Source organism: Polaromonas sp., assembly GCF_029945685.1.
In the GTDB taxonomy this organism is placed as follows: domain Bacteria; phylum Pseudomonadota; class Gammaproteobacteria; order Burkholderiales; family Burkholderiaceae_C; genus Polaromonas.
The window spans coordinates 332,258-389,928 of record NZ_JAQSDA010000028.1; the positions used below are offsets into that span (position 1 = coordinate 332,258).

Sequence of the window (57,671 nt, forward strand, 5' to 3'; positions counted from 1 at the left end):
CGGCACAAGCGCCAGTCGGGCGCCACCGCGGCATTGTCCTGGCGCTCTCCGCCCAGTGTTTTGCAGGCGGCCTCGACCGCTGCGACGGCGCCGCACAGACGCAGGTACAGCGTGGGCGCTCCGGCGTCGTCGACCCAGCAGCTGGCGTTGAGCGGCAGGGGCTGCCTGCCCCACGCGTTCAGCTGCGCCAGAGCCTCTGACTGGCTCATCCCGAACTTCAGCGTGGCTTCAGCCGGGGCCACCGGCAACACCTTCAGGCTGATTTCGGTGAGCAGGCCCAGCGTCCCCAGAGCGCCCACCATCAAGCGCGAAATGTCGTAACCCGCCACGTTTTTCATGACCTGGCCGCCAAAGGTCAGCAGCTCGCCCTTGCCATTGAGCAGGGTGACGCCCAGCACATAGTCGCGCACGGCACCCACGCTGGCACGCGCCGGGCCGCTCAGGCCGGCGGCCACCATGCCGCCTACGGTCGCTGCGCTCCCTGCGGTGGAACCGCTTTCTGTGAGGCCTTCGCCCAAGGGCTCAGACCGGGTGGCGCCTAGCCCAAAGCGGGGCGGCTCGAAAGGCAGGCACTGGCCGCGCTCGGCCAGGACGGCCTCGAGTTCGGCCAGCGGTGTACCGGCCCGCACGGTGACCACCAGTTCGGTGGGCTCGTAACTGGTGATGCCCGCCAGCGGTGTGGTATCCAGCACCTCGCCCTGCAGCGTCTGGCCGTAGAAGTCCTTGCTGCCGCCGCCGCGGATGCGCAGCGGCGTGCCGCCGGCTGCTGCGGCACGCACCCGGTCCATGATCAATTGAAGCGCTGAGTCCATGGTCCTGATGGTAAGGGGGCGCCGGTCGGCCGGGTTTGATATTTTTGAACGGCGGCTGTTCGCTTTTTTGGGGTTCAGCCCGGGTCCGCAAAAAAATGAACCGGCAGACCGGGCACGTCCACGCGCATCGAAAACACGCAGCCGGACTGCGGAAGTGCTTCGAGCTCCGCGGCGGGCCGCCCGTGACGCGCCGTGGTCAGATACAGCGTCTGCAGGTCGTCGCCGCCAAAACACACCATGGTCGGACACACCACGGGGGTGGGAATGTCGGCCAGCAAGGCGCCCTCCGGCGACAGCTTGAGCACGCGCTGGCCCTCGTACATGGCCACCCAGTAGTTGCCCTGGCTGTCCACCGCTGCGCCGTCGGGCCGGCCGCCATAACCCGGCATGCCGGGCTGCCAGCCGGGCGGCTTGGGCGGGAACTGCCGGAACACACGCGGCCGGGCCAGGGTGTTGCCGGCGGCGTCCCAGTCCCAGGCGCGAATGAGATGGCCGGTGGTGTCGGCCCAGTACAGGGTCTGGCTGTCGGCCGACCAGGCCAGGCCGTTGCCCACGGTCGCGTCGCCGGCCATGCGCACCAGCGCCGGCGCCCGGCCCGCCCGGCCGTCCAGGCAATACAGCGCCGCCTCGCGCGCATCACGCGGCTCATAAATGGTGCCGGCCCAGAAACGACCCAGCGGGTCACACTTGCCGTCGTTGAAACGGGTGGTTCGCGGGTCGTGCGCGGCCGGGGCCAGTTGCTCCAGCGCGCCGCCCCAGGTCTGCGCCCTGTAGATGCCGTCGCGCAGTGCGATCACGAGCCCGCCGCCGCGCGCCGGAGCGATGCAGCCGGGCTCCAGGTCATGAGGGGCGGCCATGGCCCAGCTGTCCACCGTGCCCATGAACACATTGCAGCGGTGGATTTTTTTTTCCGCGATGTCGACCCAGTACAGCTGCTGCTCGTCGGGGTGCCAGAACGGCGATTCACCCAGTTCGCTGGGCTGCGCCACGGTGGTCGTCCAGATCATGGGGCGGACCCCACCTGGATGCTCATGTGCGCGCTGATTGATTCGCCCGGTGCCAGCACCTGGATGCCCAGCTCATCGGCCGGCCCCGCGCCCGCCTGCAGCAGGTTGATCGCATTGTTGACATGGCTGACCGGCTCGATCGCCACAAAATCCCGCTTCGGGTTGGTAAACACCACCAGGCGGCGCAGATTGGATGCGATGCGGGTGTGCATTTTTTCATCGCGCAGGTGCACCACGCCGTTCCAGCCGTCAAAGCAGTGGTCCACATCGAGTGAGGCGCAGTCCACATCGAGTCCGTGCGCCGGCTGGCGGTGCGTCGGCAGTTTTTCCTCGTTCATCTCCCAGCGCCCGGTCGCTTCAAACGTGATGCGGCTGCGGCCGCGCTTGACGAAGTAGGGGTGCCAGCCGAGACCGGCCGGCGCCGGCGTGGCCGACTGGTTGGTCATGCTCAGCGTGAGTTCGAGGGTGTTTCCACTGAGGCGGAAAGTCTGCGAGGCGTCAAAGGCAAACGGCCAGGCGGCGTCGGCGCTGTGTTCGAAAGCGAGCATCAGCAGCTGCTCGTCCTGCTCTAGCACCTGCCAGGGCCGCTGCCAGCCCAGGCCATGGATGGCGTGCGGTTCAGGCCCGTTGTTCTGCACCAGCGGATGGCTGGTGCCCTGCCACTTCAGGGTGGCATGCCCGACCCGGTTGGAAAACGGCACCAGCGGGTAACTGCCGGCCAGACGCACCGACATCAGCTCTCGGGCAGGTGTCGAGCGCAGCACAGGCAGGTCGCCCAGCCACAGGCCGGCGATGCAGCCGCCCAGGTCGGGCTTGATGTCACAACGCAGGCTGGCGCTGGACAAGGTGATGGGCTCGGTCATGGGCAAGTCTCCTGCTGTCATTGTGCACCGGGGGACAGACCGCCTGGGCAAAAAAAAGCCCGCCGGAACCGAAGTTCTTGCGGGCTCAACATCCAAAGGAGACTCTCGCTATTTATCCAAAATTCGTTCCAGCTGCCGTGGCCGCCCGGCGGCGGCCACGGTATTTGCCGGTCAGCGGCTGTAGGCGGTTTCGCCGTGCGACGTGATGTCCAGGCCTTCGCGCTCGTCTTCTTCGCTGACGCGCAGGCCGATGGTCAGGTCCACCACCTTGTAGGCGATGAAGGAAACCACACCGGACCAGACCACCGTGATCAACACGGCCTTGAGCTGGATCCAGACCTGCGCCACGATGGAGTAATCCGCCGCCGTCACCATGGTGGCCGTGACCCAGTCGGCCACGTAGCCGGGGCCACCCAGGCTTGGCGAGTTGAACACGCCGGTCAGCAGCGCGCCCAGGATACCGCCGATACCGTGCACGCCGAACACGTCGAGCGAGTCGTCCGCACCCAGCATTTTCTTCAGGCCATTGACACCCCAGAGGCAGGCGAAACCAGCGATCAGGCCGATGATCAGGCCGCCACCGATGCCGACGTTACCGGCTGCCGGCGTGATTGCCACCAGACCCGCGACGGCACCGGAAGCTGCACCCAGCATCGAAGCCTTGCCGCGCATCAGCGCTTCACCGACACACCAGGCCAGCACCGCGGCTGCCGTGGCACCCAGGGTGTTGATGAAGGCCAGGGCGGCGAAGCCGTTGGCTTCCAGGGCGGAACCGGCGTTGAAACCGAACCAGCCCACCCACAGCAGGGCCGAACCCACCATGGTCAGTGTCAGGCTGTGAGGCGCCATGGCTTCCTTGCCGTACCCGATACGTTTGCCCACCATGTAGGCGCCGACCAGGCCGGCGACGGCGGCGTTGATGTGCACGACGGTACCGCCGGCGAAATCAAGCGCACCCGACTGCCAGATGTAGCCGGCTTTGGCGGTCATCTCGTCAACGACTTCCTTGGCGGTGTAGGCATCGGGGCCCATCCAGAACCAGACCATGTGGGCCATCGGTGCGTAGCTGAAGGTGAACCAGATGACCATGAACATCAGCACGGCAGAGAACTTCATGCGTTCGGCAAAGGCGCCGACGATCAGTGCGCAGGTGATGCCGGCGAAGGTGGCCTGGAAGGCTGCGAAGATGATTTCGGGAATCACAACGCCTTTGCTGAAGGTTGCCGCGTTGGCAAACGTGCCGGCGGCGTTGTCCCAGACACCCTTCATGAACAGCCGGTCAAAGCCCCCGAAGAAGGCATTGCCCTCGGTGAAAGCCAGGCTGTAGCCGTAGATGAACCACAGCACCACGATCATCGAGAAGGTGACCATGACCTGCATCAGCACCGACAGCATGTTCTTGCTGCGGACCAGGCCGCCGTAGAACAGCGCCAGGCCGGGGATGGTCATCAGGATCACCAGCATGGTCGAGACCATCATCCAGGCGGTATCGCCCTTGTTGGGCACGGCAACAGGCGCCGCCGGTGCAGCCGGCGCGGCCGGTGCCGCAGCTGCCGGTGCAGCCATCTCGGCGGGTGCAGCAGCGGGAGCGGCCGCCGGGGCAGCGGCTTCGGACGCCGCAGGGGCAGCCGCCGGTGCCTGTGCCAGCACGGCAGCACCGGAAGTCAGCAGGCTCAGTCCCAGAGCCAGGGAGGCAAGTAGTTTTTTCATGTCTATTTCTCTTTTTTGGGGTTGAGGCTTAGAGCGCTTCCTTGCCGGTTTCGCCGGTGCGGATACGCACCACCTGCTCGAGGTTGTAGACGAAGACCTTGCCGTCGCCGATCTTGCCGGTGCGGGCTGCGCCCTCGACCGCTTCGATGACGCGGTCCACCAGCTCGTCGGACACCGCGGCCTCGATCTTGACCTTGGGCAGGAAGTCCACCACGTATTCGGCGCCGCGGTACAGCTCCGTGTGGCCTTTCTGGCGGCCGAAGCCCTTGACTTCGGTGACGGTGATGCCCTGCACACCAATACCGGACAGCGCCTCGCGCACTTCGTCCAGCTTGAACGGTTTGATAATGGCCGTTACGAGTTTCATGAGTTCTCCTTTGCCTCAGCTTCTAGGCTGTGTTATTTCAGAAACTTTTCTTGACGGACAGGACCAGGCCATCCTTGGCAAGGTCACGGGTGCCCGAGCCAGGCAGGGTGTAGGGACCGCCCAGGCCGTTGGTGCCGACCACTGCCAGGCTCACCACCAGGCCGTCGATGTCCTTGTTGACGGCGACCGAGTAGTCCGTGTAGGAGTTGCCATTCTTGATTTTCTGCGCACCGACGTGCGGCACGATGGACCAGCCGGAGCCCAGGTCAAAGTTGGCGCTGAGGTCGAGGTAGCCGCTGTTCTTGCTGTTGGCCGTGCCAAACAGGTTGGTCGTGGCGTGCGAGTATTTGGCCGTGACGATGCCGAAGGTGAGGGCGCCGTACAGCTCGAAGGTGTTGGGGTTGACAAACCCGGCGACCTTTTTCAGGTTGTTGCCGGCATACCAGTAGTACAAACCGCCAACGTCGTAGCCCACACCTTCGGCGAGGGAGCCCTTGTAGCCGCCGTAGAAATCGATTTCAACCGGACCCTTGGCCGTCGCGGGGGGGGTTGGCGAATCCTTGATCCACTTGATGCTCGAAGCCCAGGTACCCAGGTAAAAGCCGCTGGTGTGCGAGTAGTCGATGCCGCCATTGATCGCCGGCTTCTTGCCGGTCTGGGAAATCCCGCGGTAGCGGTAATCGGTGGTGGCACCGATGTTGTAGGACAGGGTGGACTCCGGCGCAGGGGCTGCGGTCTGGGCATAGGCCGAACCAGCAAGGGCAAGTACCATCACCAGCATTGATTTTTTGGCGGCTGATTTCATCGAGAGCTCCATGGATAGTTAAAGAAGGGAATGTGACGCGTTGAACACTTAGCATGGAGCGTGCCAAATTTTGTAGTCCGCAAGCGCCTTCGTCGGCGTCAGCAAGGACTGACGCGTTGACTTGAACTGGCACAAATACAAGATGCGCACCTAATAAGTGCGTTGATGTCTGATCGCTTTTGGTGCATGAGGGAGAAATCGACAAATGAGCTTATCTTTAGTGCAGAGCCGTGCCTTGTTGGGCATGCAGGCGCACCCGGTCTGCGTCGAAGTGCACCTGGCCAACGGCTTGCCAAGCTTCACGCTGGTGGGCCTGGCCGAAACTGAGGTCAAGGAAGCCCGTGAGCGGGTGAGGTCTGCCATCCAGAACACCGGCCTGGAGTTTCCCGGCAACAAACGCATCACTGTGAACCTGGCCCCAGCCGACCTGCCCAAGGACTCCGGTCGCTTCGATTTGCCAATTGCACTGGGCATTCTGGCGGCCAGCGGCCAGATCGACACCGCCAAACTCGCTGGCTACGAGTTCGCCGGTGAGTTGTCGCTGGGCGGGGAATTGCGCCCCATACGCGGCGCCCTGGCCATGAGCCTGGCCCTGCCGGGACGGGACGACAGCCAGTCCCGACCCCGGCTGGTGCTGCCGGCCGGCAGCGCCGAGGAGGCCGCGCTGGTGCCGGATGCCGAGGTCTACCGGGCGCACCACCTGCTCGACGTGGTCAGGCAGTTTCTGCCGGGCGACATGGTTCCTGAGGACACGGGCGGCTGGGTCCGGCTCCAGCCCAGCGCCCCGCGGGACGCCACCCCCTACCCGGACCTGTCCGACGTCAAGGGCCAGGCGGCGGCCAAGCGCGCACTTGAGATTGCCGCCGCTGGCGGCCACAGCCTGCTGATGGTGGGCGCGCCGGGTTCGGGCAAGTCCATGTTGGCCCAGCGTTTTGCCGGCCTGCTGCCGGCCATGAGCACAGCCGAGGCGCTCGAAAGCGCGGCCGTCGCCTCGCTGGGTGGCCGCTTCTCGCTGGACAACTGGGCGGTCCGGCCCACCGCCGCGCCGCATCACACCGCCAGCGCTGTGGCCCTGGTCGGTGGCGGCTCGCCGCCGCGACCCGGTGAAATTTCACTGGCGCACCACGGCGTTTTGTTCCTCGACGAGCTCCCGGAGTTTCCCCGAGCCGCTCTGGAAGCCCTGCGCGAGCCACTGGAGTCGGGCACCATCACGATCTCGCGGGCCGCCCAACGCGCCGAGTTCCCGGCGCGTTTCCAGCTGATTGCCGCCATGAACCCCTGCCCCTGCGGCTACCTGGGCTCCAGCCTGCGCGCCTGCCGCTGCTCGCCGGACCAGGTTTCGCGCTACCAGGGCAAACTCAGCGGCCCGCTGCTGGACCGGATTGACCTGCATGTGGAAGTGGGAGCACTGGCCGCCGAGGAATTGCTGGGCGCCGCACCCGGCGAAAGCACGGCCAGCATCCGGCAACGGGTGGTTGCGGCGCGGGAACGCGCGACGGCGCGCCAGGGCAGCAGCAACCAGACCTTGCAGGGCAAAGCCATTGATGCGCAATGCCGGCTCGACGATGCCGCAGCAAAATTCCTGAACACGGCGGCGACCCGCCTGGGCTGGTCGGGCCGCAGCATTCACCGCTGCCTGAAAGTGGCACGCACGATTGCCGACCTCGCCGGTGCGCAGGCCGTGCAGATCACGCATGTGGCCGAGGCGGTGCAGTACCGGCGGGCGCTCAAACCAAATTAAGAACCACGGTCGCTCACTGCGTGTAGCGTCCTGCCCTTGAGGGGCCGCTGCGCCTGCGGCCCGGCAAAGCTGGTCCGCGGCCCCTGCTTGAGGGGAGCGCCTCCCAGCCGTTCAAAGGTTCGGGGCCAGCAGCCGCTGCAGGTCTTCGGCCTTTTCGCCACGACGCTTCGCCAGATCCTGCAGCTGGTCGTCGCCGATCTTGCCGACACTGAAGTACACGCTTTGTGGGTGGCTCAGGTAAAAGCCGCTGACGCTGGCGGCCGGCGTCATGGCCATGCTCTCGGTCAGCGCCATGCCGATGTCGCCCGCCTGCAGCAGCTCGAACATGTCCTTCTTGACGCTGTGGTCCGGACAGGCCGGGTAGCCGGGCGCCGGGCGTATGCCCTGGTACTTCTCGGCAATCATCTCCTCGGCGCTCAGCGTTTCGGCGGCGGCGTAACCCCACAAATCCTCGCGCACCCGTTTGTGCAGGGCCTCGGCAAAAGCCTCGGCCAGCCGGTCGGCCAGCGACTTGAGCATGATGGAGGAGTAGTCGTCGTGGTCATCGTTGAAGTACTTTTCCTTCTTCTCGGCGCCCAGGCCAGCCGTCACGGCAAACAGGCCGATGTAGTCAGGCAGCATGAAGGTGTTGTGGCCCTCGGCGCCTGCGTGTCCGGCGCGCACGGCCTTGGTTTCCGCCGACAGCACTTTCGGCGCCACAAAATCGGCCAGGCAGCGGCTGGGCCGCATCACGCCGTCGAGCGCGGTTTTCTCGGCCTGCTGGCGCAGGCCGTACCAGGTCATGGCCACCTCGCTGCGCGTCTCATCCGTGTAGATCTCGATGTCGTCGCCGACGCTGTTCGCCGGATACAAGCCGATGACACCGCTGGCCGTGAGCCAGCGGCCCTCGATCAGGCGCTTGAGCATGCGTTGCGCATCGGCATACACACGCACGGCCTCGGTGCCCACTACCTCGTCTTTCAGGATGGCCGGAAAAGGGCCTGCCAGGTCCCAGGTCTGGAAGAAAGGGCCCCAGTCGATGTAGTTAGCCAGTTCGGCCAGATCGAAATTCTTGAAGACGCGACGGCCAATGAATTTCGGTGTGGGCGGCGTGTAGTGGGCCCAGTCAATCGGCGTTGCATTGGCGCGGGCCTTGGCCAGCGGCCACATCGGTGTCTGCTTCTTGTTGGCGTGCTGGGTGCGCACCTTGTCATAGTCGGCATTGAGCTCGGCGATGTATTTGGCCGCCTGGTCGGAGAGCAGGCTTTGCGCCACGCTGACACTGCGCGACGCGTCGGGCACATACACCACCGGGCCTTCGTAATGGGGCGAAATTTTCACTGCCGTATGCACCCGGCTGGTGGTGGCGCCGCCAATCATCAGCGGGATTTTCCTGATGCGGAAGTGGTCGTCCTTCTGCATCTCACCGGCCACGTACTGCATTTCTTCCAGGCTGGGCGTGATCAGGCCCGACAGGCCCACAATGTCTGCACCCTCGACCTTGGCGCGCGCCAGGATCTCGTGGCAAGGCACCATCACACCCATGTTGACCACGTCGAAGTTGTTGCACTGAAGCACGACGGTGACGATGTTCTTGCCGATGTCGTGCACATCGCCCTTGACAGTGGCGATGATGATCTTGCCCTTGGTCTTGACGTCGCCGCCGGCGGCCTCCAACAGGAGCTTTTCCGCTTCGATATAAGGCAGCAGATGGGCCACGGCCTGCTTCATCACACGCGCGCTTTTCACCACCTGCGGCAAAAACATCTTGCCCTGGCCGAACAGGTCACCGACCACGTTCATGCCGTCCATCAGCGGGCCCTCGATCACATGCAACGGACGCCCGCCCTCAGCCTTGATCGCCTGCCAGACCTCTTCGGTATCCGTCACGATGTGTTCGTTCATGCCGTGCACCAGCGCGTGCGACAGGCGCTGGCGTACAGGCAAGGCGCGCCATTCGTTTTTCTTGCTGTCGTCCTTGGCGCCGCTTTTCGCGGTTTCGGCCACTTCAATCAGGCGCTCACTCGGTGACACTTCTGGCTCGCCCGGCTTGTAGACCGGGCTGCGATTGAGAACCACGTCTTCAACGCGTTCACGCAGCGTCGGCTCGAGGTCGTCGTAGACGCCGACCATGCCGGCGTTGACGATGCCCATGTCCATGCCGGCCTGGATCGCGTGGTACAGAAACACGGTGTGGATGGCTTCGCGTACCGGGTCGTTGCCGCGAAAGCTGAAGGACACGTTGGACACGCCGCCGGACACCTTCGCGCCGGGCAGGTTCTGTTTGATCCAGCGCGTGGCGTTGATGAAATCCACCGCGTAGTTGTTGTGCTCCTCGATGCCGGTGGCGATCGCGAAGATGTTGGGGTCGAAGATGATGTCTTCAGGCGGGAAGTCCAGCTCGTCCACCAGCACGCGGTAAGCCCGCTCGCAGATTTCGATCTTGCGCTCATAGGTGTCGGCCTGACCCTGTTCGTCGAAAGCCATGACCACGGCGGCGGCGCCATAACGCTTGAGCAGTTTGGCCTGGTGCTTGAAGGGCTCCAGTCCCTCCTTCATCGAGATCGAGTTGACGATGCCCTTGCCCTGGATGCAGCGCAGGCCGGCTTCGATCACGCTCCACTTGGAGCTGTCGATCATGATGGGCACCCGTGCGATGTCGGGTTCGCTGGCAATCAGATTCAGGAACCGCACCATGGCGGCCTGGCTGTCGAGCATGGCCTCATCCATGTTGATGTCGATGATCTGCGCGCCGTTTTCGACCTGCTGGCGCGCCACGACGAGCGCGGCTTCGAAATCTCCGTTGAGGATCATGCGCGCAAAGGCCTTGGAGCCCGTGACATTGGTTCGTTCACCAATGTTGACGAACAGGCTGCCCGCGCCTATGGCGACCGGCTCCAGGCCGGACAGTTTCATGGGGGGAACCAGGATTTCGGACATTCACTCACCTCTTGCATCAAAGGTGAGCGCCGTTGCAAAGGCAGGCCGCGGGGGCACTGCTGTCACCCAAGCCTGACGAAACGAAGGTTTCGCTGCAACGCTCCTTGGGTTGAACGTATTTTAGACCAAGGCGCGGGCCAGTCGGCTCAGGCCGTCAATCGCGTCAGCGCTTCCTGGTACTTGGCCGCAGTTTTTTCGACCACATCCTGCGGCACGCGCGGCGCGGGCGGCGTCTTGTCCCAGGGCTTGCCGTTGACCAGCGCCTGCTCCAGCCAGTCGCGCACGAACTGCTTGTCGTAGCTTGGCGGATTGGCGCCTGTGGCAAAGGCCTGCTCGTAACCTTCAATCGGCCAGTAGCGCGAGGAGTCGGGCGTCAGCACTTCGTCCATCAGGGTCAGCGTGCCGTTTTCGTCAAGACCGAACTCGAACTTGGTATCGGCAATGATGATGCCCTTGGTCAGGGCAAAGGCCGCCGCCTCCTTGTAGATGCGCAGGCTGAGGTCGCGGATCTGCGCGGCCAGTTCAGGGCCGACGGCCTTGACCACCTGCCCGTAGCTGATGTTTTCGTCATGCTCGCCCACCGCCGCCTTGGCCGCCGGTGTGAAAACCGGTTCTGGCAGCTTGCTGGCGTTTTTCAGGCCAGGCGGCAGCGGCACACCGCACACCGACTGGCTGTCCTGGTATTCCTTCCAGCCGCTGCCGGCCAGGTAGCCGCGTACCACGGCCTCGACCGGAATCGGCTTCAGGCGCTTGACCAGCATGGAGCGGCCCGCAACCTGCGGCAACTCGGCCGGGGTCACCACGCTTTCGGGCGCGTCGCCGGTCAGGTGGTTCGGACAGATATGGCCAAGCCTGCCGAACCAGAACAGGGCCATCTGGGTGAGAAGCACGCCTTTGCCCGGAATCGGCTCGCCCATGATGACGTCGAAGGCGCTGAGCCGGTCGCTGGCGACCATCAGCAGCCGGTCTTTGCCGACAGCGTAGTTGTCGCGCACCTTGCCGCGAGCGAGCAGGGGCAGGGAGGTCAGGGCCGAAGTGTGGAGAGCGGAGGTCATGGGGATGCTTGCCAAAAGTAAAAAAGCCCGCTGCTAGCAGCGAGCTCTGAATTATCGCCAGTTCGACACGGCGAGGATTTCCAGGTTAACGCACCACCTGGGCCAGCTCGCCCCTGGCGTAGCGGGCAGCCACCAGCTGCAGCGTGTCCCCCTTGATTTTCGCGCCCTGGCCTTCGCAGCCGAACTCGATGTAACGCTGCTTGCAGATCGCCTTGGCGGCTTCGCGCGCGGGCTTGAGCCATTCGCGGGCGTCGAATTTTTCAGGGTTCTCGGCCAGAAACTTGCGCACCGCTGCGGTCATCGCCAGACGGATGTCGGTGTCGATGTTGATCTTGCGCACGCCGTGTTTGATGGCTTCCTGGATTTCTTCCACGGGCACACCGTAGGTTTCCTTCATGTTGCCACCGTACTGGCGAATGACGGCCAGCAGGTCCTGCGGCACGCTGGACGAGCCGTGCATCACCAGATGGGTGCTGGGGATGCGTTTGTGGATGTCCTTGATGCGGTCGATCGCCAGGATGTCACCGGTGGGCTTGCGCGTGAACTTGTAGGCGCCGTGGCTGGTGCCGATGGCGATTGCCAGCGCGTCGATCTGCGTCTGCTTGACAAAATCGGCCGCCTGCTCCGGGTCGGTCAGCAACTGCTCGCGCGTCATGGTTGCGTCGGTGCCGTGGCCGTCTTCCTTGTCGCCCTTCATGGTTTCCAGGGAGCCGAGGCAGCCAAGCTCGCCTTCGACCGTCACGCCCACCTTGTGCGCGAGTTGCGCCACCTTTTTGGTGACCTCGACGTTGTATTCATAGCTGGCAATCGTCTTGCCGTCGGCCTCCAGCGAGCCGTCCATCATCACGGATGAAAACCCGAGGTTGATCGCACCCTGGCAGACGTCCGGGTTCTGGCCGTGGTCCTGGTGCATGACCAGCGGGATCTGTGGATACATTTCGATGGCCGCCTGGATGAGGTGCTTGATGAAAGCCTCGCCAGCGTATTTGCGCGCGCCGGCGCTGGCCTGCAGGATCACGGGAGCGCCGGTTTCCCTGGCCGCTTCCATGACAGCCTGGACCTGCTCAAGGTTGTTGACGTTGAAAGCTGGAATGCCATAGCCATTGAGGGCTGCATGGTCCAGCAACTCGCGCATGGAAACGAGTGCCATAAAAAATATCCCCAGGAAGGTTGAACGGATTCGGTGGATTCGGTAACTGACCGGTAACTCTTTTCATTTTACCCGTCGCACTCGCCTGTGGAACCTACTGGCGTGGTCTGGACAGGCTTCCAGCGTCATCCTCGAAGGGGCAAAGGCGTAGGACAAGCCCGCTCGGGACCGTCGCGCCTCTTTGCGGGCGCCGGCATTAAGGCTCACTTAAGGCGGGTCGGGCTACCGTCAACCCTTCTTGTGCCCAACTCGCCACCATGACCTCTCCCAGCCGTCCAGCCGTTTCCAGCCCGTCGCGTCTTTTTTTCTGGTCCGTTGCCAGCCTTCTCCTCCTGCTGACCTGGGACGCTTCGGGACTGGACCTGACGCTGGCACGCTGGTTCGGGTCGGCCAGCGGCTTTGCGCTCGAAAACCACTGGTTCTGGCGCGGCGTACTCCACGACAACATGCGCCCACTGCCCTGGTTGTTTGAAGGGGCGCTGCTGATCGGTATCGCCCGGCCTGTCGGCCCCCTGCGGCATCTGCCTGCATCACGCCGTGTCCAGCTGGCCCTGACCACGCTGTTGGCGCTGCTGGTGGTGGCTGACATCAAGCTGCACAGCCACACCAGCTGCCCCTGGAGCCTGCACGAATTTGGCGGCGTGGCCAGCCATGTCTCGCACTGGGCCTGGGGGGTGCGGGACGGCGGTGACGGTGGCTGTTTTCCGGCCGGTCATGCCTCTGCGGGTTTTGCCTTTGTCGGCGGCTTTTTTGCATTCCGGCATGCCCTGCCAGGCACCGCCCGGCGCTGGTTGCTGGGGTCCATGCTGGCCGGACTGCTGCTGGGTCTGGCGCAACAGGTGCGTGGCGCCCACTACATGAGTCACACCCTCTGGACCGCCTGGTTCTGCTGGGCCAGCGCCGCCACGCTGGACCTCGGCTTCACCTGGCTTGCCCGACTGACTTCACAAAAGCCGAGACCCGTTCAAGCACAGGCGCCCGGTCTCTGAGTACCGAGGCCATGGAGGCCACCAGGGTGACGTGGCTGACACCGTCCAGCAGCGCGGACTCCACATACACGCCACTGCTCTGGAGTCGCCGGGCCAGCGCGACGGTACTGCGCCGGGAATTGACCACACGGTCGTCGGCAGGCGCCAGCAGCAACGCCGGCGGCGAAGCCGGCGACGCATGGAACAGCGGCTGGCTGTCGGCAGGCGTACGCGGCCAGTCAAAGGCCACCTGGGTCTGGCGGTCGCCAATCGGCAGGAAATCGTAGGGGCCGGCCAGGCCTATCCAGCCCGCCAGGCACGACGGTTTCAGGCCCTCGGCCGCCAGCCAGCGCGGATCCAGCGCCACCATGGCCGCGTTGTAGGCGCCGGCACTGTGTCCCATGACAAAAATCCGGGCGGAATCGCCACCATGTGCGACTCCATGGGCGACCGCCCAGCCCACGGCGCGCGCACTGTCCTGCACAAATGTTGGGTAGGTAAATGCGGGGCTCAGGCGGTAGTCCGCGATCACCGCCACGATGCCGCTTGCCGCCAGCGCCTCGCCCACAAAGCGGTAGTCGGCCCGCTCACCCGATGACCAGCTGCCCCCATAAAAAAACACCACCATCGGTGCCTGACCGATGACGTCCACAGGCTGATAGACATCCAGCCGCTGGCGCGGGTGGGCGCCGTAAGGCAGGCCCTGGGCGAGCCGATAGGTGTCTGTGGAAACGGTGGCGTTGAGCAGGTCCACGGCCGAGCAGGCCGTGAGCAGTGCAGGCAGCATGGCCAACAGCGAGCGTCTTGGCACGGGAAAGTCTGTGGTGTTCATCGAACCGGGGATACGCACGCCTGGCCGACGTGGATTCAGACGGCACCGGCCACCGGTCTGGGACCCGCCCGCGCCGGTCTCATGGGGCCGCCCGCTCAGGCTACGCGGCAGATCTTGAGCATGTTGGTGCCGCCAGGCGCACCCATGGGTTCGCCGCAGGTGATGGCATACACGTCGCCGCTTTGCACGATGTCGCGGCGCAGCAGGTGCCCTTCGGCCTGTTCCAGCGCGGTGTCGCGGTCGGCGCTGGTGTCCATCAGCAGCGGGCGCACATTGCGATACAGCGCCATCTTGCGCTGCGTCGCCAGGCGCGGTGTCAGCGCATAGATCGGCACACGGATGTCGTGACGGCTCATCCACAAGGGGGTGGAGCCGCTGTCGGTCAAGGCCACGATGGCTTTGGCGCCCAGATGGTGGGCCGTGAACAGCGCGCCCATGGCGATCGACTGGTCGATGCGCGTGAAGGTCTTGCCGCTGAAGTCGGCGTCCAGCGCCGTGTATTCGGCTTTTTCCGCTTCCAGGCAGATGTTGGCCACTTCCTCGATGGTCTCCAGCGGGTAATTGCCGGCGGCCGTTTCCGCGCTCAGCATCACGGCGTCGGTCCCGTCGAGCACGGCATTGGCCACGTCGCTGACCTCGGCGCGTGTCGGCACCGGGTTGAGGATCATGCTTTCCATCATCTGTGTGGCGGTAATGACCACCTTGTCCATGGCGCGGGCCATCTTGATCATGCGTTTTTGCAGCGCCGGCACGGCGGCGTTGCCGACTTCCACCGCAAGGTCACCGCGCGCGACCATGATGCCGTCGCTGACCCGCAGGATGTCTTCGAGGTTGGGAATGGCTTCGGCGCGTTCGATCTTGGCAATCAGGCCGGGCTTGTGTTTGTAGGGCGCGGCGGCCACATTGCACAGCTGGCGCGCCATTTCCATGTCAGTGGCGTTTTTCGGAAAACTCACCGCCACGTAGTCCGCCTGGAAACTCATGGCGGTCCGGATGTCTTCCATGTCCTTGGCAGTCAGCGCGGGCGCGGTCAGGCCGCCACCTTTTTTGTTGATGCCTTTGTTGTTGGAGAGTTCGCCGCCAAGCTTGACGGTGGTGTGCACCTCCTCGCCGCGCACCGCGTCGATGATCAGCACAATCAGGCCGTCGTTGAGCAGCAGCAGGTCGCCGGCCTTGACGTCACGCGGCAACTCCTTGTAGTCCAGGCCCACACCCTTGAGGTCGCCCGGCTCGGTGCGCGAAGCATCGAGCACGAACTTGGCGCCGGGCACCAGCACGACCTTGCCCTCGGCAAATTTGCCGACGCGGATCTTCGGCCCCTGCAGGTCGGCCATGATCGCCACCTCGCGGCCGGCCCGCTGGGCTGCCTCGCGCACCAGCCCGGCCCGGTCGATGTGGTCCTGCGCCGTGCCATGGCTGAAATTGAGGCGCACCACGTTGACGCCCGCACGTATCATTTTTTCAAGCAGCGCCGGATCGCTCGAAGCGGGGCCCAGGGTGGCAACAATTTTGGTGGCGCGGCGTGGCATGAATGTCTCCTGTAAGTTGGGGACAATTCTCACACGGAACCGGTTACAGGCCGGGTACACCTGGCGCGATGCACCAGCTACAGCGCGTCCAGCTCGCGCAGGACCCGACGCACCGTTTCCACGCCCTCCGGCGACAACGGTGTTTGCGGCGCCAGAGGATGGCCGACTTCATAGCCCTGGAGCACGAGGCCGGCCTTGATGCAGGCCGCCAGGTTGAACGTGGCAAACACCTGGTTGATGCTCCACAGCCTGCGCTGCAAGGCCATGGCTTCATCCCAGTGGCCGGCCCGGCACAGCTCATACAGCGCGATGCTTTGCCGGGGAACCAGGCAGGCAGGCCCGGCCATCCAGCCCGCGCCTCCGAGCAGCATCACGGTCGCAGGCACATGCGAGGAAGCCGCAAAAACCTCCATCCGGCCCTCGACGACATTCATGATCGACAGCAGGCGCCCGGTGTTGAAGGAAGCGTCCTTGATATAGCGAATATTGCGGATGTGGCTGAGCCGCTCAATGACCGGCAGCTTGAGATCGGAGCGCTGGAAATTCGGATTGGTGTAGATCACCACCGGCAGCGACACGGCATCGGCAATCGCCTTGAAGTACTGGTAGACACCTTCGTCGTCCACCGGAAAATACGCTTCCAGTACCGCCAGGATGCCGTCGCAGCCCATGCGTTCGTACTCCCGGGCCTGGCCCACGGCGTCGACAATGGTGGTGGCCGCCACACCGGCCACCACCGGCACCTGGCGGCCGGCCGCCTGCACCACCACCTCCACCACCCGGCGCCGCTGCGCCGGGTTGAGGTAGGCAAATTCGCCAGTCGATCCCAGGGGCGTCAATCCATGCACACCGGCCGCTATCAGGTCCTGGCAAAGGCGCGTCAGAACCTGCGCCTCCACCTCTCCGTCGGCGTCAATGGGCGACACCAGATAAGGGAAAACACCGTGAAAATCCGTCATCTGCAAACTCCGGTCAAGTAGCCGTGGATTGGGAGGATTTCATACAAAATGGCCTCCAGCCCTTTCCCTGATTGCGGGAGCAGCTATGCTTTCAATAGCAAAATTGCACACCGGCTCAACCCGCCGCCCGTTTCTGCAGGATCTCGAAAGCCGGCAGGGTCTTGCCTTCCAGCACTTCGAGAAAGGCGCCGCCACCGGTGGAGATGTAGCCCACGTCTTTTTCAATGCCGTATTTGGCGATCGCGGCCAGGGTGTCGCCGCCCCCGGCAATGCTGAAGGCGGGGCTGGCGGCAATCGCCCGGGCGATGGTTCGGGTGCCACCTTCAAAGGCAGCAAACTCGAACACGCCCACCGGGCCGTTCCAGACAATGGTGCCGGCCGCCATCAGCTGATCGGCCAGCTTTTTCGCGGTTTGCGGGCCGATATCCAGGATCAGATCGTCGTCCGCCACATCGGTGGCAGCCTTGACGGTGGCGGGCGCATCGGCGCTGAAGGTCTTGGCAGTCACCACATCGGTCGGCACAGGCACCTCGGCGCCGCGCGCCTTCATGGCCGCCATCACCGCGCGGGCTTCGTCGAGCAGTTCGCGTTCCGCCAGGCTTTTGCCGATCGGCAGACCGACGGCCAGCATGAAGGTGTTGGCAATGCCGCCGCCCACAATCAGCTGGTCCACCTTGCCGGCCAGCGCCTGGAGAATGGTGAGCTTGGTCGACACCTTGCTGCCGGCCACGATGGCCACCAGCGGGCGCTTCGGGTTGGCCAGGGCTTTCGAGATCGCATCCATTTCTGCCGCCAGCAGCGGGCCGGCGCATGCCACTTTGGCAAACTGCGCGATGCCGTAGGTCGAGGCCTCGGCGCGATGCGCGGTGCCGAAGGCGTCATGCACAAAAATATCGCAAAGGGCGGCCATCTTGCGGGCCAGGGCCTCGTCGTTCTTTTTCTCGCCCTTGTTGACGCGGCAATTCTCCAGCAACACGAGCTGGCCGGGCGCCACCTCCACACCATCAACCCATCCGGACCGCAGAGGCACCTCACGCTGCATCAGTTCGGCCAGGCGCGCAGCCACCGGTGCAAGGGAGTCTTCGGGTTTGAACTGCCCTTCGGTCGGCCGGCCCAGGTGGGAGGTCACCATCACCGCCGCACCGGCGTCAAGGGCCATCTGGATACAGGGAATCGAGGCGCGGATGCGGGTGTCTTCAGTGATGTGGCCGCTGTCATCCTGCGGCACATTGAGGTCGGCTCGAATGAAAACACGCCGGCCCTTGACAAGTCCCTGGGCGCACAGATCGGAGAAGCGGATGAAGTTCATGAAAGCTCGCAGTGAAGGGTTGGGTCAACGCGCCCAAGACTCAAATTGTAGGTGCGACACGCCACTTCTCCCCCCGCCGGGGCTGCGGGCCCGGCTTGGCCGGCCCGCAGGCGCAGCTGCCCCCTCGGGGGCAGCGCCGTACGCGAAGCGACAAGCGTGGGGGCTACCAATTCAGGCCAATATGCAGAGGCAGGTAAACCGCCATTCCGGCGATGATGGTGCCCAGAACGCCGCGGCGCCAGACAAACCAGGCCACGCCGGCCAGCGCGGCAAACAGGCGGGCGTCCCGCCAGGTGTCGATCAGCTGGCCCTGCGTCATCACGATCTCGGGGATGATGACTGCCGACAAGGCCGCGATGGGCGCATAGTGCAGCCCACGCTGCACCCAGGGCGGCAGAGTCCAGGGCTTGCTGGACATGAAGAAAAACGAGCGCGTGATCACCGTGACCAGCGCCAGCCCGACGATGGTGAGCACAGTCCAGGCGTCGGTCATGCCGCCCCCTTTGTTGTCGGCAGCGAAGCCGGGGGCGCAGCAGGTTTTTCCAGCATCAGGCAAACCGCCACCGCCGCAGCTATCGCGACCAGGATGTTGAGCTTGAGCGGCAGGGCAAAGGCCGCCACTGCCGCGGCGCCGGCCACACCAGCGGACACCACACGCAGGCGGCTGCTTGCCAGTGAAGACATGACGCCCAGCAAGGCCAGGATGCCGGCGAAACCCAGCCCCCAGGACAGAGGAATCGCGTTGGCCAGGGCAATGCCCAGCAGGCTGGGCACCACCCAGCTGATCCAGGTCAAGGCACAGTTCCCTGCCAGATAGGCCTCCTGGGCCCGCAGCGCTTCCCGGTCGTCGGGCAGCACCGGATGCGGGTGGCGGTTGGTGAACATCACGTAACTGAGATCGGCCGTGAAATAGCCGCTGGCCAGGCGCCGCCAGAGCGGCTGGTGCATCAGGTAAGGCCGCAGGTGGGCACTGAACACGACAAAACGCAGATTGACGCAGGCCGCCGTGGCCAGAATCACCCACATGGGCGCGCCGGCAAGCATCAGCGGCACAGCTGCAAGTTGGGAGCTGCCGGCAAACACGATCACCCCCATCAACACCGCCTCAAACAGGCTCATCCCGGACTTGACCATGGCCACGCCTGTCATCAGGCCCCAGGCAGCCGTGCCGGCGGCAGCGGACGCCATGTCGCGCATGCCCTGGCGAAACTCGGGATGACGGTACAGCGGGGCCGTCAAGCGCGCTGCTCCGCCGGGGCCTGAAACACCATGCCGGGCTGCAGCGCAAAACCACGGACGAACTCGGCGGCGTCCAGCGGCTTGCCGCCGGGCTTTTGCAGCCGGGTGGCGCGCAACACGCCGTCGCCAGCTGCCACATCGACGCCTTCCGGGCTGACGGCGAGAACCTGGCCCGCAACCGCCGCTTCGGGTCGCCGGACACCGGGCAACACCACGGCCTGCCAGAACTTGACCGTGTCGCTGCCCAGCGCACTCGCCGCGCCCGGAAAGGGATTGAAGGCGCGGATCCGCCGCTCTATCACCGTGGCGCTTTGGTGCCAGTCAATGGCGGCCTCGTGTTTTTCGATTTTGTGTGCGTAGCTGATGCCCTCCCCGGGTTGCGGTACGGGCCGGAGCCCGCCGCAGGCTGCGAGTTCCAGTGCCTCCACCACCAGCCGCCCCCCCAGGACGGCCAGTTTGTCGTGCAGGGTGCCGGTGGTGTCCCCGGGGGCGATCGGGAGCTTTTCAGCCAGCAACATGTCGCCGGTGTCCAGCCCGGCGTCCATCTGCATCAGCGTGATGCCGGTCTCACGGTCGCCCGCCTCGATGGCGCGGTGAATCGGTGCGGCGCCGCGCCAGCGCGGCAGCAGGGAGGCGTGGATATTCAGGCAACCCAGCCTCGGCATGTCCAGCGCCCACTGCGGCAGGATCAGACCATAGGCGGCGACCACCATGGCGTCGGCATGGGCCGCGTCCAGCGCATCGCGCGCGGCCGCTGCGTCTTCCGGGTATTTGCCATCGAGCCGCAGGCTGCGCGGCTGCGCCACCGGGATCTGTTTTTCGAGCGCAAACTGCTTGACGCTGGAGGCCTGCAGCTTCATGCCGCGGCCGGCCGGCCGGTCCGGCTGGGTCAGGACGAGGGAGATTTCAAAACCCGCAGCATGCAGCTGCACGAGCGCCACACGGGCGAATTCGGGGGTACCGGCAAATATGACGCGCATCGACTCATTTTCGCCCATGCGCAGGGCGCGCCATGGTCAGCGCACCAATTCCCGTTCTTCGTCTTTCTTCTGCTTGATCATCTTGGTCTTGATACGGTTGCGCTTGAGCGGCGACAGGTACTCGACAAACACCTTGCCCATCAGGTGGTCCATCTCGTGCTGCACGCACACCGCCAGCAGGCCTTCGGCGCTGTGGGTCTGCGGTTTGCCGTCCAGGTCCAGCGCCCGCACCTTGATGGCGCTGGCACGTTCCACGCCGTCATACACGCCGGGCACGGACAGGCAACCTTCGTCGTTGACCTGGGTTTCGGGGCTGGACCAGGTAATTTCGGGGTTGATCAGCACCAGCGGTTGGTCCCGACCCTCACTGACGTCGATCACCACCACTCTTTCGTGCACGTTGACCTGACTGGCGGCCAAGCCGATGCCCTCGGCGGCATACATGGTTTCCAGCATGTCGCCCACCAAGGTGCGGGTGTGTGCGTCCACCGCCACCACGGGCTTGGCGACTGTGTGCAAACGCGGGTCAGGGTAACGAAGAATGGTCAATTGGGTCATGGTGGCGGGCAATCAGATGTCGCTATTTTCGCTAATTTTCGCCATTTTTGAGCATCCGCGCTGTCGCGAAATGGCATATTCGTTGCCTAATCAAGGGCTTAAGTACAAAATCGCTAGTGATTTATCAAGATACAAACACGGCGTCCGGCCTTGATGACCAAGGCCGCGCCAGCCCCAAGGGCCTCAAGATGCAATATATTTTTGGTCGGTTCAGTCAGATTTCAATAGCGGCTGCCCTGCTGGCATCCACTGCGGGCCTGCATGCCCAGAATTTTCCGATCACTGCCGGCCAGAAGGCCACAGCCAACCAGGTGGCCCAAACCGGTGTGCCGCTGAGCGACCTGGCCCCCAACGCACCCGACGAATACACCGTCAAGCGCGGCGACACCTTGTGGGCCATCTCGGGCATGTTCCTGAAAACCCCCTGGCGCTGGCCCGAGTTGTGGGGCATGAATCTGGACGACATTCGCAATCCGCACCGGATTTATCCCGGCCAGCAGCTCTATCTGGACAAGACCGGCGGACGCGCCACCTTGCGGGCCCGGCGCGCGGGCGACGGTGACGGCCAGCCCGGCACCGTGCGGGTATCGCCGCGCACCCGTTACGAATCGCTGGCCGACGCTGCCATCCCGACGCTGTCGCCTCAGGCCATTGAACCCTTCCTGTCGGAAGCCCTGATTGTCGACGAAGCCGCGTTTTTGACCGCGCCACGCATCGTGGCCGCCCAGGAAGGCCGGGTTTTGCTCAGCCGTGGCGACCGCGCCTATGCCCGCGGCCTCTACAGCAGCAAGGACACCGGCAAGCCGCTGAGCACCGCCAAAGGCGAGCCGCTGGACTACCGGGTCTTCCGCAATGCAACACCCCTGAAAGACCCCGCCACCGGCGAGATCCTCGGCTACGAGGCGCAATTTCTCGGCAAGGCCGAGCTGGTTCGCGGAGAATCCACCGCCAGCGTGAAGGGCAAGGACGGCAAACTGGTCGATGAGGTGGTTCCGGCCACCATCGACATCCTCGTCGCCAAGGAAGAAATGCGCGTTGGCGACCGGCTGGTGCCGGAACCGCCGCGCGAACTGCTCAGTTATGTACCGCGCGCGCCACAGACCCCCGTGGAAGGCCAGATCGTCTCGATCTACGGCAGCGCGGTGCGGTATGCGGCAGGCAACCAGGTCGTGGTCATCAACCGAGGCATCCGGGACGGTCTGGAGCGGGGCCATGTGATGGCGATTTTGCGAAGCGGAGAACGCATCACTGACCGCACCGACTCCGCCAGAACACAGATCAAGCTGCCCAACGAACGCAACGGCTTGCTGATTGTCTTCCGCACTTTCGAGAAGCTGTCTTACGCCCTGGTGCTGGAAGTCACCGAAGGCGTGAAAGTGGGCGACCGCTTCGAAAATCCGAACTGAGCGTCAGCGCCGGCGTATGCAGACCGTCTGCATGACTTCCCTTGCCGCTTCCACCTGAATGCGGCCTGCTATGGATGTCGCTGAACTCGGTGCCTGGTTGCGCCTGTCGCTGACCCCGGGTATCGGCAACGCGGGAGCTCGCCAGTTGCTGGCCGCTTTCGGGTCGGCCCAGGCCATTTTTGAACAAGACGCCAGCACCTTGCGGCAGCTCGGTTCCGACCGCCTGACCGAGGTGCTGCTGAGCGAGCCCGCGACCCTGGCCGGCCAGCTTCAGACCACGCTTGACTGGCTGCAAGGCGCAGACGACCGGCGCGTTGTGACGCTGGGCGACGCGGGTTACCCGTCAGCGTTGCTCGACATCGAAGACCCCCCTTCCATGCTATATATGCTGGGAGCTCTAGATCCATGGGCCTCTGATGCTGCAAATAGGATAGCGATTTGCCTCGCCATCGTGGGCAGCCGGAACCCGACACCACAGGGAGAAAGCAATGCCCGCCAATTTGCCAGAGTATTCGGCGAGGCCGGCCTCTGTGTGGTGTCCGGGCTCGCGCTCGGGGTCGACGGCGCTGCCCACGATGGCGCCCTGCTCGGCGGCGGCACCACGCTGGCCGTGGTTGGCACCGGACTGGACCGCGTGTATCCGAAACAGCACCTGGCGCTTGCCCACCGCATTGCACAGCAGGGTTTGATCATCAGCGAGTTCCCGCTGGGAACACCGCCGCTCACTGCCAATTTCCCGAAGCGCAATCGCCTGATCTCGGGCCTGTCCCAAGGCACGTTGGTGGTCGAAGCGGCGCTCAAGTCGGGTTCACTGATCACCGCACGCCTGGCCGCTGAACAGGGCAAGGACGTATTCGCCATCCCCGGCTCCATCCACTCCCCGCAGTCGCGCGGCTGCCACGCCCTCATCAAACAGGGCGCCAAGCTGGTGGAATCCGCCCAGGACGTGCTGGAAGAATTGAACCTGCCTGGGCTTTCCGCTGCTTCGACCGCAAGCGCAGAGGCAGAGGCGGAGGCAGATGATCAAACCGCCGATGAACCGTTATTTGCAGCGATGGGCTTCGAGCCTGTCAGCCTCGACGCCTTACAGGCGCGCACCGGGCTCGCAACAGCCGAGTTGCAGGCCCGCCTTCTCGCGCTGGAGCTGGCCGGGGAGGTTGCCAGGCTGCAAGGCGGGCTGTTTCAGCGCATGGCGCGCGGTTGACGCCTGCGGCTACGTTGGGCCAAGGGCCTTCGGCCATGTACGAGGGCCGCGCCGTTCCCAACTGCGTTATATTGAGTGCATGTTTGAAGTACTGGTGTACGTTTACGAAAATTACTGGCAAGGCGACGCCTGCCCCGAGCTGCACCAGCTGAGCCGCAAACTCACGGCGGTCGGTTTTGAGGCAGACGAGATCCAGGCCGCGCTGGTCTGGCTCAACGGCCTGAACATCGCCGCGCAGAACACCCAGGTGGGGATGCCTGCCGCCTCACCGGCCAGCATCCCTCCTGCCCCGGCGACATCCAGCACACCACCCTGCTTCCAGGCCCAGTCGGCCGGTAGTCTGCGTGTCTATTCGGTGGCGGAGCAGGACCACCTCGGCGCCCAGGCGCTGGGTTTCGTCAGTTTCCTGGAATCCTCAGGCGTGCTGCCGTCACACATGCGCGAAATCGTGATCGACCGCGCGATGGCCGCCCCGGGAGACCCGCTGGCACTGGACGATCTCAAGATCATTGTGCTGATGGTTTACTGGAGCTTTGGCGAAGAACCCGATGCCCTGGTCCTGGACGAACTCTGTGACGACGCGGACTTCCGCGTGGCGCATTAGTAGAGCCCCCACGTCCGCTCACTGCGTGTAACTCTCTGCACCTTGCAGGCCGCCGCTCGCCAGAGGCTTCGCTTCTGATGCCTGTCCAAAGCTGCTCAAGCAGCTTTGGACAGGCATCAGCCCCGAGGGGGCGCTGCGCCTGCAGGCCGGCAGAGGCGGACCCACGGCCCCTGATGCTAAAGAAGGCTCCTCACCGCGCTGGCGATCAGCCCAGCAGGCGCTCCGGATTGGCATCGAGTTTGGCCAGCGCGTCTCGGGTGGCGCGCACCGTGAGTGCTTCGTCTTCGGTCGGCACGAGCAAGCCGGCCTGCAAATAGGCCGCCAGACGGCGCGCCTGGATCAGGAAATTGCGGCCGTCAGTCGATGCAAACAGGTTCAACTGCTTGCGGTCACTGCGCCAGGCAAACTGCACATGACTGACCTGGCCATTGTGATCCAGCGTGAACCATGCCCCGAGTTGCAACTCCTGCGCCCAGGAACGCATGGCGTCGCTGGGCTGGCTGCCGCCGTCGGCAATCACTTCGATCTCCGAGGCATCAATGCCAATCATCATGACCAGGTTTTCGGTGTCCAGCGGCAGGTCACCCACATCCTCGTCTGACAGGTAGTCCTCCAGATTTGCCAGCCGCTTGGACATCTCTTCGATGCGCTCCAGGGAAATGGCATCGGTCTTGGACATGAAGGCGTCTGCCAGCGTATCACTGATGATTTTCAGATGCTGGTCCTGCACCGGGAGGCTCATGCCGAGCATGGACATACCGGATCGGAGCAGGCGCAGCAGTGTGGGCAGATCGGCGATGACGCGCGCGCGGTCATTGCGGTTGGGTTTGGCGCTGGCCGCCCAGACCAGGTCGGCGGCTGCCTGCTTGAGCGTGATCGTTTCCTTGTGCTGTGGCCCGTTTTTCATGGCCGCGATGGCCAACACCTCGGCCCAGATCTTGAAAAGAAACTCACGAATCTCTTCGCGCACCGGCATGTCGTTGAGCATGCTGCGCATCTCGATGGTGTACTGGATGGCCATGGTTTCCTTCTGTTCCATCTGCTGGGCGACACTCACCACGCGCGCAGTGCTGCCCTGCCCGGACAGGAACTTCGACAGGAATTTCTGGAACTCGTCGTACACCAGCTGGAACACCCGCCTGCCAGTTTCCGGATATTGCTCGATCACCTGCACGATGCGCTTGATTTCTATTTCCAGCGCACCGCCCGAAATCGTCGCATCAAAGCCAAGCACACAGGAGCCCATGCGGTCGATGAGTCGGCGGGCCGGGTGCTGCAGGGACCCAAAAAACTCGGGTTCTGAAATCGCAACGCGCAGCACCGGCATCTGCAGCCTGGCGAACCACACCCGCACGGCTGGTGGAATGCGGTCTTCCGCCAGAATGCTCTGGAACATGAGCGCCACGATTTCGATCGTGGCTTTTTCACTGGACGTGCTCGCCGCTTGCTTGAGGTCGCTGGTGCGCTGGCGCAAAGCGCCTGCCGCCTGCTCCACATCAACGGCACCATAAACCTGACCGGGAGCATCGACGAGGGTGCCTTCATAGGCATTGCCCGTCGCGGCGCGGGTCTGCACTCTGGACAGGGCCTGCGCCAGCTGGGGCGAGGGCTGATTGGCGTGGGTGTGATCAAAATCAACGGCGTGATCGGATAGCAGGCGCTTGAGGTGCCCCATCACCCCCTGGGCCCGCATGCGCGCCCGCGCCAGAGGCGACGTCCCGGTCTGCATGCGCGTCTCGTCGTGGATCGCGTCCCTCGCTGCAACAGAGTTCCCGGTCCCCCCGAAAGCGTTGCCGCCGCCGCCATGCCCTGAACCTGAACCTGAACCTGAACCTGAACCTGATCCTGATCCTGAACCTGATCCTGATCCTGATCCTGAACCTGATCCTGAACCTGAACCTGAACCTGAACCTGATCCTGATCCCGAACGACCACCACTCGCCCCGCCGCCGCCACCGCCACCGCCGGCTCCTCCGGACGAGCCCGTCCCGAACGCCTGCTGTCCCGCCGGTTCCGCGTTGCGGTTGCCTGCCGGCTTGGTCTTGGCGCGAACCGGTGACGGGGTGTTTGCAGAAGGTGTGCGCTTGACAAGTGCGCGAAGATCAATGTCCACCATCACGTTTTCCTTGATCAGGAACTCGTTGGCGGCGCGGTAGGCCTCCAGCAGATGCGCGGTCAGCTGCTGCTGGATCAGGTCCTGCACCATCAGCCAGACCTCGCGCGACAGGGGCGACAGGGTCCATTGCTCCACCATCTTCTGCGAGAGGACTTCGGGGCGCAGAATGTCTTCCTTGGTGAGCTCGGAAACCCCCTCCAGGCTCTGGACGCGCAGACGCAGGTCGTTGAGTTCCCAGCTGGCGCTGTCCAGCAGGCGCAAGGCAAGGCGGGAGGCAAGAATCCTGTTCTCCATCACCTCATTGCCCATCAGCTCGAATTTGCCGGTATCGACCGCCACGCCAAGAGGTGCGGCTGTCGGGAGAAGCGCATTTTTCCATGCCGTGATGGTGGCGTTGACCCAACTCGCTTCCGAGCTCTGAAAGGACAGCCAGGCGTCACGGCGGTCCTGCATGTCGCGGGCACTGCCGCTTTGCTCGGTCAACGCAGACAGCTTCTGCAGGATGGCACCGGCGAGCTCGGGCAGGATGCGCGCGGCGTGGCTCACAAACCGTTCGCGCGCCTGCCGGGCAAGAAGAAGGTCTCTTTTGGTGTTTGCGGCCACGTCCGTGTATGTGTTGGTGCGCTTTGCCTAAACCGTTGCGCCGGCATTCGGGTCGTTCGGATCCTCGTCCTTTTTCCCCGAGGGCTTGACGAGGTCTTCGCGCTTGATGCCCAGCCACATGGCAATCGCCGCGGCCACAAACACCGAAGAATAGATGCCAAACAGGATGCCGATCGTGAGGGCCAGCGCAAAATAAAACAAGGTCGGTCCGCCAAAGAGCAGCATCGACAACACCATGATCTGCGTCGAGCCATGCGTGATGATGGTGCGACTGATGGTGGAGGTGATCGCGTTGTCGATGATCTGCACGGTGTTCATCCTGCGGTAACGGCGGAAATTTTCACGGATCCGGTCGAAAATCACCACCGATTCATTGACCGAGTAGCCTAGCACGGCAAGCACGGCAGCCAGCACGGAGAGCGAAAACTCCCACTGGAAAAATGCGAAGAAGCCGAGAATGATCACGACGTCGTGCAGGTTGGCAATGATGGCCGCCACCGCGTACTTCCATTCGAAGCGAAACGCCAGGTAAATCATGATGCCCACCACCACCATGGCCAGCGCCTTCAGGCCATCCTGCGCCAGCTCCTCGCCGACCTGGGGGCCGACAAACTCGGTCCGCCGCAGGGTGATCTGGGGGTCATCGGCCTTCAGCGCCGTCATCACCTTCTCGCTCTGCTGGGCCGTGGTCACGCCTTTTTGTGCGGGCAAGCGGATCATCACCTCGCGCGCTGTACCGAAATTCTGCACCTGCACATCGGTAAAGCCCAGCCCCGCCACCGTACCCCTGACCTTTTCAACGTCGGCGGGCTGCGAATAGCTGACCTCCATCACCGTGCCGCCCGTGAATTCCACCGACAGGTGCAGGCCACGCGAAAACAGGAAAACCACGGCCAGTACAAAGGTCGTGAATGAAATCACATTGAAGATCAAGGCATGCCGCATGAACGGAATGTCTTTGTGGATTTTGAAGAATTCCATGGCGTTGTCTGTCCGTTGTTCTCTGGTCTAGTTGGCCGAGGCCGTAGGCTTGGCAGGCACAGCCGCGCTGCTGGCGGGTCGCCAGACGGTACCAATGGACACCGATTTGAGTTTTTTCTGCCGTCCATACCAGAGGTTGACCAGACCGCGTGAGAAAAACACGGCTGAAAACATGCTGGTCAAGATGCCAATGACGTGCACCACGGCAAATCCGCGCACCGGTCCGGAACCGAAAGCCAGCAAGGCCAGACCGGCAATCAGCGTCGTGATGTTCGAGTCCAGGATGGTCGCCCAGGCGCGCTCATAGCCGCTATGGATGGCGGCCTGCGGCGCCACACCATTGCGCAGCTCCTCGCGCACCCGTTCGTTGATCAGGACATTCGAGTCAATCGCCATGCCCAGCGCCAGCGCCATGGCGGCCATGCCGGGCAGGGTCAGGGTCGCCTGCAGCATGGACAGCACCGCCACCAGCAAAAGAAGGTTCACCGCCAGTGCCAGGCCGGAGAACAGCCCGAACAGCATGTAATAAACGGCCATGAAAGCGACGATCACGAGAAAACCCCAGGCCACGCTGTGAAAGCCCTTGGCAATGTTTTCTGCGCCCAGGCTCGGGCCAATGGTGCGCTCCTCAATGATTTCCATCGGGGCCGCCAGCGATCCGGCGCGCAGAAGCAGCGCCAGGTCATTGGCTTCGGTCACGCTCATGGAGCCGGAAATCTGGAAACGGTTGCCTAGCTCGCTCTGGATGACCGGCGCCGTCAGGACCTCGCCCTTGCCTTTTTCAAACAGCACAATCGCCATGCGTTTCTTGACGTTTTCGCGGCTCACGTCGCGCATGATGCGCCCGCCCTTGGCATCGACGGTCAGGTCCACCTTGGGCTGCTGGCTCTGCGAGTCAAAGCCCGGCTGGGCGTCCGTCAGGCTTTCGCCGGTCAGGATCACCTGTTTCTTCACAATCACGGGCCGGCCGTCGCGCTCGAGGAAGCGCTCGGAACCAAAAGGAACGGCACTGGCGCCGCTCTCAGCCGCACGGCCTTCTGCGCTTTCATCGACCAGCCGCATTTCCAGCGTGGCCGTGCGCCCCAGAATATCCTTGGCTTTGGCCGTGTCCTGTACACCGGGCAACTGCACCACGATGCGATCGAGCCCCTGCTGCTGGATCACCGGCTCGGCAACACCGAGCTCGTTGATACGGTTGTGCAGTGTCACCATGTTCTGCTTGAGTGCCTGCTCCTGTACCAGACGGGCCGCCTCGGGCTTGATGCTGGCATTGAGCCTGTACTCGGTCCCGTCGGGGGCGTCTGTCAGCTGCAGGTCCACAAACTGGTCCTGGATCAGGCGTTTGGCGGCTTCCAGCGTCGCCGTGTCACGGAACCGGACCTCAATCACCTGGCCGTTGCGGTTGATGCCACCGTGGCGGATGTTCTTCTCCCGCAACACCAGACGGATGTCTCCGGCCAGCGACTCGGCTTTTTTCGTCAGTGCCGCCTGCATGTCCACCTGCAGCATGAAATGCACACCGCCGCGCAAGTCCAGGCCCAGGTACATGGGCCGCGCGTTCAGGGAAGTCAGCCAGGCGGGCGAGCGTGACAGCAGATTGAGGGCCACGATGTAGGGAGGGGTGGCCGGGTCGGGCAGCAGCGCTTTTTCAATCGCGTCCTTGGCTTTGAGCTGGGTGTCCGTATTGCCGAAACGGGCCTTGACCGACGTGACATCAAAGGTCACCGCCTCTGCAACGATATTGACATCCTTGAGCGCCTTCTCAACGCGAGCGACTGTTGTCCCGTCGATCTTGACGCTGGAGCGGGCGGCAGAAACCTGTACCGCAGGCGCCTCGCCAAAAAAATTGGGCAGCGTGTAAAGGGCGGCAATCAACAGGGCGACGACGATGACCGCGTACTTCCAGACCGGATAACGATTCATGAGCGTGCTGTTCCTGGGAAACTGAGGGGCTGAAGCAGCCGGCCCATGCCGGCCGGCCGGGGAATACTAGGACTTGATGCTGCCTTTGGGCAGGACCTGGACGATCGCGCTGCGCTGCAGCTGGACCTCAACGCCAGTGGCAAGTTCCAGGCTCAGGTAGGCCTCGCCCAGCTTGGTGACCGTGCCGAGCAGGCCACCGGCGGTGACCACTTCGTCGCCTTTGGCCAGTGCGTCAATCATCGCGCGATGCTCTTTCTGCTTTTTCATCTGGGGGCGGATCATCACAAAATACAGCACCACAAACATCAGCACCAGCGGCAGCATGCTGGTGAGCGAAGACAGCATGCCGCCTTCGGCAGCAGCGGCTGGGGCGGTTTGGGCAAACGCGGAAGAAATAAACACGGCAGACTCCACAACAATAAGTAAGGCTCCCACTGGTCACAGCAGGGGCGCGGAAGGCCGATTGTATGCGGCCGGGTGGCCATCAGGGCTTGTACCCCTACCGGTTTTCGCGCTTTGCAGGCCGTGGCGGGCCGGCAAACGCAGCCCGCCGGCCCATTTCAGGCCGCGCCTGCCCCCGGCTCCGTCCGGCGGGCTCTCAGGCAGCCCGCTGGCGCTCGCTGATGGCAGGCTGGCGGAAGGCCGCCGTCGCAGCGTGCCATTGTTGCCGGGCAGCCTCGACATGGCGTGCCTTGACGTGGCCATAACCCTTGATCAGCTCCGGAATACGCGCGATGTCAAGCGCTGCGGCATGGTTGGCCGCATCCAGCGTGCGCAGCACTTCCTCGATACTGGCCTCGTACTGGGCAATCAGTGCGCGTTCCATTTGACGTTCTTCGGTGCGTCCGAAAATGTCCAGCGCCGTGCCGCGCAGGCCCTTGAGCCTGGCCAGCAGTTTGAAGCCCGTCAGCATCCAGGGGCCGAATTTCTGTTTTTGCAACTCGCCCTTGTCGTTTTGCTTCGCAATCATGGGCGGCGCGAGGTGGTAGTTGAGCTTGAAGTCGCCCTCAAACATCGCATCGACCTTGTCCAGGAAACTTCGGTCGGCGTGCAGACGCGCGACTTCGTACTCGTCCTTGTAGGCCATCAGCTTGAACAGGTACTTCGCAACGGCTTGCGTGAGCAGCGTTTTTCCGAGCACCGATTCCGCCTGCTGGACCCGGTTCACGAAACTCTCGTAACGCTTGGCATAGGCCGCGTTCTGGTAATCCGTCAGGAAGGCCACGCGGCGCGCCACAAACTCTGGCAAGCCCTGGCGCGGAGCCGGCATGCTGATCACCTGCGCAGAGGCAAACAGCTTTTCCACCGACGGCAGGTCGTGGGCCGCGCGACGTCCCCATTCGAAAGCCGTCTTGTTGTTGTCCACCGCGACGGCATTGAGTTCGATGGCGCGCATCAGCGACGCATATTCCAGCGGAATCCAGCCTTTTTGCCAGGCATAACCGAGCATCATCGGGTTGGTGTAAATGCTGTCGCCCATCAGCTTGATGGACGCTGCGTCTGCATTGAAGGCACCGACACCAGCCACACCCACGGCTCTGGTAATCTCCGCGGCGCAGGCCTCGGCCGGGTTCTGCCAGTTCGTGTTGTGCACAAACGCCGCCGTCGGCGTGCTGTGAGAATTGAGGGCCACATGGGTACGGCCCTCGCGCATGCGCAGCACCGTTTCCTTGCCGGCCGTCACGATCGGGTCGCAGCCAATGATCAGGTCGGCGCCGGCCATGCCGACGCGTGTGGTGCGGATATCGTCCTGGCTGGCGCCTATCAGCACGTGGCTCCAGGTCGCGCCGCCTTTTTGCGCCAGACCGCCGGCGTCCTGCGTGACGATGCCCTTGCCTTCGATGTGGCCGGCCATGCCCAGCAACTGGCCGATGGTGATGACCCCGGTGCCACCGACGCCGGCCACCACGATGCCCCAGACAGCGCCGTTGACGCCTTGGGTCGCCGGAATCTGCGGCTGCGGCAGGGCGCCCATTTCGAACGGTGAAGCCGCCTTGCCCTTGGCCTTCTTCTTGAGTTGTCCGCCCTCGACGGTCACGAAACTCGGGCAGAAGCCCTTGAGGCAGGACATGTCCTTGTTGCAGGTGGACTGATTGATCTGGCGCTTGCGGCCGAACTCGGTCTCCAGCGGCTCGACGCTCAGGCAGTTGGACTGCACGCTGCAGTCGCCGCAGCCTTCGCAGACCAGCTCGTTGATGACCACACGAACGGCCGGATCGACCAGGGTGCCACGCTTGCGGCGCCGGCGCTTTTCGGTGGCGCAGGTCTGGTCGTAAATGATGACGGTCGTGCCCTTGATCTCGCGGAACTGTCGCTGGATCGCGTCAAGCTCGTCGCGGTGGTGCACCGTCACGCCCTCGGCCAGCGCCACACCGTCGTACTTTTCCGGCTCGTCGGTGACAACGACAATTTTTGCCGCGCCTTCGGCCCGCATGGACTGGGCAATCTGCACCACCGAGAGGCCTTCCGGCCGTTCACCGATCTGCTGGCCGCCGGTCATGGCGACCGCGTCGTTGTAGAGGATCTTGTAGGTGATGTTCACCCCGGAGGCAATCGACTGGCGCACCGCCAGCGAGCCGCTGTGGAAATAGGTGCCGTCCCCGAGGTTGGCAAAAATGTGCTGGTCGGTGGTGAAGGGTTGCTGGCCGACCCAGGGCACGCCTTCGCCGCCCATCTGGGTGAAGCCTGAGGTGCTGCGGTCCATCCACAGTGCCATGAAATGGCAGCCGATACCGGCCATGGCGCGCGAGCCCTCGGGCACCTTGGTACTGGTGTTGTGCGGGCAGCCTGAGCAGAACCAGGGCTGGCGGTCGGCCTTGATCTCAAGCACCTGCAGCGAACGTTCCTTGGCTTCCAGGATGGCCAATTGCGCATCGATGCGCGCCGTCATGTCGCCGTCCAGGCCCAGCTTGCGCACGCGTTGCGCAATCGCCCTGGCGATCAGCGATGGCGACAGGTCGGCGTTGGCACGCAGCAGGGTATTGGCCGTCGGGTTCGGCATGGACCATTCGCCGCCGCTGAAGTCCCCATCGATTTCGTTGAACTTGCCGTAAATGTTGGGGCGCACGTCGGCGCGCCAGTTGTAGAGCTCTTCCTTGAGCTGGTACTCGATGACCTGGCGTTTTTCCTCGACCACCAGGATCTCGCGCAGGCCGGTGGCGAACTCACGCGTGCCCTGAGCCTCCAGCGGCCAGACCACACCGACCTTGTGCAGGCGGATGCCAAGCTGGCGGCAGGTGGCGTCGTCCAGGCCTAGATCGATCAGGGCCTGGCGCGTGTCGTTGTAGGCCTTGCCGCTGGCGATGATGCCGAAGCGATCGTTGGGCCCTTCGATCACGTTGTGGTTGAGCCGGTTGGCGCGGATGTAGGCGAGCGCGGCATACCATTTGTAGTCAAAGAGGCGCGCCTCCTGGTCCAGTGCGGCGTCGGGCCAGCGGATGTGCACGCCGCCCGGGGGCATCTGGAAGTCGGTCGGCAGCTTGATCTGCACCCGCTCCGGGTCGATCATCGCGGTGGCGCTGGACTCGACAATTTCCTGGATGGTCTTCATGCCGGCCCAGACGCCGGAAAAGCGACTCATGGCAAACGCATGCACGCCGAGGTCCAGGATTTCCTGCACATTGGTCGGAAAAAACACCGGCAGGCCACAGGCCTTGAAGATATGGTCGCTCTGGTGCGCCGCGGTCGAGCTTTTGGCCACATGGTCGTCGCCGGCCACCGCAATCACGCCACCCCAGGCCGTGGTGCCGGCCATGTTGGCGTGTTTGAAGACATCCGAGCAGCGGTCCACACCCGGCCCCTTGCCATACCAGATGCCGAACACGCCGTCGTACTTGTTGGTGCCCGGTGGCGAAAAGCCCAGCTGCTGGGTGCCCCACAGCGCAGTGGCCGCCAGCTCTTCATTGACGCCGGGCTGGAAAACGATGTTCTGCGCCTTCAGGTAGCTGGAGGCCTTCCACAAGGCCTGGTCATAACCACCGAGCGGCGAACCGCGGTAGCCGCTGATGAAGCCGGCCGTGTTTTTACCCTGCAAGGCATCGCGCTGGCGCTGCAGCATGGGCAGCTTGACGAGGGCCTGGACGCCACTCATGAAGGCCTGGCCGTAGTCGAGCGAGTATTTGTCGTCGAGCGTGACGGTCTCGAGAGCCTTGCGGATGTGTTCGGGAAGAGGGGCGTTCATCGTGTCTCCAGTCGTGGGGCTGACACCGCCTTTTGGGCGGAGCAAAAAGGCTCACACCCGGATAGGGTGATGCCTCTATATATCAGCAAAGTGTAGGCGCGATGGCCAGATAAGTCTTTGCTTTTTATGCCTTGTTTAACGTGTTTAAAGAAAGATTCTTGCTTAAAATTGCCATCCATGGAAACACTTGACAAGTTTGACCTCGCGATCCTGAATGAATTGCAGACCGACGGCCGCTTGAGCAACGCCGAACTCAGCATCCGCGTCGGCCTGAGCGCCGCGCCCTGCTGGCGACGCGTCAGGGCACTGGAGGAAGGTGGCTTCATCAAGGGTTACCGCGCGGAGATAGACCGCCACAAGATCGGGCTGGGTGTGCTGGCCTTTGTACGTCTGGATGCCGACCGCAACACCGGCGATGCGACCAGCGCGATGGAAGAGGCGATCCGCCAATTGCCTGAGATCATCGCCTGCCACTACATCAGCGGCACCGGAACCTTCGAGTTGCAGGTGGTGGCCCGGGACCTCGACAGTTTTTCGCGTTTCGCCCTGAAAAGCCTGCTGAACCTGCCCAATGTGAAAGACATGCACACCAGTTTTTCCCTGGGTGAGATCAAGTCCAGCAGCGTGCTGCCGCTGGGCCACTTGTCCGACAAGATGCCATAACGCCCCGCGCCATGCCTGCTGGCCACTCCAGAGCTTGCTGGACCCTGATTTAAGTGCTTTTTATGGCTCTGACCCCTATCAAACGAGCGCAAACAGCTCCTGATTTGATAGCATGCCAGGCGCCGATGTCGCAATGGCCGCGCGTCCCGAAGACTTGGGCGCCTTCGCACGCCGTCGGCGGATGCCGCTGCGTCAGGAACCTTCTTTTCCGTCCCGCACACAGCGCGCCACCAGCGGCAGCAACGGGTAACGCAGCACCGCCTCACGCCCGCCCGAACCCAGGCCAAACTCGGCGCGCATGCGCGTGTTGCTGTACACGGTCTGCAGGGCGCCTTGCCCGCCTGCGTCGCGGAAAAGCACGTCGGAGGGCACGCCGGCGGTTCGCGAACTCTCGATCAGCGCGCTGTCATTCACAAACCTCACGCTGAAATCAATGCCATGTTCGCAGCGGTAGCGGCTCGCCGCTGGCCCGGTAGAAGCACAGGCCGAGAGCAAGGCAAGCGCAGCGAGCAGCAGGCCGCAGCGGGGGAAAAAGTGGCCCGGCTGGCTCATTTGGGCCACAACACCCACAGGCGCAAAGGCTGGTTCACGCGACTGGCGAGTTCACCGGCTTGTGGACCAGTGCCGGCGAAATAGTCGGCCCGCACGGCACCCACAATGGCGCTGCCCGTGTCCTGCGCGACCACGAGTTTTTGCAGGTCTGCCGCCGCACCGCGCGAGGCGAGCCAGACCGGGGTACCGTAGGGGATGCTTTCCCGGTCCACCGCGATCGAGCGCCCCGGCGTCAACGGCACGCCCTGCGCGCCGCGCGGGCCGTAAGCCGCGTCCATGTCACTCAGGAGCTCTTCGCGGAAAAAGATATACCGTGGATTGCTCCACAGCAGTTGCGAAACGCGCTGCGGATTCTGCGCCGCCCAAGCCTTGGTGGACTCGGTCCAGGGCGCGTTCATCCTGCCCTGGCCCTGCTCCATCAGCCACTGGGTGATGCTGCGAAAGGGCTGGTCGTTGGAACCGGCAAACGCCACGCGCACAGTGCGCTGCGCGCCGGCGGCGTCGGTGATGGCCAGCCGGCCCGAGCCCTGGATGTGCAGCGACATGGCATCAATCGGATCGGCGAGCCAGGCGATCTCCCGTCCTCTCAACGCGGCCTGCGCCTCGGGCAGGGTCTCGATTTCCTGCCGGGTGTACCAGGGCTTGCGGCTGCCCAGCCCGGCCGGCGGCTGGTACAGCGGCACCGGGTAAGCGGCACCGGGTTGCCGGCTGGCCCTGAGCACGGGCTCGTAATAACTGGTCAGCAGTCCCTCGGCCGACCCTTGCAGGGTTTCGACCCGGTAGGGCTGCAGCCGGCCCACCATCCAGGCGCGCTGCTCCTGCCCCGTCGCAATGCTCAGGCGACGCACCTCGCCACACAGCGGCGCAAACACCGGGCCGGGTCGCTCACAGCTCTTGAGCCAGGCGTTCCAGGCCTCAAACAGGGCGTCATTTTCAAAGCCGGGCAGTTCGCTCCAGGCCACCGGCACCCAGCGGCTCTTGCCACGCACCATGACGGCACCCTCTGCGCCTGCCCCGGGGCGTGCAGGCACACTGGCCGCCGCTGGCGCCGAGGGCGGTGGCGCAGGCACGGGCGCCGTCGCACAGGCCACCAGGCCGAGCACGGCAGCCATAATGACAAGTGTTGGTGTTATCCGGGAAAAAACAGTCATGGCCTTACTTTTACTCGAAGCCCTGGGGGCCTTGCTCATTCTGGTCTTCATTGTCTGGTGGACGATGTTCTCCGGGCGCAGCAAGGGTGAACTCAAAAGCGATGCCGAGCGTGATGCGCCACCGGAAAAACCCGGCGATCCGCTATAAATTACGGAGCAGATTCGCCAGCTCCACCGCCGACTTTACCCGCATTTTGTCAAAAACCCGGGCCCGGTGCACTTCCACCGTGCGCACGCTGATGTCGAGCTGGTCGGCCACCAGCTTGTTCGGCAGGCCCTCAACCACCAGCGCCATCACATCGCGCTCCCGCTCGGTCAGCCCGTCAAGCCGCGCGCGCAGGCTGGTGTGTTCATTGAGTTGCGCCAGTGCCGCCGCCGACTGCATCAGCGCCTGCTCGATACGGTCCACCAGCACATTGTCGGAAAAGGGCTTTTCGCAGAAGTCGAACGCGCCACGCTTGACGGCGTCGACTGCGGTCGGCACGTCGGCGTGACCGGTCAGGAAAATCACCGGCAGGGTCGGCAGCAATCCATAACCGATAAGTTTTTCGAACATCGCCAGCCCGCTCATGCCGCCCATGCGCACGTCGAGCAGGGCGCATGAGGGCGAAGTGATGGCAAACGCTCCAGAGATCCGCTCGTCGAATGCCTCGGCGCTGGCAAAGGTCTCGCTGGTCAGGCGCCGCGAACGCAGCAGCCAGGCCAGCGCCTCGCGCACGCTGGCATCGTCATCAACGATGTACACCGTGGCATTCTGGATCGGTTCCATGGCAATTCCTTCCCGCAGGCGGGTTTTCAGGCGGACACTTCGGCGAGCGCGACGGCGGTGACCGCTGCCGGCAATGTAAAGGTGAAAATCGTACCCTGAGGCTGGCCCGCCTCAAACCCCAGAAACCCGCCGTGCTGCTCGATCACCGTGCGGCACAGGCTCAGGCCGAGGCCCATGCCTTCAAGCTTGGTCGTGAAGAAAGGCGTGAACAGCCGGCGCGCCACCTCCTCCGAAATACCCTCTCCGTGGTCGATCACGGCAAACTCCACCCAGCGACTGTGCGCATTGGAGGCCGCCGGCCGCACGCGCAGAATCAGCAGCTTGTCGGCGCGCCGGCTTTTGTCCGGCGACTGCATGGCCTGCATGCCGTTGCGCGCGAGGTTGAGCAGCACCTGCTCGACCATGGTCCGGTCGCACAGCACCGGCTCGCAGCTTTCGTCGACCTCGATCTGCACCCGGACCCCCAGCTTGCGGGCCTGCAGGCTGACCAACGGCATCACCGCATCCAGCAAGGCACGCGGCGCCACGGGCTCGCGCACCTGGTCCCGGCGGCGTACAAAGTCATGCACACTCTTGATGACCTTGCCGGCACGCTCGGCCTGCTCGGCGATGCGGCGCATCGCCAGTTGAAGGTCCTGGTTGTCGGGCGGCTGCGGTGCGCCGGCCACCGCGCTTTGCAGCAGGTTCAGCGATCCGGTCGCATAGCTGGAAATGGCGGCCAGCGGCTGGTTCAATTCATGGCTCATCAGCGACGCCATCTCGCCGACCGTGGCCAACCGGGCCGTGGCCTGCAGCCGGTCCTGGCTGGCCCGCGACAACTCTTCGATGCGCCGCTGTTCGCTGACGTCGAGGATGGCGCTCATCCAGCCGGTCTGCTTGCCCACGGCGTTGATCAGCGGCGCCTCGATGATCAGCACCGGGAACCGCGAGCCATCCCGGCGCATGAAGATGGACTCGAAACCTTCACGCGGCAGGGTCGCACCCACGGCCAGTCGCCGCGCCTGCCGCTGCTCGTACTCCTCGACCTGCTCGGGGGGCCAGTAAGGCGGCGGTGCGCCGTGCCTGAGCAACTCGCCGGCCTCCAACCCCACCATCTGGCAGAAAGCCGGGTTCACGTAGGTCACGCGGCCCTGCAGGTCTCTGGCCCGCATGCCGGTGACCAGCGAATCCTCCATGGCCTTGCGAAAAGCCAGCGCGTCGGCCAGGTCATGCTCGACCTTCAGGCGCCGGCGCATGTCTCGCCCGAGCAGCGCCAGCACGGCGACCAGCGCCAGCGACATGGCCGCCACCAGCGCGGTCAGCAGGTTGGGAAACAGGGCCGGCGTGCCGAGCTGACGCTCCAGCCGCAGCACCATGGTGTTGCCCGGCAGATCGAGCAGCTGCTGGGCGACGTAGACGCGGTTGCCGCGGGCCGGGTTGCCGTACATGGCCAGGCGCGTGCCGTCGGCCTCGGTGAACGCCAGGCCATGACCGCGTGCCAGTTGCCTGCCCACCAGTTCGGACAACATCTCCTGCAGCGAATAGGTCGCCAGCAAATAACCCGCCAGCTGCCCGCCGGCGAGTACCGGCAGACACATGTCCAGCACCTCCAGCCCCAGCCCGTCAGCCTGCGGCAGGAAGTAGCTGCTCGAATAGGCCGGCCCGCTGAAACGGCGCGCCGCGGCGCAGGCAAAAGTGACGTCGGTCTGCGCGCTGGCGCGCCCGAGCCGCTCAAACACCGGGGGCCGGTAAGGTGTTTCAGCGTAAGAGACCGGCGCCAGTGCCACATCACGCCACTCCAGCCGCAAGATCTCCCGGTGCTCGTGCAGCAAGGTGGCCGCCGGCACACGCCAGGTGGCCGGATCCGGGCTGCTCGCCTGCAAAGCCTGGATGCCCTGGACGTTGCGCGTCAGTGCTGCGCGAATGTCGGTGGTCGTCTGCACCGCGTCCTGCTCGAGCCGGCTTTGCACCTGGCTGGACTCGTAGCGCCCGGCGAGCCAGACCAGGGTGGACAACAGGCCAAGCAGCAAGGCCACCAGCAGGGTCCACAAGCCCCAGCGCCGGCTCCAGCGCCGCCGGCCCGAAGACGGTTCGGCGCGACTGGCCGCTTCCGCGGACTTGCTCACAGGACCCCGTGATCGAGGGCGGGCAACTGCAGGCGCACAGCCCGCAACCTGTCTGCGCTCAGCTCGGCCATGACCACAGCGGGGCCCTGGGCCTGCTCGCCCAGCACGCTACCCCAGGGATCGACGATCAGGCTCTGGCCCCAGGTGCGGCGCCCGTTGTCGTGTTCGCCCCCCTGGGCTGCAGCCACCACATAGGCCAGGTTTTCAATCGCGCGCGCCCGCAGCAGGACTTCCCAATGGGCCTGGCCGGTGGTCCGCGTGAAGGCACTGGGCACGAGCAACAGGTCCGCTTTCATGGCCCGGTACAGCTCCGGAAAACGCAGGTCGTAACAGACACTCAGGCCGACCCGGTAAGCGTAGCCATCGACCGATGGGAGCTCGAAGGTCACCGGCACGGTCCCGCTTTCAATGACACGTGACTCGTCGTACTTCTCCTGCCCGTTGTCAAACCGGAACAGGTGAATTTTGTCGTAACGCGCAACGCACTGGCCCGTCGGCGCAAACACCAGGGAGCTGTTGCGCACATGCTGGCGGTCGCTGGCGCCAAGCGGCACGGTGCCGCCCACAATCCAGAGCCCCAGCTCGCGCGCGGAGCGGGCCAGAAAATCCTGGATCGGGCCCTCGCCGGCAGTTTCCTGCACAGCAAGCTTGTCGGTGTCCTTCAGACCCATCACGCAAAAATACTCGGGCAGCACGGCCAGTTCGGCGCCCTGCGCGGCCGCACGCTCGAGCAACTGCCTGGCCGTGGCCAGGTTGGCAGGGACGCTGGTCCCCGAAACCATTTGAAGGGCGGCGACATGCATGTTTACTTCCTTGTGGCGGTGTCCTCGCCGGGCTTGGCCTCGGCGGCGGCTGCTGCGGCTGCGGCGGCTGCGGCCTTGCGATCCACCTTGGTGATTTTCGGGTTGGTCCAGGTGCCGTCAATATGGAACTCCTGGGTCGCCGCCTCGGTCAACGGACGCCGCAGGAAATACTGGGCCAGGAAGGAACCCAGGCCGATCGCCGGGTTGATGACGGTGGCAATCAGGGAGGCGGTGCCGGCGTTGATCTCCGGCACCACCACCACCGTCAGGTCCTGGGTTTCCCTGGCTATGTCGGCCTTGCCTTCCATCAGCACCGCGGCATTGACGCCCTTCATCTGCAGGTTGTTGGTAAACGCCAGGCCCTGGTTGATGGAGACGTCGCCGCGCACGAAGTCAAAGGAAAAACCGTCCGAAAACACGTCGCGAAAATCCAGCGTCAGGCGCCGCGGCAGGGCCTGAAGGCTGAGCACCCCGAGCAGCTTGGCAATGCCCGGTTCGGCCTTGAGAAACTGGCCCGACGCCACATTCACATTGAACTGCCCGCTCAGGCTCGGGTAGTCCAGGCTCAGCGGCGAACCCACCCAGGCGATCTGGCCTTCGAGCTTGCCCTTGCCGCGGCGGATCACATCGCTCATGCCAAAGCGCTTGAGCAGTTCGCCCGAATCGGCGATGTCGAGCCTGAAGTTCATCACGGTACGGCGCCGCTCGACCGCTCCGCGCGAGCCGCCGGCGGCCACCGCCTGCTGCGCGTTGACGGCCACCCAGTTGCCGGTGGCCGTCAGTGTGGCCTCCGGCACGATGACATTGAGCTTGTTGAGCCGCCACTCCCGCGTACCCCCCTCACGGGCCACCGTCCCGGCGCCGCGGTTGATGGCTTCAATTTCAACCCGGCCCAGCTTCTTGCCGCGCAGCTCCAGGTCCTCCACCACGATGTCGAGCGCCGGGACGTTGGCCGGCTGCTCGTTGAGGATGGCCTCGACCTCGCTGGCCGTGCTCTGGCCCAGGCTCAGGCGCGACAGGCGGGCATACAGCCGGCCGGCGCCCGCCCCCCCGGGCTGGCGAAACTCGACGTAGCCGTTGAGCTCGGCCGCGTCGACGTTGGCGCGCCAGGTCAGGCCGTCACGCGATCCGCCGAGCACGACGTTGTTGAGTTTTCGCCCATCGAACACCAGCTCCCTGGCACGTATCGCCATGGTGGTCGGCAGGTAGCCCAGCACAGCGCTGGCGGGGGTCAGCCGCTCGGCCGGTGCAGCGACAACCGGCACCGGGCTGGCGGCCAGCACCTGTTCCCAGGCATCGATGTCCACACTCGCGAGATTGATGTTGGCGGCCACCCCGGCCTCAGGCACCGGCGCGCTTTCGCCGGGCTCCAGTCCGACGGCGATGCTGCCGCGCAGCACACGCGGCTGTGGCCCGCTGATGTCGCGCACGTATTGCACCGACGCCAGCCGCCCCACCGTCAGTGACAACTGGTCCTGCAGGGCCTGCCCTGCACCGGCCGGGCCGCGCACCACCGTGTTGTCAAAACGCAGGGGCAGCGCGATCTCGGCACTCTTGTTGAGGGGTGCCGGCAGGCTCAAGGCCATGCCCTGCAGGTTGCTGGACACACTGATCTCGGTGGCCCCGCGCCGGAACCCGAGGCTGGCCGTGTAGGCAGCACTGCCGTTGGCGCGGTTGCCCAGGCGGGACACCAGCTCGAGCCCCCGGGCCTGTCGCAGCCCCTCGGCACTGAGTGTGCCCTGGGCCCGGATCAGCACGGTCGCCTCCGGAAATTCCACGGGCCGCGCCGTGGCCTGCGCCGTACGTGTGCCGCCCTCCAGGCGGACATCGCCACCCAGCAGGCGCGCCTGCCCGCCACTGATGGCAAAGCCGCTTTCGGTAAAACTCACCAGCGCCTTCGCACGCGTCAGTGGCGGCGTGTCTGGCGTGAACTGCACATCGTTGCCGGCCAGGCTGACACTGCCTTTGACGCGGGACTTGTCGAGGTCGGCCAGTGGCAGGCTCAGTTCAAGCTTGTAAGCAGCTGTCCCGGTTGCCACGGTTTTGGCCAGCGCCTTGCCGGTGATGTCGCCCAGCGGCGAGGTATTGACGACGGCCACGGCCTCGGCCAGCGGGCCCTTGATCTCGCCCACCACCTGCACCGTGGCCGCGTGCATGAGGTCCGGTATCCTCGCGTCGGCCTTGACCACCTGCAGTCCGGGAAAACCGGCGATCCGCCCCGTCGCGCCATTGACCTGCATGGAGGCACGGTCGAACACCAGTTCGCCATCGAGCTCGCTCAGGGCGGGCCAGGCGCTGGCGTCGCGCGGCTGTATCGACCGGGGCACATAAGCCAGGGTGGCCTTGGCCACTTTGGCGGACACCCGGAACTCGCCGAGCTTCGGGTCGGCAAACGGCATGTCGTTCAAATTGCCCTTGAGCCTGAACTTCACGTCGCTGAGCGCGCCCTGGGTCACCGCATCACGCACATAGTGGCGCACCGTGTCGGGCAGGATCAGGGGCAGGTACCGGTGCACCCGGCCGCCGTCGCCACGGCTGAGGCTTCCCTGCAACTCCAGCACACCGGGAAAGCGACCGTCATGGGCGGCGGCGCCGGCAGTCGCAGTCGCAGTCGCTACCGGTGCGTCTGCGGTGTGCCAGCTGGCCTGCGCGCTGCCCTGGGCGTCGGCGTTGGCAAACACCAGGTTGCGCAGCTGCAATTCGATTTTCGGGCCAGTCAGCTTCCATTGGGCATCGGTCGAGAGCTGGTCAAATGGCAGGCGCGGGTCTTCGAAAATGCCGGGCAAAGACAGCTCGCCCCGGGTGATCCTGACCTTGGCCTGGCCGCCCTGCTGGGTCAGGTCAAAATCCACCGCCGCACCCCGAACACCGGGCCGGTTACCGGACCCCTGGGCCGCGGCCCGGGCTGCCATTTCGAGCTGCGTCACCCGCCCCTTGGCGGCGTACGAAAGAGGCGCGTCAAGCGCGCCCTGCCAGCGCGCTTCAACGACGTCCACCAGGCCGCTGGGCGTCAGCGAGGTGAGCATGGCATGCGCTGCATCACCCAGCGGCAGCCGGCTAGCGATCAGCGCCAGTGCGGCCAGGTCCAGTTTGTCTGCCCGGAACTCGCCGCGCGCCGCTGTCCTGCCTTCGGCGCCGTTGTAGACCAGCGAGACATTGCCACCTGGCCACTGCAGGCCATCACGGGTGCGAAACTGAAGCCCCTCGGTGGCGAATTCGAAGCCGTTGGCAAACTGCCGGCCGCCAAAGCGGCCCGTCACCGCCTGCAGCGCCAGCGGCTGCAGGGCCTTGCCCAACTGCGCATCCACCTCCTGCAGGGCCACGTCGGCCGTGCCGCCGGTGATCTGCCCGTCGCTGACATCCGCCCAGGCCCGCAGGGCGCCGCTGCCCGCCCGCAGGTCAATGCCCAGGCTGGCCAGGTTGGCGTAACGCTTGACCTCGGACACATCGACCCGTCCGAACTCGGCGTAGATCTGCCCGGCCCAGCGGCGCCACTGCCCGGCCCCACCCGACCACAGCGGCTCGCGAAACACACCGCGCAGGCTGAAACGCTCGCCCCATTCGGGCGGCGGCGTCGCGTCCAGGCGCATCAGGTGGCGCCGGCCGGGGTTGCGCAATGTCCAGTCCACCTGGGTCAAGGCCAGCAACGGGGCCTGCCGCAAGTCGTCGGTCCAGCGCACCGTGCCGCCGCGGATGACAAATTCGGTTTGCGAAAAAACCCAGTCGGCGATGGCGCTGCTGTTGTCGTTCGGGTCGCGCGACACATCCAGGCCGGCCACATAGATCTTGCCGTCGGTCGTGCGCCGGATGTCCAGTTCGGGCTGGTCGATGTAAAGCTGCTCAAAACCCAGACTCCACAACGAGGAGGGCGAGACGGCCGCCAGCACGCGCGGAAGGCGCAGGGCTTCGCGCCCCTGGACGTCCAGCAACGCCACGTCGCGCAGCTCGAAGGACGGAATCAACCCGCCCGGCCGGGCCGTGATCTGGCCGATGCGCACCGGTACGCCCAGGGCCTGGCTGGCTGCGCTTTCCAGGCGCGGGCGGAATTCACCGATTCGCGGCACAATCCAGCCGTGAAGCACGGCCCAGGCCGCGCCGAAAAGCACCCAGAAAGCCAGCACCAGGCCCAAGGCCAGGCGGGCAACCAGCGCGGCAATTTTGAGACGTCGAGAGGCAAGCTCGGGCTGGGAGGGTGTCGTTTGATCCATGGACATGAGAATTATGACCTTCAGTGCTTCCGTCCGTTCAATGCAACCCAGGGAAGTCCTGTAATGTCCATGGCGTCGAACGACCTTTCGGCCCCGCCCCTGGCGGCATCGGACTACTCGCGCTTTGTGCAGCGCATACGCCGGCGGTACGCCGACGAGCTGGCCTTGTTGCCTCCCGGCGCACCCGAGCGGGCGGGCATGCAGATCACCTTCGACGCCCTGCAGGCGCGCGGACTCGACACCGGCGCGGCCCTGAGGGTGTTGCGCCAGCTGGTCATGGAACGTCTGGTGGTTCTTGATTGTGATCATCCAGCCCCCTCGCTTGTCGCTTCGCGCACTGCGCTGCCCCCCGGGGGGGCGCTGCGCCTGCGACCCGGCGAAGCCGGTTCCGCGGCCCCGGCTGATGGGAACCCCGCCCTTCCCTTGAGCGCTACGGGCTGTCCGCTGGCCGTGGTGACGCGCGCCATGACCGAGCTGGCCGAACTGGCGCTGGACATCGCCATCTGCGAATCACGCAAGCCGCTCGACGCGCTGCATGGTGCCCCCCAGGCGGGCGACACCGCGGGCATGCCGGCCGGGCAACGCGCCCAGCTGTGGGTGATCGGCATGGGCAAGCTCGGGGCCAGGGAGCTCAACGTATCCAGCGACATCGACCTGATTTACGTCTATGACCACGACGGCGAGACCGCTGGGCGGGCCGATGGCCGGGGCGTCATTTCCAATCATGAATATTTTGCGCAGCAGGTCAAGGCCATCTACAACCTGATCGGCGAATCCACCGAGCACGGTTTTGTGTTTCGCGTGGACCTGGCCCTGCGGCCCAACGGCAGTTCGGGCCCAGCCGCCGTCTCACTCGGCGCGCTCGAGGAATACTTCCAGGTCCAGGGGCGCGAATGGGAGCGTTTTGCCTGGCTCAAGAGCCGGGTGGTGGCGCCGCTGGAATGTATCCGGAATGGCTCGGCCCAGGCCATGCGCGGTTCCGTTCTGCCGTTTGTGTTCCGGCGCTACCTCGACTACAACGTGTTCGACGCGCTGCGCATCCTGCACCGGCAGATCCGCGAGCACGCCGCCAAACGGGCCGCAGGCCACCCCGAGCGCGCCAATGACGTGAAGATGTCGCGCGGCGGCATCCGCGAGATTGAATTTACCGTGCAACTGCTGCAGGTCGTACGCGGCGGGCAGTTCCCCGAGCTGCGCACCCGCCCGACCGTCGACGCGTTGCAGCGCGTGGCCAGCGCCGGGCTGATGGCGCAGGCCACGGCCGAGGCGCTGATGCGGGCCTATGATTTCCTGCGCCGGGTCGAGCACCGCATCCAGTACCTCGACGACCAGCAGACCCATGTGCTGCCAACGCGCGATGACGACCTGGCCTGGATTGCCCAGACCCTGGGCTACAGCAGTTGCTGCCCGTTTCTGAGCGATCTGGACACCCACCGGGAGCTGGTCGCCCAGGAGTTCGACACGCTGCTGGGCCAGAAAAGCGACTGCAAGGGCTGCGGCAAGTCGAACCCGGCCGCCCCGCAAAACCTCGACGAGCTGCTGGAAAAACTCCCGGAAAACTGGCCCGCCAACTTCCGCGCCCGGCTGGAGCTGTGGCGCGAGCACCCGCGCGTACTGGGTCTGCGCGACGACGCCAAGACACGCCTGATGCGGCTGGTGCAGCGCACCGCCCAGTGGCTGCTCGAAGACAAGGTTGACCAGGAAGCAGCGGTGCGCCTCGTCGACTGGATCGAACCCTTGCTGCGCCGGGAGAGTTATCTGGCGCTGCTGGTGGAGCGTCCCGCCGTGCATGAGCGCCTGCTGCGCCTGCTGGGCGCGGCCAAATGGCCGGCGCGTTACCTGCTGCAGCACCCGGGTGTGATCGACGAACTGGCCAGCGACGCCATGCTGCATGAACGCTTTGACGCCGCCGCTTTCATGCAGGAACTGCAGCAGCGGCTGGCCGCCCTGCGCCGCACCGGTGAGGACGACGAGGAGAGCTGCCTGAACCTGTTGCGCCGTGCGCACCATGCCGAGCTGTTTCGCACCCTGGCGCGCGACGTCGAAGGTCAACTCACGGTCGAGCAGGTCGCCGACGACCTCAGCGCCCTGGCCGAAGCCGTGCTCAAGGTAACGACCGACTGGTGCTGGCAGCGACTGAAAAACCGCCACCGAGAGACACCGCAGTTCGCCATCATTGCCTACGGCAAGCTGGGCGGCAAGGAACTGGGCTACGGCAGCGACCTGGACATCGTGTTCGTCTACGACGACGAAGACGAGCGGGCCTCCGAGGTGTATGCCGCGTTTGTGCGCAAGCTGATCAACTGGCTGACCATCAAGACCGGCGAGGGCGACCTGTTCGAGATTGACACCGCCTTGCGGCCGAACGGCAACTCAGGGCTGCTGGTCACGCGTTTCGAGGCCTATGCCAATTATCAGCAGCAGCGCGGCAGCAACACCGCCTGGACCTGGGAACACCAGGCCATCACGCGCGCCCGATTTGTCCAGGGCAGCGACTCCTTGCGCCAGCGTTTTGACACCGTCAGGCTGGCCGTGATCAGCGCCGCGCGCGACATTCCGGCACTCAGCAGCGAGATTGTCGCCATGCGCGGGAAAGTGCGCGCCGCCCATCCGATCAAAGGTGAAAAAACCGGAGAAAAATTCGATGTCAAGCACAGCCACGGCGGCATGGTGGACGCCGAGTTTGTCGTGCAATTCCTGGTGTTGTCCCAGTCGCGCAGCCACCCCGAGCTGGCCGACAATGTCGGCAACATCGCCCTGATGCAACGCGCCGAAGCCGCCGGTCTGCTTCCTGCCGGACAGGGCCAGGCGGCGGCCCGCGCCTACCGCACGCTGCGCCGGGTGCAGCACCAGGCGCGGCTCAATGAGGAGCCGACCCAGGTCGCGCCATCAGCGTTGCAGGCCGAACGCGATGCCATCCTGGCGGTGTGGCGCACGGTGTTCGAAGCCGGCGCGCCCCACGCCGGCGCCTGAGCGTCTCTGCAGACAGCGGACTTCCCGCGGACAGGTATTCCGGGGGCCGGGCCGCGGGCGTGCCTGTCCGCCGTGCATCAAATTGAAACAATTGTTTTAATTAAATCAATCGTTTGATTTATGTGATCCAATCGACCCCATGAAATCCTCCCTGCCCGCCCGGCCACCAGCTACTGGCCACGAAGCCCGCAAACAGCGCGCCGACGGTGCCGAGGCGCGCGCCCACCTGCTGCTGGCCGCGCTCAGGCTGTTCGCCGAAAAAGGCTTTGCCAAGACATCGACGCGCGAAATTGCGCAGGCCGCCGGCGTGAACCTTGCAGCCATCAGCTACTACTTCGGCGACAAGGCGGGACTGTACAAGGCCGTGTTCACCGAGCCTCTGGGCAAGCCGTGTGACGATATTTCACGCTATCAGCCGGCCCACCTGAGCCTGCGCGAAGCGCTGGGCGGCTTTATTTCGGGGTTTCTGCAGCCACTCAAACAGGGTGAACTGGCGCGCCAGTTCACCCGCCTGCACTTTCGTGAAATGCTGGAGCCGACTGGCCTGTGGGCCGAACAGATTGACAGCAATATCAAGCCGGCGCATGCGGCCCTGGTCGAGGTGCTGTGTCGTCATCTGGGTGTCACCAAAGCCGACGACGACCTGCAGCGGCTGGCTTTTTCCATCACCGGCCTGGCGATGCAGATGTATGTCAGTCACGACGTGATGCAGGCGGTGCGGCCGCAACTGATTGCCTCGCCCAAAGCCATCGACCTGTTTGCCGACCGCATGCTGGACTTCGCGGAAGCCATGGTGTCGGTCGAGCGCGTGCGGCGCGCTACCCTGCCCCCCCTCAAGAAGAACAAGCCATGAATCCTGTCCTGCGAATCGCCTGCACGCTGGCGCCCCTGCTGCTGGGTGCCTGCGCACTGCAAAGCCCCCCGGCAGCCGTTTCTGCCAACAGCCCTGCGCAATGGTTTGCCCCCCTGCCTGCGCAAGCCGGCAGCGCCGGCCTGCCGCACAACGGCGCCCTGACCGACCTGAGCCAGTGGTGGCAGCAGCAGGGTGACCCCCTGCTGGTCGAACTGATCGCCGCCGCCCAGGCGGTGAGCCCGACCGTGGCCACGGCGCGATCCCGCATCGAACAGGCCCGCGCCGCACGGGTGACCGCCGGCGCGGCCCTGCTGCCCTCGCTTGATGCGTCGGCAAGTGCCAGCCGGGGCCGCTCGCAGCAGCCCACCGGGCCCGGCCCGGCGCCGGTCACCACCACCACGCAGACCGGCCTGCAGGCGAGCTGGGAAATCGACGTGTTCGGGGGCCGGCTGGCCGGCCGCGACGCGGCCGGGGAGCGCCTGGCCGGCGCGCAGGCGCAATGGCACGATGCCCGGGTTTCCGTCGCAGCCGAGGTCGCCAACCAGTACTACAGCCTGCGCACCTGCCGCCGGCTGGTCGCCGTCACACAATCGGACGCCGCCTCGCGCGGCGAGACGGCGCGCCTGTCTGGGCTGAGCACGGGCGCCGGATTCACCGCGCCGGCCACCGACGCACTGGCCCGTGCCAGTGCGGCCGAAGCCAGCGGCCGGGCCACGCAGCAGCGCGCCCAATGCGAGCTCGACCTGAAGGCCCTGGTGGCGCTGACCGGCCTGGCTGAGCCCGATATAAGACAAAAAGTGGTTGCAGCCCCCGATCTACCAGCGCAACCAGCTATGTTTTTGATAGCTGATGTGCCCGCCAGTGCCCTCGCGCAGCGCCCCGATGTGTTCAGCGCCGAGCGCGATGTCGCGGCGGCCAGCGCCGACGTGGGCAGCGCCCAGGCCGAGCGTTACCCGCGCCTGAGCCTGAGCGGCTCGGTCGGTAGCGCGCGTTTTCGCGCCGGCGGCGTGACCACCACCCTCGACACCTGGTCGATCGGGCCGCTGACCCTGAGCCTGCCATTGTTCGATGGCGGCCGCCGCGCTGCCGATGTGCAGGCCGCCGAGGCGCGCTACGAAGAAGCCGCGGCGCTGTACCGCGCCAGGGTGCGGCAGGCCGTGCGCGAGGTCGAGGAAGCCCTGGTCACGCTGCAGAGCACCGCCGCGCGCGAGGGCGACGCGCAAACGGCAAGGGCCGGCTACCGCGCCTCATTCACCGGCACCGAGGCACGCTATCGCAACGGCCTGGCCAGTCTGGTGGAGCTGGAAGACGCCCGGCGCGTCCAGCTTTCGGCGGAAACCGCGCTGGTCACGCTTCAACGCGAGCGCCTCGCAGCCTGGGTGGCGCTGTACCGTGCCATGGGCGGCGGCTGGACACCCGCGCTCGACGGCCCCGCAAGGGCCAGCGCGCTCACCCCAACACCCACCGCGGCCGCTGCGCGCTAGGCCGCAGCCCCGCACCTCGCCCTTTTCCTGTGCTGTTTTCCCCGTTTGAATGATCCATCACCATGAACCATCCCAGACTCAAGCCGGCCCTGCTGATCACCGCCGCCGTGGCCGCCCTGGCCGTCGCCGCCTACTTCCTGTGGCCCTCCAGTGAGCCGGCCGCATCGGCCGCCAACGCCAAAAACACGGGCAAAAGCAGCGTCAAACCGGCGCTCACCGTGTCGGTGGCGCAGCCCACCCCCACCAGTCTGCCGATCACGCTCAATGCCAACGGCAACATCGTCGCCTGGCAGGAGGCGGTGATTGGCTCGGAGTCCAGCGGCCTGCGCCTGACGCAGGTGCTGGTCAATGTCGGCGACACCGTCAAGGCCGGGCAGCTGCTGGCCCGGTTTTCCGGCGACAGCGTGCAGGCCGATGTGGCGCAAGCCCGCGCCAGCCTGGTCGAGGCGCAAGCCACGGCCCTCGATGCCGCCAGCAACGCCGCGCGCGCGCGCACGCTGCAAGACTCCGGCGCGCTGAGCACGCAGCAGATCAACCAGTACACCACCGCCGAGCAGACCGCCAAAGCACGTGTGGCCGCCGCCCAGGCAGTGCTCGACGCCCAGCAGCTGCGCGGCAACAACACCCGGGTGGTCGCGCCCGACAGCGGCGTGATTTCTGCCCGCAGCGCCACCGTGGGCGCGGTGGTCGGCAGCGGCACCGAGCTGTTTCGCCTGATACGCGGCGGCCGGCTGGAGTGGCGCGCCGAGGTCACCAGCAACGAAATCACCCGCATCAAGCCAGGCGCCACCGCGCTGGTGACTGCCGCCAGCGGCGAAAAAGTCAGGGGCACGGTTCGCATGGTGGCACCCACGGTGGACCCGCTGACACGCTATGCGCTGGTCTATGTCGACCTGCCGCGCAACCCCGGGGTCAAGGCCGGGATGTACGCCCAGGGCGAATTTGCGCTGGGCTCTGTCAATGCGCTGACGCTGCCGCAGCAGGCGCTGGTGCTGCGTGACGGCTTCAGCTACGCGATGCGGATCGGGCCCGACAACAAGGTGGTGCAGGTGAAGCTGCAAACCGGCCGCCGCCTCGGCGATGCGGTGGAAATTGTGCAGGGCGCCAAACCCGGGGAGCGTTATGTCGCGGTGGGCGCGGCCTTTCTGGCCGATGGCGACACGGTCCAGCTCGCTGCGGCTCCCGCCGCCGCCGTGGAGCCAAACAAGGCCTCCGCCCAGACTGGTACTGCGCCAGCAGCTACCAAATAAATAGCAGATTGCCGGAGAAAAGCATGAACGTTTCCGCCTGGTGCATACGCAACCCGATTCCCGCCATCATGTTTTTTGTCATGCTGTGTTTTGCCGGCGTGCTGAGCTACCAGTCGATGAAAGTGCAGAATTTTCCTGACCTGGATGTGCCCAACATCGTGGTCAGTGCCAGCCTGCCCGGTGCGTCGCCGGCGCAACTGGAAACCGACGTGGCGCGCAAGATTGAAAACGCCATCGCCTCGCTGCAGGGCCTGAAAAACATCTACACCAAGGTACAGGACGGTTCGACCACCATCACCGCCGAGTTCCGCCTGGAAAAGCCCACCCAGGAAGCGCTGGACGAGGTGCGCTCGGCGGTGCAGCAGGTACGCGCCGACCTGCCCGCCGATGTGCGCGACCCGATCGTCAGCAAGATCAACCTCGCGTCCTCGCCGGTGCTGGCCTACACGATACGCAGCAAGGTCCTGGACGATGAAGCCATGTCGTGGTTTGTGGATGACACCCTGACGCGCCGCCTGCTGGCGGTGCCGGGTGTGGGCGCCATCACCCGCGTCGGCGGCGTCAGCCGCGAGGTAAGGATTGCGCTGGACCCGGCCAAGATGGCCGCGCTCGGGGTCAGCGCCGCCACGGTTTCGCGTCAGCTCAACCAGGTGCAGCTGGACACCGCCGGTGGCCGCACCGACCTGGGTACCGGCGAGCAGCCGGTGCGCACCCTGGCCACCGTGCAGTCGGCTGCCGAGCTGGGCCTGATCGAGCTGGCGGTCGGCGACGGCCGCAAGGTGCGCCTGAACCAGGTGGCGGACGTGCAGGACACGGTGGCCGAGCAACGCTCGGCGGCCTTGCTCAACGGGGTGCCGGTGGTCGGTTTTGAAGTGGCGCGCAGCAAGGGCGCCAGCGAGGTGGAGGCCGGGCGTGGCGTGCGCGCCGCGCTGCAGGAGCTCCAGCTGAGCCGCCCCGACATCGAGCTCACCGAGGCCTTTGACTTCGTGACCCCGGTGGAAGACGAATACGGCGCCTCGCTGACGCTGCTGATCGAGGGCGGCATTCTGGCGGTGCTGGTGGTGTGGCTGTTTCTGCGCGACTGGCGCGCCACCTTTGTCTCGGCGGTGGCTTTGCCGCTGTCGGTGATTCCGGCGTTTATCGGCATGAACTACCTGGGCTTCTCGATCAATGTGGTGACGCTGCTGGCGCTGAGCCTGGTCATCGGCATTCTGGTGGACGATGCGATCGTCGAGGTTGAAAACATCGTGCGTCACCTGCGCATGGGCAAGACGCCGTATCAGGCGGCAATGGAAGCCGCCGATGAAATCGGCCTGGCGGTGATTGCCACCACCTTCACGCTGATCGCGGTGTTTCTGCCCACCGCCTTCATGAGCGGCATTGCCGGCAAGTTCTTCAAACAGTTCGGCTGGACGGCGGCCCTGGCGGTGTTTGCCTCGCTGGTGGTGGCACGCATGCTGACGCCCATGATGGCCGCCTACATTCTCAAACCCATCGTCAATTATGTTGAGAAGGACGGCGCGGTGATGCGCTGGTACATGCGCACCAGCCAATGGTGCATCCAGCACCGCTTTGTCACCGGGCTGGCGGCAGGCGCGTTTTTTGTCGGCTCGCTGCTGCTGATCCCGCTGCTGCCGACCGGCTTTATTCCCCCGGACGACAACTCCCAGACCCAGGTCTATCTGGAGCTGCCGCCCGGCACCCGGCTGGCCGAGACCCGGGCGGCCGCCGAAATGGCGCGTGGGCTGATTGCCCGGCTGCCCGATGTGAAAAGTGTGTACACCACGATAGGCGGCGGCGCCGCCGGCACCGACCCATTTGCCCCCGGTGGCGCGGCGGAAACCCGCAAAGCCACGCTGACCATCCTGCTGACCGATCGGGGCGAACGGCCGCGCAAGCAGGGCATTGAAAACGACATCCGCAAGGCGCTGGAGCAGCTGCCCGGCGTGCGCAGCAAGGTCGGCCTGGGCGGCTCGGGCGAGAAATACATCCTGGCGCTGAATGGCGAAGACCCGGTGGCGCTGGCGGGCGCAGCCGCAGCGCTTGAAAAAGACCTGCGCACCATCCCCGGCCTGGGCTCGGTGGCCTCCAGCGCCTCGCTGGTGCGGCCCGAGGTGACGGTACGGCCCGACTTTGCACGCATGGCCGACCTGGGTGTCACCAGCGCCGCCATTGGCGAGACACTTCGGATTGCCACGGTGGGCGACTACAACGCCGCCCTGCCCAAGCTCAACCTGTCGCAGCGCCAGATCCCGATCGTCGTGCGCCTGGCCGACAACGCCAGGACCGACCTGGCCGCGCTGGAGCGGCTGATGGTGCCGAGCAACAAACCCGGCGGCCCGGTCATGCTGGGCCAGGTGGCCAGCGTCACGATGGCCGGCGGCCCGGCCGTGATTGACCGCTTCAACCGCTCGCGCAACGTTCAGTTTGAAGTCGAGCTGTCGGGCCAGGCGCTGGGCGACGTGACGGCGGCGGTGCAGAAGCTGCCGGCCATCGTCAACCTGCCGGCCGGCGTGAAGCAGGTGGTCATTGGTGATGCCGAGGTGATGGGCGAGCTGTTTGCCAGCTTTGGCCTGGCCATGCTGACCGGCGTGCTCTGCATCTACATCGTGCTGGTGCTGCTGTTCAAGAACTTCCTGCACCCGGTGACGATTCTGGCCGCCTTGCCCTTGTCGCTGGGCGGCGCGTTTGTCGGGTTGCTGATTGCGCAGAAGAGTTTTTCCATGCCGTCGCTGATCGGCCTGATCATGCTGATGGGGGTGGCCACCAAAAACTCCATCCTGCTGGTCGAATACGCGATTGAAGCGCGGCGCGGCCGCGCAGCCACCGACAGCCAGCCCGCCCAGCCACCGATGTCGAGGCTGGAGGCCCTGCTCGACGCCTGCCACAAACGCGCCCGGCCGATTGTGATGACCACGATTGCGATGGGCGCCGGCATGCTGCCGATTGCGGTGGGCTGGGGCTCTGCAGACAGCAGCTTTCGCTCACCGATGGCCGTCGCGGTGATTGGCGGTCTGATCACCTCGACCTTTTTGAGCCTGCTGGTGATACCGGCGGTGTTCACCTATGTGGATGATCTTGGGCAAGGCGTCAAGCGCCTGGTGGACCGCTTGCGTGGACGCCGGCCCGACAGCGTGCCCGGCGCCGGGCAAGCGCAGCCGGCGCCATAAGTCGCCGCAGACGGCAACAACACGGGCCTTGAGGATCATTCAGGTCCCGGGCCCTTGTATCTCCTGCGCAGGCAGCTCCTGATTTAATAGCATACATCGCTGCCAAGGGCAGGGCCAGCCGGCCCTAGGCCGCGTGGCGAATTTTTTGTACCAGCGCCGTGGTCGAGTAGCCGTCGACAAACGGAATCGCCAGCGCGCGGCCGCCATAGGCCTTGACCACGGCCGTCTCGGCGAGCTTGTCCATGTCATAGTCGCCGCCCTTGACCAGGATGTCGGGCCGCAGTTCGGTGATCAGCGCCAGCGGCGTGTCCTCGTCAAACCAGGTGACCAGGCTCACCGATTCGAGCGCCGCCATCAGCACCGCGCGGTCCTCTTCGTTGTTGAGCGGGCGGTCCGGGCCCTTGCCCAGGCGCCGGGCCGAGGCGTCGGTGTTGAGCGCCACCACCAGGCTGCCTCCCAGCGCCCGCGCATGGGCCAGGTAAGTGGCGTGGCCACGGTGCAGCACATCAAACACACCATTGGTGAACACCACAGGCCGCGGCAGTGCCGCCACGCGCCGGGCCGCTTCGCCGCGGGAAACGATTTTGTGGGTGAAGATGGGGGAAGGAGGTGGGGTGGATGCGCCTTGCATCACGCCACTTTAACGGAAGGCCAGCCCGACCATCTCGACCAGCAGGCCGCCATCGAGCTGCGCACCCACCACGGCACGCTGCGGCCAGGTGGCGCTGTCCTCACCGATCCATTCGCGCCAGGCAACATCGAGCTGTTTTTTGTGCTGCAGGTCGCTCAGGAAGACCTGCACGCTGAGCAAGCTGGCGCGGTCGCGCCGACGTGACGGAGGTGGGCATCGAGCATGACCAGCGTCTGCGCCAGTTGTCCGGAAAAATCCAGCCCGGCATCACTGGCATTGGCCACCGCAAACACCTGGGCGCCCCGGGCGACGACGCGGCTGCGGCCGCCCGACGCGCTGGGCCACCGGATGTCGGACATCAGGCGCCAGTGGCCACCGGTGCCGGGGCGACCGATGCCGCGATTTCCTTGCCCAGTTCCTTGCGGTAACGATTGAGCTCCTGCACGGACTTGAAGCTCTGGTTCATCAGCAGGCTCATGTTGTGCAGGATGCGTTCGACCACCTTGCCTTCCCAGACGGCGTCGAAATCGATCTGCTTGTCGAGCCAGTGCTCCAGCCACTCCGGGTTGGGCAGGCGCGACTGGATGGTGTCCCGCGGAAACAGGGCCTTGTTCACGTGCAGGTTGGTCGGGTGCAGCGCCTGCGCCGTGCGCCTGGCACTGGCCATCAACACGCCGACCTTGGTGAAGGCGGCCTTGGCATCGTTGCCGAAGTTGTTGATGGCGCGTTTCATGTAGCGCAGGTAGGCCCCACCGTGGCGCGCCTCGTCCTGGCTGAGCTGGGTGTAGATCTGCTTGATCACCGGCTCGGTGTGCCACTCGCTGGCGCGCCGGTACCAGTGGTTGAGCCGGATCTCGCCGCAGAAATGCAGCATCAGAGTCTCGAGCGCGGGGGCGGGTTCGAATTCAAAACGCACCTCATGCAGCTCTTTTTCGGTAGGGGCCAGCTCGGGGCGAAAGCGCCGCAGGTATTCCATCAGCACCAGCGAGTGTTTCTGCTCTTCGAAAAACCAGATCGACATGAAAGCGGAAAAGTCGCTGTCATCCTTGTTGTCGCGCAGGAACATTTCGGTGGCCGGCAGTGCCGCCCACTCGGTGATGGCATTCATCTTGATGGTCTGCGCCTGCTCGTCGGTCAGCTTGGACGCATCGAAACTGGCCCAGGGAATGTCCTTGTCCATGTCCCAGCGGACGGACTCGAGCTGTTTGAAAAGTTCGGGATAAAGCATAGACACTCCTTACGCGGCAAGCGCAGCACTAGATTCACTCCGATTTTAGGGGCTGAATGTGACAGGCTTTTTCAAGCAGGATTTCAGCCCTTCGTCAGGCGGGGTTCAGGGCGATGGCGCGTTTGGCACGCCTCTTCACCCCTTCTACACCCTTGCGCCGACCTTGGGTAGCGGCCAACGCCGCCAGAAGGCCACCGCGCCGGATCAGGGTCGCGCCTGACTCCAGCGCAGGAGTTCCGGTTCGATGGCGGCAAAGCTGTCGAGCACATACACGCCCGGCACGCTGCGGCGCTGCAGCACGGGACAGGCCCCCCCGGTCCAGATCTCCACCGCCGGCGGCAACAGGCCGCGCAGGTCAGCCAGCCCCTGCGTCACATCCTTGGGGTTGAGGCTGGCGCTGAAGCTGAGCACCACGATGCTGGCCCCGTGCGCCAGCGCCGCCCGGGCAATGTCGGGCACCGGCGTTTGCACGCCCAGCGACAGGCAGTTGCAGCCCTGCTGCGCCAGAAAAGCTTCTGCCATCAGCAGGCCCAGTCCGTGCGACTCCTGAGGAAACGTGGTCAGCAGGACCCGGGGTGACGCGGCGACGCCATTGCCCAGACCGCCGATGCCCTGGCGCAGCACGGCCGTGACCGACTCGGTATAGAAGTGTTCCTCGAAAATTTCCAGCTGCCCATTCATCCAGGCGTCGCCGATCAGCTTGTTGAGGGGTACCACCAGGGTGCTGACGAACGATGCCAGGCCCAGCTCCTGCGCAGCGCTGGCCAGGGTGCTGCGCAGGCCAGGCGCATCGTGGCGCCTGACCAGCTCAAAACAGGCCTGAACCTGCGGCGCCAGGACCGCTGCCGCGGGGCTGCCGTCTTCCGCGGTCGCAGTGATCTTGCCGCGCTGCCCACGCGCACGCTGCTTTCTGCCGCCGGCCTGGTGGCCCAGGGCCTGCAACTCCGCATGCGGCAAGCCCACCACCTTCCCGGGCCGGTGGCCGGCGTCGAGCAGCCGCTTGATCAGGCGCAGCTGCTCGAGCTGCTCGCGTGAATACAGGCGTTCGCCGTGCATGTCGCGCTCGGGCAGGGGAAAGAGGTAACGTCGTTCCCAGACCCGCAGGGTGTCCTTGGACAGGCCCGTGTCACGCTCCACCGCGGCAATCGTCAAGCCGCGGGCAGGGGCGCCGGCCGGGCCGGGAACTACCGGACCGGGCAGGGAAGAAAAGGGGGGCAGCATGCTTGAATCTGATCGTGCCCACAATGCGTATTTTTATTGGTCAAGGGCAGGTTACCGTTACTTTGATCCTGTGGCGCACAGCCTGCGCACCAAGACCTTCCATTATTGAACAGCGAGCAAGATCATGAAACACCCGTCCCTTAAACCCTGGCTCTTGCTGGCCCTGCTGGCGGGCATGACGGCCCTCGCCCCGGCCCGGGCGATCACACCCGGCATCGCTTCGGCCCCCACGGCGCCGGCATGCACCCCCCTGCTGCAACACAGCTTTTTGCGCCTGCAGGACGAAAAGCCCCAGTCCCTGTGCCAGTACAGCGGCAAGGTGCTGGTGGTGGTCAACACCGCCAGCTTCTGCGGGTTCACCCGCCAGTACGAGGGCCTTGAAGCGTTGTATGCCCGCTACCGGGACAAGGGCCTGGTGGTGCTGGGCTTCCCGTCCAACGACTTCTCCCAGGAAAGCGGCAGCAACAAGGAAATCGCCGACTTCTGCGAAAACACCTTCGGCGTGAAGTTTCCGATGTTCGTCAAATCCAGTGTGTCTGGCCCGGCGGCCAATCCGCTGTTCCGGCAGCTGACCGAGAAGACCGGTCAGCGACCGCGCTGGAACTTTCACAAGTACGTGGTGGCGCGCGATGGGCAGCGTGTGACTAGCTTCAACACCGCCACCGACCCCAAAGACCCTGCTTTTCTCAAGGACATAGAAGAGAAATTGCTAGGCAAATAAATACCAATCGGTAATAATTTAACCACTTAGTCTTTTTTGGGACTTGACGGACAACACTTCTTTTTCCAC

At 64.9% G+C, this 57,671-nt stretch carries 46 protein-coding genes and 1 riboswitch (1 of these 47 cut by a window edge); of the genes, 13 read left to right on the top strand and 33 right to left on the bottom strand.

Translation table 11 applies throughout. From position 1 onward, the window contains the following. The 6 genes from glcE to PSV26_RS22245 all read right to left on the bottom strand — a co-directional run. On the bottom strand, positions 1-812 hold the 5' portion of the coding sequence (gene glcE / locus PSV26_RS22220) for a glycolate oxidase subunit GlcE (RefSeq protein ID WP_300574212.1). It extends 349 nt beyond the left edge of the window; the window shows 812 of its 1,161 coding nt (coding positions 1-812); it begins with the start codon at positions 810-812; the stop codon falls past the left edge of the window. Between the two features lie 74 nt (positions 813-886). Beyond that, positions 887-1,819, bottom strand: a complete 933-nt coding sequence (locus PSV26_RS22225) for an SMP-30/gluconolactonase/LRE family protein (RefSeq protein ID WP_300574214.1) — start codon at positions 1,817-1,819, stop codon at positions 887-889. After that, entirely contained in the window at positions 1,816-2,682 is an 867-nt protein-coding gene (locus tag PSV26_RS22230) for an aldose 1-epimerase (protein WP_300574216.1), read from the bottom strand. The genes PSV26_RS22225 and PSV26_RS22230 overlap by 4 nt, the downstream gene beginning before the upstream one ends. Before the next feature lie 171 nt (positions 2,683-2,853). Next, on the bottom strand, positions 2,854-4,392 hold the full coding sequence (gene amt / locus PSV26_RS22235) for an ammonium transporter (RefSeq protein ID WP_300512047.1): 1,539 nt from the start codon (positions 4,390-4,392) through the stop codon (positions 2,854-2,856). Between the two features lie 28 nt (positions 4,393-4,420). Then, the gene (glnK, locus tag PSV26_RS22240) at positions 4,421-4,759 is read right to left on the bottom strand and encodes a P-II family nitrogen regulator (protein WP_077591625.1); all 339 of its coding nucleotides are present in this window, start codon (positions 4,757-4,759) and stop codon (positions 4,421-4,423) included. A 37-nt stretch (positions 4,760-4,796) separates the two neighbouring features. Next, positions 4,797-5,564: a TorF family putative porin gene (locus tag PSV26_RS22245; RefSeq protein WP_300512045.1), complete on the bottom strand. Its 768-nt coding sequence runs from the start codon at positions 5,562-5,564 to the stop codon at positions 4,797-4,799. Between the two features lie 205 nt (positions 5,565-5,769). Here PSV26_RS22245 and PSV26_RS22250 point away from each other — a divergent pair, with 205 nt between their 5' ends. After that, complete coding sequence (locus PSV26_RS22250; protein ID WP_300574218.1) at positions 5,770-7,305, top strand: YifB family Mg chelatase-like AAA ATPase; 1,536 nt, start codon at positions 5,770-5,772, stop codon at positions 7,303-7,305. A 111-nt stretch (positions 7,306-7,416) separates the two neighbouring features. On the opposite strand, the gene metH is transcribed toward PSV26_RS22250, so the two are convergent. From metH to fba, 3 genes are all read right to left on the bottom strand, one after another. Beyond that, positions 7,417-10,224, bottom strand: coding sequence for a methionine synthase (gene metH / locus PSV26_RS22255; RefSeq protein ID WP_300574220.1), 2,808 nt, complete (start codon positions 10,222-10,224; stop codon positions 7,417-7,419). Between the two features lie 17 nt (positions 10,225-10,241). Next, positions 10,242-10,336: riboswitch (S-adenosyl-L-homocysteine riboswitch) on the bottom strand. A gap of 34 nt (positions 10,337-10,370) precedes the next feature. Next, positions 10,371-11,279: a phosphoribosylaminoimidazolesuccinocarboxamide synthase gene (locus PSV26_RS22260; RefSeq protein ID WP_300574222.1), complete on the bottom strand. Its 909-nt coding sequence runs from the start codon at positions 11,277-11,279 to the stop codon at positions 10,371-10,373. Positions 11,280-11,364: 85 nt separating this feature from the next. After that, the gene (gene fba, locus PSV26_RS22265; protein ID WP_300512041.1) at positions 11,365-12,429 is read right to left on the bottom strand and encodes a class II fructose-bisphosphate aldolase; all 1,065 of its coding nucleotides are present in this window, start codon (positions 12,427-12,429) and stop codon (positions 11,365-11,367) included. Between the two features lie 257 nt (positions 12,430-12,686). On the opposite strand from fba, the gene PSV26_RS22270 reads away from it, so the two are divergent. Next, positions 12,687-13,418 carry a phosphatase PAP2 family protein gene (locus tag PSV26_RS22270; RefSeq protein ID WP_300574224.1) on the top strand — a complete coding sequence of 244 codons (732 nt, stop codon included), beginning with the start codon at positions 12,687-12,689 and terminating at the stop codon, positions 13,416-13,418. Here the strand turns inward: PSV26_RS22270 and PSV26_RS22275 are convergent. The 8 genes from PSV26_RS22275 to def all read right to left on the bottom strand — a co-directional run bounded on the left by PSV26_RS22275 (position 13,351) and on the right by def (position 20,803). After that, positions 13,351-14,208, bottom strand: a complete 858-nt coding sequence (locus PSV26_RS22275) for an alpha/beta hydrolase (protein WP_300574226.1) — start codon at positions 14,206-14,208, stop codon at positions 13,351-13,353. The genes PSV26_RS22270 and PSV26_RS22275 overlap by 68 nt on opposite strands. 116 nt (positions 14,209-14,324) lie before the next feature. After that, positions 14,325-15,758 carry a pyruvate kinase gene (gene pyk / locus PSV26_RS22280; RefSeq protein WP_300512038.1) on the bottom strand — a complete coding sequence of 478 codons (1,434 nt, stop codon included), beginning with the start codon at positions 15,756-15,758 and terminating at the stop codon, positions 14,325-14,327. A gap of 77 nt (positions 15,759-15,835) precedes the next feature. After that, positions 15,836-16,717 carry a dihydrodipicolinate synthase family protein gene (locus PSV26_RS22285; protein WP_300574227.1) on the bottom strand — a complete coding sequence of 294 codons (882 nt, stop codon included), beginning with the start codon at positions 16,715-16,717 and terminating at the stop codon, positions 15,836-15,838. A gap of 115 nt (positions 16,718-16,832) precedes the next feature. Further along, a complete protein-coding gene (locus PSV26_RS22290) occupies positions 16,833-18,026 on the bottom strand; it encodes a phosphoglycerate kinase (RefSeq protein WP_300574228.1) in 1,194 nt (397 codons plus the stop codon). Positions 18,027-18,189: 163 nt separating this feature from the next. Beyond that, positions 18,190-18,519: an AzlD domain-containing protein gene (locus PSV26_RS22295; RefSeq protein WP_300512035.1), complete on the bottom strand. Its 330-nt coding sequence runs from the start codon at positions 18,517-18,519 to the stop codon at positions 18,190-18,192. Beyond that, positions 18,516-19,223, bottom strand: coding sequence for an AzlC family ABC transporter permease (locus PSV26_RS22300; protein ID WP_300512168.1), 708 nt, complete (start codon positions 19,221-19,223; stop codon positions 18,516-18,518). Before PSV26_RS22300 ends, PSV26_RS22295 begins: the two co-directional genes overlap by 4 nt. A 38-nt stretch (positions 19,224-19,261) precedes the next feature. Beyond that, on the bottom strand, positions 19,262-20,245 hold the full coding sequence (fmt, locus tag PSV26_RS22305; RefSeq protein WP_300512034.1) for a methionyl-tRNA formyltransferase: 984 nt from the start codon (positions 20,243-20,245) through the stop codon (positions 19,262-19,264). Between the two features lie 36 nt (positions 20,246-20,281). Then, positions 20,282-20,803 carry a peptide deformylase gene (gene def, locus PSV26_RS22310; protein WP_300574229.1) on the bottom strand — a complete coding sequence of 174 codons (522 nt, stop codon included), beginning with the start codon at positions 20,801-20,803 and terminating at the stop codon, positions 20,282-20,284. Positions 20,804-20,991: 188 nt separating this feature from the next. On the opposite strand from def, the gene PSV26_RS22315 reads away from it, so the two are divergent. The 3 genes from PSV26_RS22315 (at position 20,992) to PSV26_RS22325 (ending at position 24,017) form a co-directional block, all read left to right on the top strand. Next, positions 20,992-22,209, top strand: a complete 1,218-nt coding sequence (locus PSV26_RS22315) for a LysM peptidoglycan-binding domain-containing protein (protein WP_300574230.1) — start codon at positions 20,992-20,994, stop codon at positions 22,207-22,209. A gap of 70 nt (positions 22,210-22,279) precedes the next feature. Further along, positions 22,280-23,413 (top strand): DNA-processing protein DprA, encoded by a 1,134-nt coding sequence (dprA, locus tag PSV26_RS22320; protein WP_300574232.1) that lies wholly within the window; start codon positions 22,280-22,282, stop codon positions 23,411-23,413. Between the two features lie 79 nt (positions 23,414-23,492). After that, a complete protein-coding gene (locus tag PSV26_RS22325) occupies positions 23,493-24,017 on the top strand; it encodes a DUF494 domain-containing protein (RefSeq protein ID WP_300574234.1) in 525 nt (174 codons plus the stop codon). Between the two features lie 205 nt (positions 24,018-24,222). Here PSV26_RS22325 and PSV26_RS22330 read toward each other — a convergent pair whose 3' ends face one another. The 5 genes from PSV26_RS22330 to PSV26_RS22350 all read right to left on the bottom strand — a co-directional run bounded on the left by PSV26_RS22330 (position 24,223) and on the right by PSV26_RS22350 (position 33,820). Next, positions 24,223-26,736, bottom strand: coding sequence for a DUF1631 family protein (locus tag PSV26_RS22330; RefSeq protein WP_300574236.1), 2,514 nt, complete (start codon positions 26,734-26,736; stop codon positions 24,223-24,225). 27 nt (positions 26,737-26,763) lie between these two features. Further along, positions 26,764-27,717, bottom strand: coding sequence for a protein translocase subunit SecF (secF, locus tag PSV26_RS22335; protein ID WP_300512027.1), 954 nt, complete (start codon positions 27,715-27,717; stop codon positions 26,764-26,766). 27 nt (positions 27,718-27,744) lie between these two features. Further along, positions 27,745-29,640, bottom strand: a complete 1,896-nt coding sequence (gene secD / locus PSV26_RS22340; protein ID WP_300574238.1) for a protein translocase subunit SecD — start codon at positions 29,638-29,640, stop codon at positions 27,745-27,747. A gap of 66 nt (positions 29,641-29,706) precedes the next feature. Continuing rightward, positions 29,707-30,042, bottom strand: coding sequence for a preprotein translocase subunit YajC (gene yajC, locus PSV26_RS22345; protein WP_096666202.1), 336 nt, complete (start codon positions 30,040-30,042; stop codon positions 29,707-29,709). 196 nt (positions 30,043-30,238) lie between these two features. After that, positions 30,239-33,820 carry an indolepyruvate ferredoxin oxidoreductase family protein gene (locus tag PSV26_RS22350; RefSeq protein ID WP_300512025.1) on the bottom strand — a complete coding sequence of 1,194 codons (3,582 nt, stop codon included), beginning with the start codon at positions 33,818-33,820 and terminating at the stop codon, positions 30,239-30,241. Positions 33,821-33,997: 177 nt separating this feature from the next. Between PSV26_RS22350 and PSV26_RS22355 the strand changes: the two genes are divergently transcribed. Beyond that, a complete protein-coding gene (locus PSV26_RS22355) occupies positions 33,998-34,483 on the top strand; it encodes an Lrp/AsnC family transcriptional regulator (protein WP_300574239.1) in 486 nt (161 codons plus the stop codon). A gap of 192 nt (positions 34,484-34,675) precedes the next feature. Here the strand turns inward: PSV26_RS22355 and PSV26_RS22360 are convergent, their stop codons facing one another. Continuing rightward, a complete protein-coding gene (locus tag PSV26_RS22360; RefSeq protein WP_300574240.1) occupies positions 34,676-35,035 on the bottom strand; it encodes a hypothetical protein in 360 nt (119 codons plus the stop codon). Next, positions 35,032-36,237, bottom strand: coding sequence for an MltA domain-containing protein (locus tag PSV26_RS22365; protein ID WP_300574241.1), 1,206 nt, complete (start codon positions 36,235-36,237; stop codon positions 35,032-35,034). Before PSV26_RS22365 ends, PSV26_RS22360 begins: the two co-directional genes overlap by 4 nt. On the opposite strand from PSV26_RS22365, the gene PSV26_RS22370 reads away from it, so the two are divergent. Beyond that, positions 36,185-36,334: a hypothetical protein gene (locus PSV26_RS22370; RefSeq protein WP_300512021.1), complete on the top strand. Its 150-nt coding sequence runs from the start codon at positions 36,185-36,187 to the stop codon at positions 36,332-36,334. The two genes, PSV26_RS22365 and PSV26_RS22370, sit on opposite strands and share 53 nt — an antisense overlap. On the opposite strand, the gene PSV26_RS22375 is transcribed toward PSV26_RS22370, so the two are convergent. Genes PSV26_RS22375 through PSV26_RS22390 form a run of 4 tightly spaced genes read right to left on the bottom strand, consistent with a single transcriptional unit; the run spans position 36,329 to position 44,077 of the window. Continuing rightward, positions 36,329-36,955 (bottom strand): response regulator, encoded by a 627-nt coding sequence (locus PSV26_RS22375; RefSeq protein ID WP_300512020.1) that lies wholly within the window; start codon positions 36,953-36,955, stop codon positions 36,329-36,331. The genes PSV26_RS22370 and PSV26_RS22375 overlap by 6 nt on opposite strands. Positions 36,956-36,981: 26 nt before the next feature. Beyond that, complete coding sequence (locus tag PSV26_RS22380; protein WP_300512019.1) at positions 36,982-39,060, bottom strand: ATP-binding protein; 2,079 nt, start codon at positions 39,058-39,060, stop codon at positions 36,982-36,984. Further along, positions 39,057-39,863 (bottom strand): carbon-nitrogen hydrolase family protein, encoded by an 807-nt coding sequence (locus PSV26_RS22385; protein WP_300574242.1) that lies wholly within the window; start codon positions 39,861-39,863, stop codon positions 39,057-39,059. The genes PSV26_RS22380 and PSV26_RS22385 overlap by 4 nt, the downstream gene beginning before the upstream one ends. A 2-nt stretch (positions 39,864-39,865) precedes the next feature. Next, positions 39,866-44,077, bottom strand: a complete 4,212-nt coding sequence (locus PSV26_RS22390) for a YhdP family protein (RefSeq protein WP_300574243.1) — start codon at positions 44,075-44,077, stop codon at positions 39,866-39,868. A gap of 57 nt (positions 44,078-44,134) precedes the next feature. On the opposite strand from PSV26_RS22390, the gene glnE reads away from it, so the two are divergent. From glnE to PSV26_RS22415, 5 genes are all read left to right on the top strand, one after another. After that, on the top strand, positions 44,135-47,044 hold the full coding sequence (gene glnE / locus PSV26_RS22395) for a bifunctional [glutamate--ammonia ligase]-adenylyl-L-tyrosine phosphorylase/[glutamate--ammonia-ligase] adenylyltransferase (RefSeq protein WP_300574244.1): 2,910 nt from the start codon (positions 44,135-44,137) through the stop codon (positions 47,042-47,044). A 139-nt stretch (positions 47,045-47,183) separates the two neighbouring features. Then, positions 47,184-47,897, top strand: a complete 714-nt coding sequence (locus PSV26_RS22400; protein WP_300574246.1) for a CerR family C-terminal domain-containing protein — start codon at positions 47,184-47,186, stop codon at positions 47,895-47,897. Continuing rightward, entirely contained in the window at positions 47,894-49,381 is a 1,488-nt protein-coding gene (locus PSV26_RS22405; protein WP_300574248.1) for an efflux transporter outer membrane subunit, read from the top strand. Before PSV26_RS22400 ends, PSV26_RS22405 begins: the two co-directional genes overlap by 4 nt. A gap of 62 nt (positions 49,382-49,443) precedes the next feature. Then, positions 49,444-50,631: an efflux RND transporter periplasmic adaptor subunit gene (locus PSV26_RS22410; RefSeq protein ID WP_300574250.1), complete on the top strand. Its 1,188-nt coding sequence runs from the start codon at positions 49,444-49,446 to the stop codon at positions 50,629-50,631. A gap of 23 nt (positions 50,632-50,654) precedes the next feature. Beyond that, positions 50,655-53,801: an efflux RND transporter permease subunit gene (locus PSV26_RS22415; RefSeq protein WP_300574252.1), complete on the top strand. Its 3,147-nt coding sequence runs from the start codon at positions 50,655-50,657 to the stop codon at positions 53,799-53,801. A gap of 124 nt (positions 53,802-53,925) precedes the next feature. On the opposite strand, the gene rfaE2 is transcribed toward PSV26_RS22415, so the two are convergent. The 5 genes from rfaE2 to PSV26_RS22440 form a co-directional block, all read right to left on the bottom strand. After that, positions 53,926-54,432, bottom strand: a complete 507-nt coding sequence (rfaE2, locus tag PSV26_RS22420) for a D-glycero-beta-D-manno-heptose 1-phosphate adenylyltransferase (RefSeq protein WP_300574254.1) — start codon at positions 54,430-54,432, stop codon at positions 53,926-53,928. Positions 54,433-54,441: 9 nt separating this feature from the next. Next, complete coding sequence (locus tag PSV26_RS22425; protein WP_300574256.1) at positions 54,442-54,603, bottom strand: hypothetical protein; 162 nt, start codon at positions 54,601-54,603, stop codon at positions 54,442-54,444. After that, positions 54,588-54,791: a hypothetical protein gene (locus tag PSV26_RS22430; protein ID WP_300574258.1), complete on the bottom strand. Its 204-nt coding sequence runs from the start codon at positions 54,789-54,791 to the stop codon at positions 54,588-54,590. The genes PSV26_RS22425 and PSV26_RS22430 overlap by 16 nt, the downstream gene beginning before the upstream one ends. Beyond that, a complete protein-coding gene (locus tag PSV26_RS22435; RefSeq protein WP_300512007.1) occupies positions 54,791-55,660 on the bottom strand; it encodes a ferritin-like domain-containing protein in 870 nt (289 codons plus the stop codon). Before PSV26_RS22435 ends, PSV26_RS22430 begins: the two co-directional genes overlap by 1 nt. A gap of 204 nt (positions 55,661-55,864) precedes the next feature. Further along, on the bottom strand, positions 55,865-56,881 hold the full coding sequence (locus tag PSV26_RS22440; protein WP_300574260.1) for a MerR family transcriptional regulator: 1,017 nt from the start codon (positions 56,879-56,881) through the stop codon (positions 55,865-55,867). Between the two features lie 124 nt (positions 56,882-57,005). On the opposite strand from PSV26_RS22440, the gene PSV26_RS22445 reads away from it, so the two are divergent. Further along, a complete protein-coding gene (locus tag PSV26_RS22445; protein WP_300512004.1) occupies positions 57,006-57,602 on the top strand; it encodes a glutathione peroxidase in 597 nt (198 codons plus the stop codon). Positions 57,603-57,671 lie beyond the last annotated feature (69 nt).

Coding starts and splice junctions, on each gene's coding strand:
- PSV26_RS22400 (WP_300574246.1), top strand. CDS start 47,184: ATGAAATCCTCCCTGCCCGCCCGGCCACCAGCTACTGGCCACGAAGCC.
- PSV26_RS22415 (WP_300574252.1), top strand. CDS start 50,655: ATGAACGTTTCCGCCTGGTGCATACGCAACCCGATTCCCGCCATCATG.
- PSV26_RS22365 (WP_300574241.1), bottom strand. CDS start 36,237: ATGAAGACCAGAATGAGCAAGGCCCCCAGGGCTTCGAGTAAAAGTAAG.
- dprA (WP_300574232.1), top strand. CDS start 22,280: ATGGATGTCGCTGAACTCGGTGCCTGGTTGCGCCTGTCGCTGACCCCG.
- rfaE2 (WP_300574254.1), bottom strand. CDS start 54,432: ATGCAAGGCGCATCCACCCCACCTCCTTCCCCCATCTTCACCCACAAA.
- PSV26_RS22245 (WP_300512045.1), bottom strand. CDS start 5,564: ATGAAATCAGCCGCCAAAAAATCAATGCTGGTGATGGTACTTGCCCTT.
- PSV26_RS22435 (WP_300512007.1), bottom strand. CDS start 55,660: ATGCTTTATCCCGAACTTTTCAAACAGCTCGAGTCCGTCCGCTGGGAC.
- secF (WP_300512027.1), bottom strand. CDS start 27,717: ATGGAATTCTTCAAAATCCACAAAGACATTCCGTTCATGCGGCATGCC.
- PSV26_RS22360 (WP_300574240.1), bottom strand. CDS start 35,035: ATGAGCCAGCCGGGCCACTTTTTCCCCCGCTGCGGCCTGCTGCTCGCT.
- def (WP_300574229.1), bottom strand. CDS start 20,803: ATGACCCAATTGACCATTCTTCGTTACCCTGACCCGCGTTTGCACACA.
- PSV26_RS22230 (WP_300574216.1), bottom strand. CDS start 2,682: ATGACCGAGCCCATCACCTTGTCCAGCGCCAGCCTGCGTTGTGACATC.
- PSV26_RS22250 (WP_300574218.1), top strand. CDS start 5,770: ATGAGCTTATCTTTAGTGCAGAGCCGTGCCTTGTTGGGCATGCAGGCG.
- glnK (WP_077591625.1), bottom strand. CDS start 4,759: ATGAAACTCGTAACGGCCATTATCAAACCGTTCAAGCTGGACGAAGTG.
- PSV26_RS22390 (WP_300574243.1), bottom strand. CDS start 44,077: ATGTCCATGGATCAAACGACACCCTCCCAGCCCGAGCTTGCCTCTCGA.
- PSV26_RS22375 (WP_300512020.1), bottom strand. CDS start 36,955: ATGGAACCGATCCAGAATGCCACGGTGTACATCGTTGATGACGATGCC.
- PSV26_RS22440 (WP_300574260.1), bottom strand. CDS start 56,881: ATGCTGCCCCCCTTTTCTTCCCTGCCCGGTCCGGTAGTTCCCGGCCCG.
- PSV26_RS22405 (WP_300574248.1), top strand. CDS start 47,894: ATGAATCCTGTCCTGCGAATCGCCTGCACGCTGGCGCCCCTGCTGCTG.
- PSV26_RS22350 (WP_300512025.1), bottom strand. CDS start 33,820: ATGAACGCCCCTCTTCCCGAACACATCCGCAAGGCTCTCGAGACCGTC.
- PSV26_RS22445 (WP_300512004.1), top strand. CDS start 57,006: ATGAAACACCCGTCCCTTAAACCCTGGCTCTTGCTGGCCCTGCTGGCG.
- PSV26_RS22285 (WP_300574227.1), bottom strand. CDS start 16,717: ATGACGGATTTTCACGGTGTTTTCCCTTATCTGGTGTCGCCCATTGAC.
- PSV26_RS22300 (WP_300512168.1), bottom strand. CDS start 19,223: ATGCGCGACATGGCGTCCGCTGCCGCCGGCACGGCTGCCTGGGGCCTG.
- PSV26_RS22225 (WP_300574214.1), bottom strand. CDS start 1,819: ATGATCTGGACGACCACCGTGGCGCAGCCCAGCGAACTGGGTGAATCG.
- metH (WP_300574220.1), bottom strand. CDS start 10,224: ATGTCCGAAATCCTGGTTCCCCCCATGAAACTGTCCGGCCTGGAGCCG.
- PSV26_RS22410 (WP_300574250.1), top strand. CDS start 49,444: ATGAACCATCCCAGACTCAAGCCGGCCCTGCTGATCACCGCCGCCGTG.
- fmt (WP_300512034.1), bottom strand. CDS start 20,245: ATGCGCGTCATATTTGCCGGTACCCCCGAATTCGCCCGTGTGGCGCTC.
- glnE (WP_300574244.1), top strand. CDS start 44,135: ATGTCCATGGCGTCGAACGACCTTTCGGCCCCGCCCCTGGCGGCATCG.
- PSV26_RS22270 (WP_300574224.1), top strand. CDS start 12,687: ATGACCTCTCCCAGCCGTCCAGCCGTTTCCAGCCCGTCGCGTCTTTTT.
- fba (WP_300512041.1), bottom strand. CDS start 12,429: ATGGCACTCGTTTCCATGCGCGAGTTGCTGGACCATGCAGCCCTCAAT.
- PSV26_RS22260 (WP_300574222.1), bottom strand. CDS start 11,279: ATGACCTCCGCTCTCCACACTTCGGCCCTGACCTCCCTGCCCCTGCTC.
- pyk (WP_300512038.1), bottom strand. CDS start 15,758: ATGCCACGCCGCGCCACCAAAATTGTTGCCACCCTGGGCCCCGCTTCG.
- PSV26_RS22430 (WP_300574258.1), bottom strand. CDS start 54,791: ATGTCCGACATCCGGTGGCCCAGCGCGTCGGGCGGCCGCAGCCGCGTC.
- PSV26_RS22355 (WP_300574239.1), top strand. CDS start 33,998: ATGGAAACACTTGACAAGTTTGACCTCGCGATCCTGAATGAATTGCAG.
- PSV26_RS22325 (WP_300574234.1), top strand. CDS start 23,493: ATGTTTGAAGTACTGGTGTACGTTTACGAAAATTACTGGCAAGGCGAC.
- PSV26_RS22295 (WP_300512035.1), bottom strand. CDS start 18,519: ATGACCGACGCCTGGACTGTGCTCACCATCGTCGGGCTGGCGCTGGTC.
- PSV26_RS22290 (WP_300574228.1), bottom strand. CDS start 18,026: ATGAACTTCATCCGCTTCTCCGATCTGTGCGCCCAGGGACTTGTCAAG.
- secD (WP_300574238.1), bottom strand. CDS start 29,640: ATGAATCGTTATCCGGTCTGGAAGTACGCGGTCATCGTCGTCGCCCTG.
- PSV26_RS22370 (WP_300512021.1), top strand. CDS start 36,185: ATGGCCTTACTTTTACTCGAAGCCCTGGGGGCCTTGCTCATTCTGGTC.
- amt (WP_300512047.1), bottom strand. CDS start 4,392: ATGAAAAAACTACTTGCCTCCCTGGCTCTGGGACTGAGCCTGCTGACT.
- PSV26_RS22315 (WP_300574230.1), top strand. CDS start 20,992: ATGCAATATATTTTTGGTCGGTTCAGTCAGATTTCAATAGCGGCTGCC.
- PSV26_RS22385 (WP_300574242.1), bottom strand. CDS start 39,863: ATGCATGTCGCCGCCCTTCAAATGGTTTCGGGGACCAGCGTCCCTGCC.